This window comes from Acinetobacter sp. UBA3461, from assembly GCF_002381195.1.
GTDB classification, from domain to species: Bacteria; Pseudomonadota; Gammaproteobacteria; order Pseudomonadales; family Moraxellaceae; genus Acinetobacter; species Acinetobacter schindleri.
The window spans coordinates 31,205-86,421 of record NZ_DFRO01000003.1; the positions used below are offsets into that span (position 1 = coordinate 31,205).

Here is a 55,217-nt window from a genome sequence, read left to right on the forward strand (position 1 = left end):
TTAAAAAAGTTGAAATGTCAGGATCCTGAATCGGAGAAATCTTCTGATTTAACATTTCAACTTTATTGTCAATAATATCTAATGCCACGACTTCATGATGTTGTGAGAAGATCATGGCATTGGAAAGGCCGACGTAACCGGTGCCTGCAACTGCTATTTTCATATCAACCTGATTATGTATTTTTAATAGGGGAGCCAGAGCCCAAGCCAATAGTGGTGTTCTCAAGGCGGTTTCATATCATACCATAAAGTATTTTGAGTATTATGAAGGTGTTGAAAAGCGGGGGAGTAACTTTGCTTTAGAGATGGTATGATATGGCGCAGAATGCTGGTGGAAGATGAATACATGCAGGAAAACGTAAACGACTCACTGTCAGGTCAGGCTCATACACAGTCTGAACAGAATATTGTGCTATGCATGAAGTGGGGCACCAAATATGGGGCAGAGTACGTCAATCGTTTATACAACATGGTCAAGCGTCATACTACGGTTGACTTTAAAATGGTGTGTCTGACAGACCGTACCGAGGGCATTGATCCTGCTGTTGAATGTTTTCCTATTCCGCCATTGGCCTTGCCAGCAGGTAGTCCTGAACGTGGCTGGAATAAGTTATCGACCTTTGAACCTGATTTATATGGTTTAAAAGGAAATGCACTTTTTCTCGATTTAGATGTTGTGATTGTCGATAATATTGACAGTTTCTTTACCCATCCGGGTGATTTTTTGATTATTCATGACTGGAAACGTCCATGGCGTATTACCGGAAATAGCTCGGTTTATCGTTTCAAGCTGGGAGCTTTTCCTGGTTTGATGCCATATTTCCGTGAACATTTTGATGAAATCCGTCAGAAGTTTCGTAATGAGCAGGCTTATTTATCCTGGTATGTTGATCAGGAAAAGAAACTGAGTTACTGGCCGGATTCCTGGTGCAAGAGCTATAAATATCACTGTCTGCAAAAAATTCCAATGGCTTATTTCAAGCCGCCTGTGAAGCCGGAAGGTGTCAAAATTATTATTTTCCATGGTGAAATCAATCCACCTGACGCAATTAACGGCGGCGGTGGTAAATGGTACCGTTATGTTCTGCCATCGCAATGGATCAAGGATGCGTGGCAATAATTATTAAGTGTAGTAATTAAGCAATCCGGTACCTATTTTAAAGTGATGAAGTAAATGCAGCAGCAAATTGATATTGTAATTGCCTGGGTGGATGGCAATGATCTGGAATTAAAAAAGAAACGGCATAAATATCTGACTGGTGAAGATGCATCCGATGCAGTCAGTGATACCCGCTTCGCCAGTAATAATGAAATCTACTACAACATTGCTTCAATCCTGAAATATGTACCTTTTTGCCGCAATATTTTTGTAGTGACCGATAACCAGCGCCCAGAATTTATTGATGAATTTACTGCACAAGGCCTGTGTACTGCCGATAAAATTCGTGTAGTGGATCATCGGGAAATTTTCAGAGGTTATGAGCAGCATTTGCCTACTTTCAATACCCGATCCATTGAAAGTATGCTCTGGAACATTGAAGGATTATCAGACTACTTTATTTATTTGAATGATGACTTTTTCTTTAATTCAACTGCGCAGCCAGAAGATTTTCTAAACGGTAATCATTTGGTGATCTATGGCCACTGGCAAAGCAGTTTTGCGTTGAAAACAAAGTTAAAATATCGCCAATTTTTGCAGCGTCAATTTGGCAAGCCGATTCAGCCGAAGCACATGATTGCACAAATGTTAGGGGCAGATATCCTGGGTTTCAAAAAGTTTTTCGAGATCCATCATTATCCACATATTGTTGATCGTCATGTTTTGAAAGATTATTTATTGGAACATCCGCAGCTGCTGGAAACCCAGATTAAATACAAGTTCCGTAGTGTAGAGCAGCTTAATCCCATTTCACTGATGAATCATATCAAGATTCAAAAGCAGCAAGCTGAGCTGAAGCCTGATATTGAACTGGCTTATCTGAAAAATGAAGATAGCCTCGACAGTTTCGTTTCAGCTTTAGATAATTCTGCAATAAAATATGGTTGTATCCAGAGTCTGGATCAATTAAAGCCAGCAGATGCAAAGCAGATCAGTAATGCCATGCAGCAAAAACTGGCTGGTTATTTGCCAAATTCAATTTTAGCTTAGAGGTTCATGATGAAAGTAATTACTTATCTGATTAATCTGGATGGTAGTCATGAACGGCTTGAACGGGCGACTCAGCAACTAGATGCAGTGCACTGGCCTTTTGAGCGTTTCTCTGCAGTCGATGGCCGCGGCAAGGCTTTAACTGAATTTGCCAACTATGATGATCAAGGTGCGCAACAGATTCTTGGACGTAGCCTGATGAACTCGGAATTGGGGTGTTATCTGAGTCATTATGGTTGCGCAGAGAAGTTTCTGAATACTGATGCAGATTATCTGGTTGTGCTTGAAGATGATATGAAAATTAATCCAGACTTTAAAACAAAGCTGGATAGTGTGTTGGAATATCTGGATCAGCATAAAGAATTAGATTGGTACTTAATCAATATTGCAGCCAAAAAGAAAAAGCTGGCGAAAGATATTACCCAGATTGAAGATATGAGCATGTGGCATGCTTTTTATTTTCCAATTCGCGGATTAGGTTTGATCTGGTCACGCCAAGGTGCTCAAGCATTTTTAGAAGCAGGTAACAACATAAATATGCCTGTCGATATTTTCTTCCAGACCTGGCTGAGTAAAAATGGAAAGGGATTAGGTGTGTGGCCAGCCTTGGTTCGACCTGCAGGCTTAGACAGTGATATTTTAGGAACAGTCGCTTCTCAGGGTGTATCACGTAAACAAAAAGAAAATCGTGGGTTGTCCCATGGTTTGAAGAAGCAAAAGCGCATGTGGCGTGATCGCTATTATGCACTCAGACACTTAATGGCTTCAAAGTAAGTAAATCTGTATGAAAAACATTGTAATTAGCCTAAAAACAGCAACTGCACGTCGTGAACACATTCAAAAAGAATTTGGTAAACAGAATATCGGTTTTGAATTTTTTGATGCATTGACACCAGATTTGGCAAAACCACTTGCTGCGAAAATGTCTCTAAATGTGCAAGAAGATTTTATTACGGCAGGCGAACTCGCTTGTTTTATGAGTCATGTATCGATCTGGCAAAAAATGGTAGATGAGCAGATTCCGCATTTGGCAGTTTTTGAAGATGATGTATATTTGGGAGAAAATGCTGACTATTTTCTGAGTCAGGATGACTGGATTCAAAATGACTGGGATATTATTAAAATAGAAGCTTTTGCCGATAAGGTGTTTTTAAGTGGGCCTAAGATAAATATCGCAAATGGATCGCGTCAGATTGTTCAGTTAATGGGAAAAAATTTAGGGACAGCGGGCTATATTCTAAGCTTGAAAGGGGCACAAAAATACTTGGATTATGTGCGGAAGATCCAGTTAATTCCTTTAGATCAAGTCATGTTCGATGAATTTATCCGAGAGAAAATTCATTCTGTTTACCAGATGACACCTGCGCTGTGTATTCAGGAGATGATGCTATTCCCTGAAAAGAAGACAGTTCTCTCAAGTGATTTGCTTGCTGAACGTAAAGCGCGTATGCGTAAGCAGAAGAAAAAGGGGTGGGCAAAAATTCAGTTGGAAATTATGCGTGTGCTTAAGCAAGTGAAATATGCTTTAGTTGGGCAGAGCATTGGTTTTAAATAATTGTAAGAATACTTATTATGAATAATTATGTCATTAGCCTTAAATCAGCAGTAGATAGAAGAGCTCACATCCAGAATGAATTTAACTCACAAAGTATACCTTTCAATTTTTTTGAAGCCATTGAACCAGCTTTGAATAAAGAATTATTAGAAAAATTTAAATTGAATACTAAAGCCAATAAGCTGACAGAAAATGAAACAGCTTGTTTTCTTAGTCATTTTTCTCTTTGGAATAAAGTAATTAAAGAAAAGTTAAATTATATCGTAATATTTGAAGATGATATTTATTTAAGTGAAAATGCTTCTGACTTTCTTTGTGGTGAATGGCCCGTAAATAAAGATATTATTAAAATTGAGAAAGTTTATAAAAAAGTTGTATTAAAACAAAATGAAAAAATTAAAGTAGGTGAATCTGAATATACAATAGGTATCTTGCAAAAAGGACATCTTGGCGCTGGTGGATACGTACTTTCGTATGCAGCAGCTAAAGATTTAATAGCTTATGTACAAAGTTTAAATGTGTTAGACCATATTGATCAAATATTGTTTAACCAATATTTGAAAAAAGGTAAATATCCAATTTATCAATTGAATCCCGTCCTTTGTATACAAGACTGTATTTTAAATCCGAATAATCAATCTTTTATTTCATCACTACAATGGAGAGAAAATAAAATAAAAACTAAATTATCCTTTAGGGATAAAATAAAAAGAGAATTCATTAGAATATTTAAGAAAATTATTGAATATCCATATACTATTAAATTAATATTTCATAAATAAAACTAGGATTTTTTATGAATTTTTTAATTAGCTTATCAACGGCATGGGCAAGACGAAAGCATATTGAGAAAGAGTTTTCTTAGAATAATGATTTTTTTAATTTCTTCAATGTAGTAAATAAGGATACTCTCAATGAAAATGAGAGAAAATATAATATTGATTTTAGTAAATCAAATTTATCTAATAGTGAAAAAGCTTGTTTTTTAAGTCATGTCAAATTATGGGAATATTTAATAAATAGTGACTTAAAATATCTTACAATTTTTGAAGATGATGTTTATTTATCTAAATATTGTAATGAATATTTAAATGATTATAATTGGATTCCTAGTAAAATACATTTTATAAAAATAGAAAAAATTTCAAGATGTTGCTTTAATGGATTTTCAAAGAATTAGTTTTAATAAAAATCTGTCTCTAAGAAGGTCGAAAGGTAAACATTTAGGAACAGCAGGTTATATTATTTCAAAATCAATGGCTAAACAACTACTAAATCAAGTATGTAGTAAAAAAATTTTACGCCCTATTGATCAACTAATTTTTAATTTTTATATAAAAATAAGTTTATAACTATCTATCAATTAAACCCATGTGTAGTTATTCAAGAAGATCGAATTGGAATAAATAATCTTCCAAGTCAATTGTAGAATGAGAGAAGTAAAAAACTCTTAAATTGTTAAAATATAATAAAAATATATTTTAAAAAATTATAGATGAATTAGTAAGAATTATGAATAAAATTCAAAAAAATATTCCAAGATTTACTATATTAAATAATTTTTTAGGCAGTACTACTTGAAATTCTTATTAAGAGATTTTGAAGTAGTATAATAAATTGATTTTGCTATTTTTTATTTGTAATAAAAATTTATTACTGTGTTAATAATCTTTGTTGGTTTTCAACCTTAAAATAATTTATAATTGTTAGGGGATATCAATAAATATTATTAGGGTGTGTATGAATTATGTTATTAGTTTGAAAGATGCGGATGAGAGGCGCTTGCATATTTCAAATGAGTTTGAAAAACATAATTTAAATTTTAAATTCTTTGACGCGATAACAGTTAAAGAAGTAGATGCATATGCTAAAAAATTTGATATTAAATTTGATGATAATATGTTGACGCAAGTTGAGAAAGCTTGTTTTTTAAGTCATATCGTGATTTGTGAAAATTTTTTAAAGAGTAATTTAGAATATATAGCAGTATTCGAAGATGACGTGATCTTAGGGATTCATTCCAATCATTTCTTAGCTGATTTTTCTTGGATTCCTTCAAATATTGATTTTATTAAAATAGAAAAATTTGAAAAAAATGCATTTATGTCATTGAAAACTATAAACATAGGATATTGTCGTTTTTTAAGACTCTTAAAAGGTAAACATTTAGGTGCTGCAGGGTATATTCTGTCAAGAAATGCTGCTCAAGTAATTTTGAATTCTGTTTATGGAAAATTTATAAATAAACCTATTGATGTAATTATATTTGAGGATAAAATTTTATCTAAAGAATATAAAATTTATCAAATGGTACCAAGTTTAGTTATTCAAGCTGGAAGATTGTCTAAGGGAGCTTTGCCAAGCCAGTTACAAGGCGAAAGATGCAGAAGAAAAATAGTTGTATCTAAAGAAAAGATTAATATTCAATTGAAATTGAAGAGGGAATTGTTCAGAGTTATCAAGAATATCTGGAAGCTTTTCTGTAAAGTTAAATTTAATTGATTACGAGATTTTTATGAAATTTTTATCAAATTTTTTTAATAAAAAATATTTTTATGAAAAAGAAAAATATAATATTCGTTTTTTAGAAAAGAAAATAAAAAATCCCGAGGCTATAACTAAAGTTAATAAAGTTATTTACTGTTTTTGGACAGGGAATAACCCTATGTCTGAAAATAGACTAAAAGGTTTGAAAAGTCTGCAAAAAAATTCTGGTGCAGAAGTAATTTTAGTTAACCCATCTAATTTGGATAATTTTATAAAAAAAGATTTTCCTCTACATCCAGCTTATTCTTATCTTTCTTTAGTGCATAAATCAGATTATTTAAGATGTTATTTTATGCACCATTTCGGTGGAGGCTATAGCGATATCAAACCTCAATTATATAATTGGGAAAAAGCATTTGAAAAATTGAATAATGATAATAATGTACTTGCAATTGGCTATCATGAATCCTCATATAAAGATATCGGTTATATAAGAAAATTCGTTAATCCCATTGATGCAAAAAAAATGAATAAAGATTTGAAGAAAAATTTTAATCTAGTTATTGGTAATGGTGGATATATTTTTAAACCGTATACACAATTTACAGAATTGTGGATCACAGAATTACATAAGCGATTAGATGAAAATTTTGAAACCTTGAAAGCACATCCAGGTAATATTATGGGTGATAATGAAGGCTATCCATTGCCTTGGACTTCCATTCTTGGTCAGATATTTCATCCATTATGCCTTATGTTTCATGAACATCTCTTATTTGATGAAAATTTAAAACCAGTATGTAAAGATTATCGCTAATAAAATTTTAATTTTTATCAGGATTCCCTTTCAACACCATATAAATCAAACCAACAAAAATCAGAAATGCACCAATGATACTGCTAAGGCAGAAGTAGACAATACGATCATTGGTGTCTAAAGAGAAAAGATTGTTGGCAAGAATATAGCGCATAAACAACCATTGAACGACTGAAAACACAATCAGCATGATGCCACGATTACGGACAGCAGGACGCATCGCCATGGGAGACAATCCACATCTTAAAAGAATGTAGAGATTATGCCATTTTTAGGACAGAATCTCAATTTAATCTATTTTCTAGAATTAAGATTTAGCTCATCAGTACTTATGAAATTTGATTTAAGCCTTATATGGATTATGATTGTCATAACAGTTTCTAAAGCGTTTATATGACCAAATATATTGTGCAGGTATTGTTGCAATCATTTGTTCCATATGTTGATTCAGACAAAGTACGCTGGTTTGTAGATCCTTAGACATAATATTATTCGATATAGAACTACAGTGAATATCAAAATAGCTGTGTCGATTGGTACGAATACAGCTTATGCCTACCACATTACATTGAGTTTTTTGAGCTAATTTGGGAACAATAGTTCCTGAAAGAACGTTTTGTTTAAAAAAATCTGCATAGATGCCGCCCGAAGGCTTAGGAATATGATCTGGCAAAATAACAGTAAGACCACCTTGGTTTAAATGTTTAAATATAGCTCTTATACCTGTTTCATCTGCAGGGACTAAAATTGCATTTGTTTTCTGGCGAGCCTGCAAAATATAGCGATTGATATCTTTATTTCTATTTGGCTTATACATAATCATGGGTTGTGTTTGTGAGCAAAGCCACGCATTTAGTAATTCCCAGCTTCCCAAATGTGGAACTACAACAATCACACCTTTTTTCTTATTGATAGCCTGGTTGAAATGTTCAATGTCATGAATTTGATTGATACGTGAAAGGTTGTAATCAGTAGACATTCCCCAAAATTTAATACATTCCAAATAACTTAAACATTGACTTTGAATACTTTTTCTAATGATATTTTTTTTTGTTTATCATTTAGTTCAGGATAGGCCAGTTGAATATTAATCTGCGTGATACGATGAATAGATGAATTGGTTCGATATAAAAACCAAGCAATGATGTACCCGAACAATTGTAAAATGCGTAAAGGCAATATAGCTAAAAAAGTTAGTAGAAAATACATATTTTAAAAAAGACTCTTTAATAGGCGGGTTTAATCTTGAAAATTATATAAGTGCCTAAAAATCTAAGAGATCATCAAAAATAGCAAAGCAACTTAATGGTTAATATAAAATATTATGAAAAAATAGTTTAAGAAAATTCATCTATATTTTCATACTGAGAGGATAAGATTTTTTTATACTCAAAGCCCTAGTTAAAAATATAAAAAATGAGTCGCTAACATAGTGATAAAAAAGCCCTGCACAGAGCAGGGCTTATTTACTTAAATCTTCAAGAATTATTCTTGAGATTCAGCTTTTGGTTTTTCGCGTAAACGAATACCAAGGTCACGCAGTTGATTTGATTCAACTGGCGCAGGCGCTTGAGTCAATGGACATTCAGCCGTTTTGGTTTTCGGGAATGCAATCACGTCACGAATAGATGATGCACCTGTCATAAGCATCACTAAACGGTCAAGACCAAATGCCAAACCACCGTGAGGAGGCGCACCGAATTTCAATGCGTTTAACAAGAAGCTGAATTTTTCTTCTGCTTCTTCTTCAGAAATACCCAGCGCTTCAAAGATCGCTTTTTGCATTTCTAGGTTATAAATACGCAGTGAACCACCACCGATTTCAGTACCATTCAATACCATATCGTAAGCAACAGAAAGCGCAGCGCCTGGGTTGTTCTTCACTTCTTCAACGCTTGATTTAGGTAGCGTGAATGGGTGGTGAACAGACGTCCATTTACCATCGTCAGTTTCTTCAAACATTGGGAAGTCAACCACCCAAAGCGGTGCCCACTCGCATGTTGCAAGTTTCATGTCATGACCAATTTTCACACGAAGTGCGCCCATTGCGTCATTCACGATTTTCGCTTTGTCTGCACCGAAGAATACGATGTCGCCATTTTCAGCGCCAACACGTTTTAATAGATCCAGCACGATTGGCTCGATAAATTTAACGATTGGAGATTGAAGACCTTCAATGCCTTTTTCAAGTTCGTTGACTTTGATGTACGCCAAACCACGTGCACCGTAAATGCCTACAAACTTGGTGTATTCATCAATTGCAGAACGTGGCAGTGAGCCTGCACCCGGTACGCGAAGTGCAACAATACGACCTTTAGGATCTTTTGCTGGACCTGCAAATACTTTGAACTCAACGTCTTGCATTAAGTCTGCAACGTCCACCAGTTTCAACGGAATACGTAAGTCTGGCTTGTCAGATGCATAGTCACGCATAGCATCTGCATAGGTCATACGAGGGAATTTTTCGAATTGCACGTCTAGAAGTTCTTTGAACATCTTGATCGTCAATGTTTCCATCAAATCCATAATGTCATCGTCACTCATGAACGATGTTTCAACGTCGATTTGGGTGAATTCAGGCTGGCGGTCAGCACGTAAGTCTTCATCACGGAAACATTTTGCGATTTGATAGTAACGATCAATACCGCCCACCATCAACAATTGTTTGAACAGCTGTGGAGATTGTGGCAGGGCATAGAAGCTACCATTTGATACACGGCTAGGTACTAAATAGTCACGTGCACCTTCAGGAGTCGCGCGAGTTAAAATCGGAGTTTCAACATCTAAGAAACCATTTTCTTCGAAGTAGTTACGAATCAGGTTAGTCAGTTTAGAACGGAAACGTAAACGGTCTAACATTTCAGGGCGACGGATGTCCAGGAAACGGTACTTTAAACGTACTTCTTCAGAAATGTTGGTATTTTCGTCATTCAATGGGAATGGCGGAGTTTCTGACGCAGCAAGAACTTCAATTTCTTTACCAAGAACTTCGATTTGACCGCTGGTGATATTTGCGTTTTCAGTTCCTGCATAACGACGACGTACGCGGCCTGTAATTTTTAATACAAATTCTGAACGTGATTTGTCGGCAGTTGCGAATGCTTCAGGAGTATCTGGGTCAATAACCACTTGAACAAGACCGTCACGGTCACGCATGTCAAGGAAGATTACACCACCGTGGTCACGGCGACGGTGAACCCAACCGCATAATGTTACGGTTTGGTCAATTTGAGCTTCGGTTAATGAACCGCAGTAATGAGTTCGCATCATAGCGTTAAAAATCCAACTATATGGTTTAAGGTCAGCGAATACGTAAACAGCGTACCGCTTTTCGTAAAGGTAGGATTATGCCTCTTTGGGCATGTAGTCACAAGAACTTGGGTCAAAAACAATATCACTTTAAAGTAAATAGAAGAAAAGCCAGCGCTTTGTCTATCCCATCCTACTACCTCTGTCTAAAAATAAAAACAATAAACAGCCCAGACTAAAGGTAATCAGAAAGCCTTGGCTAAATTCATTAATAGATCGTCCAGTAAAATAATAGAGATCCGATTGCCAGACGTCTGTAGGAATATAGCGTGCATAATCCCAGACTGAAAACAGAGCGGTTAATATAGAAAAGAAAAATAAGCCCCAGGCAAATGACTTGATTTTTAGGCTGACTGCGAGATATTGGCGATGCTTTTTATAGTAGTGCACACTCATCCACAATATAAAAGGTAAGGCTAGAAAAGATGTGCCAATCTGTAAAATCCGGTGCAGCGGATAACTTTGTCCAAATAACTGAAACTGTTGCGCTAAGATTTCATGGAAGGCAAAAGTCCGAAAATCGACGTGGGTCAGACCATCCCAGATTAAATGAGTGGCTGTGCCGATGATCAGTGCCAGACACATCGCCAAGATAAATCTTAAAGCTGAAAGGATGCTGTAAATATCTAAATCATGATAAATACCGATGAAACGGTAAATTACTGGCCGGTAAACCAGATACCAGATGCTACAGAAAGCCAGCCCAATCCAGAGGTCTGGATGAATCAGCGAAGACCATAAATGCGTGATATTTGAATTGCTCGAAGTAAAGAGTCGATGTAAATCGGGCACCATACAGCCAATCGCCATCGCAGCAACAGGTAGCCTATTACCGCTTAAACGTGAAATAGGTGGAGCAAGTACAGCATGGGACAAGGTAAAGGGCATAAAGATAATGTTTTAATGTAATAAAAAAATATTCAAAGAGCATTCTAATAAAATATATCACTGGTTATCGTAAACGATTGCAAAAATAATGAAATGTTATATTATAACATTATTCTATTTTAGTCATTTTGAGCTTGGGTCATGTCTTTTCATAAGAATTTAATAACACTCTCTATTTTTGCGGTTATTACACCATCAGCATTCGCACAACAAGAAGAAGCGACAGTAACTGTACAAACGCTGGAAACCATCCAGGTTCAGGCCCATCCATTGATACAAACCGCAGCAGATTTTGCGGTTGCGGATCATGTGGTGGATCAAAAAGCATTATCTGAGCGTGCGACGACTATTGGTGATGCACTGGCAGATGAATTGGGTGTCTATTCAAATCAGTTTGGTACAGGTGCAAGTCGTCCGGTCATTCGAGGTCAGGATGGCCCACGTGTGAAAGTGTTACAGCATGCTTCAGAAACTGCTGATGTTTCGACCTTGTCTCCGGATCATGCTGTCACCGTTGATCCGATTCTGGCGAAACAAGTCGAAGTGATTCGCGGTCCATCTACGCTACTTTATGGCGCTGGTACAGTCGGTGGTCTGGTGAATGTCACCGATCAAAAAATTCCGACCCAGATGCCTGAAGATGGTCTGGAAGGTACAGTCGGCCTGCGCTATAACTCAGGTAGTGACGAAAAGTTAGCAAGTGCTGGTGTGACAGCGGGTATTGGTGAAAATTTTGCTTTGCGTGTAGAAGGCTCAAAGCGTAAAGCCAATGATTATATTGCGCCGGATTATGTGGTCGAAGAGCCGCATGGAGATCACTCCCACTTTCATAAAGAACGCCGTGTCGACAATACTTTTGCAGAAGGACAAACAGTCAATATTGGCGGATCATGGATTCATGATCGTGGTTTTGTTGGTCTATCTTATAGTAACCGTCAGGATCAGTATGGCTTGCCCGGTCATAGTCATGAATATCATGGCTGTGTCTTACATGGTGATCATTTTCATGGTTGTCCAACACCTGATGATTCAGATGTACCAGCCCATGAAGAGCATGGTGGACCATGGGTAGATTTAAAATCTGTACGTTATGAAGTACGAACCGAGCTGGAACAGCCTTTTGCCGGTTTTGAAAAGTTACGTGCGCATGCCAGCTTTACCGATTATGAACATGATGAACTGGAAGAAAATGCAGTCATCAGTAACTTTAAAAGCAAGGGCTATGATGCACGTTTAGAACTGGTGCATGTTCCTGTCGCAGGTTGGGAGGGGGTGATTGGAACCCAGCTTTCACAGCAAAAAATTAATTTATCCGCTCCAGAAGCACATGGTCATGCAGAGCACGATCATGAAGGACATGAGCATGATCATGGTGAGCATGCGAGTCATAATCATGATGTGCTGATGGCAGACACCAAAACCCAGAAATACAGCTTATTTGCTTTGGAACATAAACAGATCGGTGATGTACATGTGGAACTTGGAGCACGTGTCGATCATCAAAAAGTAACAGTAGACTCGGAACAGAAAGATTATTCCGGTACGGGTCTTTCCGCATCTGCGGCTGCGAATTGGGAGTTTGCACCGAGTTACAAACTGTCTGTAGTCGGATCACATCAACAGCGTTTGCCTCTAGCGCAAGAGCTGTATGCTGATGGTTTGCATTTTGCGACCAATACCTATGAACTCGGTAATCCTGATCTCGATAAAGAAACTTCAAATAATCTTGAGTTAGGTCTGCATTATGAAGGGGATAAACTGGATTACCATGTGCATGTCTATCACAACTGGTTTGATGATTATATCTATGGCGAAACGGTAGCGCAGAAAGGTAATTTACGTGGCGTGCAATATACTCAAGACAAAGCCAGATTCTATGGTACAGAAGCACAAGCCGGGTATCAGATCAATGATATGTATAAGCTCAGTGTCTTTGGTGACTATGTGCGCGGTAAAATCGAAGGCGAGAATGCACCACGTGTACCGGCAGGTCGTTTAGGAACAAAAGTCGAAGCAGACTTTGCCGATGGCTGGTCAGGTCTGGTTGAGTATTATCATGTCTTTAACCAAGACATGATCGCCAGCTATGAAGATGAAACTCAGGGCTACAATATGGTGAATGTTGGTTTAAGCTATGCCAATAGCCTTGCAGATAATAATGCGTATCGCGTGTATTTCAAAGCCAATAACCTGCTCGATGATCAGGTCTATTCACATACCTCATTCCTGTCCAATATTCCGCAAGTCGGTCGCAACTTTACTGTCGGCGTGCAGTATGATTTCTAACAGGTCTACGAAAATAATCGACCAAATCATCTAGATCTCACTGAAATCTACTTGAAAAATCATAAGATTAAACCTAGCCTGAGCCTATTGGGTTAGGTTTTTTCTTATGCGTATCTTTCAACGAATTCACAATAAATTGAACTGGTCGAATCGCCGTTATGCGGCTTTGATCATTAGTATGCTGGCTGTGGGTTATCTAGCTTCGGCGATCTACCACACGTATAAGCCGTTGCCGGAAGGTCTGAATTACACAGGCAAGCTTCGCCATGCCGAAGTCAAGTTTCTGGCCGATCAGACTTATCTGGATGCACAAGGCAAGCAGCAGCTAGATCATCGCATTTTTAATGAAATGCTGAACATGATCGAAGAAGCCAAATCGCTGATCGTGCTGGATATGTTTTTATTTAATCAGCAAACTGGGGCATCTACGCAGGAACATCAGGCATTAAGTCAACAACTGACGGATGCTTTAATCAGTAAACGTCTATTGCAACCTGAAGTCGAAATCAAGTTTATTACCGATCCAATTAATTCGGTCTATGGCGGAATTCGATCCGAGCAGTATCGAGCCCTACGTCAGCACGGTGTTGATGTGATTGAAACCAATCTGACGCCATTGCGGGCTTCCAATCCAAGCTGGTCCGGCTTCTGGTATATCTGTTGCCAGGGCATTGGCAATAATCCGGAAACAGGCTGGTTGCCGAATCCATTTGGAACAGAAAAAATTACCCTGCGCAGTTATTTTGATTTATTTAACTTTAAAGCCAATCATCGTAAAACCATGGTGGTCGATACCGATCAAGGCTGGAAAGCACTGGTCACGTCCATGAACCCGCATGATGGCAGTTCGCGGCATTCCAATATTGGTTTATTGGTTTGGGGTAGCATCGCTGTGGACATTCTGAAAACCGAGCAATCTGTCGGCATGATGTCACAAGCCAATATGCCTGCCATTGTCGCCGGGGATTTTCAGGCAGACAGCAGCCAGCCACAAGTTCAGGTGCTGACTGAAAAAGCTATTTATGATGCGATTCTGAATCTCATTCAGACAGCCAAAGCCAATGAGCAGATTGATCTGGCGATGTTTTATCTGTCTGAACGCAAAATTATTAAAAGCCTGATCGCGGCACATGAACGTGGTGTCAAAGTCCGGGTTTTACTCGATCCAAATAAAGATGCTTTTGGCCGTGAGAAAAACGGGATTCCAAACCGGCAAGTGGCTTGGGAACTGCATAAAGCAGGTATTGATGTGCGCTGGTGCCGTACTCAGGGTGAGCAATGTCATAGCAAAATACTGATGAAGCGCAATGCTCAGCAAGCTGAAATGATTTTAGGCTCGGCTAATTTTACCGTACGGAATCTGAAAAACTATAATCTGGAAACCAATATGCGCGTGCTGGGGCAGCCTCAGGCCGAAGTGTTCAAGGATGCCCAGCAATATTTTGACGGTGCATGGTTAAATCTGAATGGTCGTTCCATGAGCGTGGACTATACGCAATATGCAGAAGATTCGTTCTTTAAATACTGGCTATACCGTTTTATGGAATGGAGTGGCTGGTCGACGTTCTAGATGAGAAATCAAAAGGAAGTCGAGATGACTTCCTTTTTTTATCGAATAACAATGGACTAGCTAAACTCACCAGTTGAGCGTTCTTTGGCCCATTCACGCAGGACAAATTTTTGCAGCTTGCCAGTCGAAGTTTTTGGAATCTCAGTAATCACTACATCTTTTGGCACTTTGAAACGCGCCAAATGTTCACGGCAGAATTCAATAATTTCTTCTGGTGTAACTTCGAAGCCCTGTTTGAGTTCAATAAAGGCACACGGCACTTCCTGCCAGCGTGGATCTGGTTTGGCGACTACCGCTGCAGTCAGAATCGCAGGGTGCTGATACAGCACTTCCTCTACTTCTAGCGAAGAAATATTTTCACCACCTGAAATGATGACATCTTTAGAGCGGTCAGTGATTTTGGCATAACCGTCTGGCTGGCAAACAGCGAGGTCACCGGTATGGAACCAGCCACCGGCAAAGGCTTCTGCCGTAGCTTCCGGATTTTTCAAATAACCTTTCATGACGATGTTACCGCGGAACATGATCTCGCCCAGCGTTTTACCATCATGTGGCACTTCCTGCATGGTTTCAGGATCAAGTACTTTCATACCATCCTGCAATGGATATGGTACACCTTGACGTGAGTGTAACTGGGCCTGTTCCTGGATGGTGAGATCGGACCAGCCAGCTTGCGATGCACATAGGGCAGAAGGACCATATGTCTCGGTTAAACCATAGACGTGCGTTACATTGATACCAATATTGCGCATGCCTTCAATAATGGCTGCTGGAGGCGCAGCACCTGCCACCATGACTTCTACACGGTGATCGAATTTGGTTCTTTTCTCTTCCGGTGTGTTGATGAGCATCGACAGGACAATTGGTGCACCACAGAAATAATCGACTTTATGTTTGGCAATCAGCTGGAAGATCAGTTCAGGATCAACTTTGCGTAAGCAGACATTGGTTCCGCCGTTGGCCGCCATGGTCCAGGCAAAACACCAGCCATTACAGTGGAATAATGGCAGGGTCCAGAGATAGGTTGCACGTGGCATCATGCCACAGGCAATGATGTTGCTGGCTGCATTGATATACGCGCCGCGATGATGATAAACCACGCCTTTCGGGTTGCCAGTTGTACCTGAAGTATAGTTCAGGCTGATCGCATCCCATTCATCTTGTGGCAGGTGCCATTCAAAATTGGCATCGCCTTGAGCCAGCCAGCTTTCATATTCAATCTGACCAATACGATCAGCAGCTTCTTCATAGTTCTCATCTGCTACATCGATGATATAAATATCCTGCTTGATCAGTGCCAGCGCTTCCTGCGCCACAGCAGTAAATTCAGGATCGACGAGCAGAACTTTAGTTTCCGCATGTTCTAGCATAAAAGCTAAAGTCTTGGCATCTAAACGGGTATTTAAGGTATTCAGTACAGCACCTGCCATCGGAACAGCGAAGTGCGCCTCGATCATGGCTGGAACGTTAGGTAAAAGGACAGATACGGTATCATTTTTGCCTACACCAAGCTGTTGCAACTGGTGAGCGAACCGGCGACAGCGCTGATAGGTGTCACGCCAGGTAATTTCGCGCTGGCCATGAATAATGGCATTCTGGTTGGGATAGATATAGGCCGCACGTTCTAGATAGCGTAAAGGTGAAAGCGCTACAAAGTTTGCTGGTGTGCGTGGTAATTCATCATATGCACTGACCATTGTTCTACTCCATGAATAAATAATTATTGTGTAATTACTCTAAATCTAGCAATTTTTAGTGATTTTGACATTTATGCTTTAGTCGAGCGTGAATGAAAGATCGAGCTTTTAATATCTAAATTTTTGTTTTTATTAAAATTTAATGGGTAAAATGAACTGTTACTTTCCATGTCTGTCATCATAATAAACAGAATAAAGTTGGCTCAAATAGAATCTGGTGTGCAATTTAGCTTCAAAGACCAGTGCAAATAGATAAAATGCCTGGCTTTTATTTTTGTGGATTAGTGACTGATAAAATCAAATTATTTTGCAAGTATTTATAAAAAAACGAGTTTTACAAATTTACATAGACTTTAAAATTGACTTGTTTCTCTAAATGGCTGCATGATGATTTCTAAATAAAAAGATATTTATAACAACAAAAATAAGAGCAATTATGTCCGGGTTTTATTGACTTAAAACCGGCTAAAAGGAAGCCGCTATGGAGATAGCACGCGCGGAGATGTGGGCCAACTGGTCAGGTTCCCAGCGATCCAGTCCCAGTATTTTTCATCCTTACAGCATTGAGATGCTGCAGGGGCTTGTGCGTATTTATCCAAAATTACGTGTTGTGGGCGCAGGACATTCCTTTAGTGCCCTGGCAAAAACCAGCGACGTGCAGGTTTGCCTGGATCAGCTTAAAGGAATGTGTGACTATGATCGAGAACAGTGTCGCAGTACCTTTTGGGCGGGGACCCGTTTGTATGATGTAGGCGAGAAGCTGGCCACCATTGATCAGGCATTGGCAAACCAGGGGGATATTGACCGGCAAAGTCTGGCAGGTGCCCTTGCTACAGGTACGCATGGAACTGGAGTGGAATTACCTTGTCTTTCTGCTCTGGTTTCTGAATTTGAATTGCTGACTGCGGACGGTCACTTGCTATGCTGTAACTCTGAGCAGAATACAGATATCTTTGCTGCAGGACGGGTGGCATGTGGCAGTCTGGGCATTATGACCCGTATCCAGCTACAAAACCGGCCTATGTACCGGTTGCAGGAGCAGATTCGACTTTGCTCACTCACCGACCTATATGCAAACATCGACAAATGGAAGCATCAGCACCGGCATATAGAGTTTTGGGCCTTTACCCATAGCGATAATGTCATTCTAAAAAGTCTGGATGAAACTCAGGAAGAAGCACAGGCAAGACCGGATGGGTGGCTGGATGAGGACTTCATGTTGAACATGTGCTGTGAGCTGAATCGAATTTGGCCAGGACTGAATCCCTGGTTACAGCGTCTGTTAAATATAGCGATCCGGCCATCGAAAGCAGTAGACTGGTCCAGCCGTATTTTTCCTAGTGTACGTAATACCCGTTTTAATGAAATGGAATACCAACTGCCGGTGAAACAGGGACTGGCCTGTTTTGAGGAAGTCATGGAAGTACTACAGCAACAGAAAGCGCCGGTATTTTTTCCAATTGAATTTCGTTATGTACGTGGGGACGATATCTGGCTAAGTCCATTTTATCAACAAGATTCAGTTTCGATCTCCGTACATCAATTTTACAAACAGGATTATCAGGTGATTTTTGATCTGGTAGAACCGATTTTCAGAAAATACGGAGGACGCCCGCACTGGGGCAAGCTGCATTCGCTGGAAGCCCGACAGCTTTGTGAACTCTATCCGAAATGGGATGAGTTTATGCAGTTACGAAAATCCCTTGATCCACAGGATAAATGGCTCAATCCTTATCTGGAGCGCCTGTTCATTCCATCTTGAATGAGCTGAGGAGGAATACAGTATGCTATATCTTGACTACTTTCAGGAACTCCAGAAAACTCTGCATGAGCAAGGAAATGGACAACCTCAATTGATTCTGGATCTGTCTAAGCTGGAACAGAATATTGACTGGTTACAGCATAAGATGCCGACCCATCTGAAACCGCGTCTGGTGGTGAAATCATTAGCCAATTCAATGTTGCTAAAACGAATTGCTAAAGCCTTTAATACCCAGTCTTTTATGGTGTTCCATCTTCCGCATGCGGTCCATATCCTGCAAGCCTATAAGCAGGCAGATATTCTGATGGGCAAGCCAGTGCCTTTGCAATGTCTGAAAAGCTTTATCGAAGATCAGGCTGAGCATCTGCCGAAAGTGCAGTGGCTGATTGATTCAGCTGAGCGTCTGAAAAATTATCTGGCATATGCCAAGGAGCAGAATCTACAGCTGCGGATCAATCTGGAAATTGATATTGGCCTGCATCGTGGTGGGCTGTCAGATCTAGAGCAGTTTATGCACTGCCTGGCGATTATCAAAAGCTATTCGGAATATCTGAGTTTAAGTGGTTTGATGGGTTATGATGCTCATGTTTCTAAGTTGCCTAGTGCATTATTTTCTCCCATCCAGAGCTATCAAAAATCTCAGCAGTGTTATATGAACTTCATTAATGTCATGTGCCAGATGCTGCCTGAGCTGGATCTGTCTGCTCTTTGTCTGAATGGAGCGGGAAGTGGTACCTTGCATCATCACTTTATCCAGACGGTCTGTAATGATGTGTCCTTCGGTTCGATGCTGCTCAAGCCAACTGATTTTGATCTGGAAGGCCTAGAGCCCATGCAGCCGGCTTTATGGATTGCTGCACCAGTACTGAAGGTGTTGGAGCAAATTCAGTTACCTGGATTAGAGCGATTAAAGCGATTTCAACCACGGCAACGGGCGGTATGTATCTATGGCGGCTACTGGCGCGGGAAATGCATCTATCCGCCAGGCACGAAACCGCATTTACTATATGGACGCAGTAGTAATCAGGAATTGTTGCAGATTCCATCTAGTTGCCGGATTCAGGTCGATGATTATGTATTTTTCCGGCCCGCCCAAAGTGAATCGATTCTGCCACAATTTGCTTCGCTGTATGCTTATGAGCAGGGACAATATCAAAAGTGGGAGAATTTTAGGGAATAACAGGATGGATCATGGTGGCTATCTCCTAAGTCATTCTGAACATACTGCAAAGGATTGGCAGCAAAACATGTTTTCAGCCGAGAAAAAAGGATTAACGGTTTATTAAATGGCCCGAGACGTGTAAAATTCTAGGCGATTTTTTATTTATCCACCGTTTTTATCTTTTGAGGTTCTCCTCGATCATAATCTCGCGGTGACATGCTCCATTGTACGGGGCATCACTCCTTAAGGATTTCATATGCCAATTATCACTTTGCCAAATGGCGATCAAAAACAGTTTGATCAAGCCGTATCTGTGATGGAAGTTGCTCAAAGCATCGGTCCTGGTCTAGCAAAAAATACTGTTGCAGGTCGTGTGAACGATCGTTTAGTAGACGCTTGTGATCTTATTACTGAAGACGCAACCTTACAGATTATTACGCCGAAAGACGAAGATGGTGTTCATATCATTCGTCACTCTTGCGCACACCTAGTGGGTCATGCTGTTAAGCAATTGTTCCCAGAAGCAAAAATGGTAATTGGTCCAGTCATTGAAGAAGGTTTCTACTATGACATCTGGATGCCACGTCCATTTACTCTAGACGATATGGCAGCGATTGAAGAGCGTATGAAAAAGCTCATCGATCAAGACTACGATGTCATCAAAAAAATGACACCACGTGATGAAGTAATCAAAGAATTCACTGCGCGTGGCGAAGAATACAAACTCCGTCTGATCGAAGACATGCCTGAAGAAACACAAATGGGCTTGTATTACCATCAAGACTATCTGGATATGTGCCGTGGTCCGCACGTTCCAAATACTAAATTCTTAAAATCGTTCAAGCTGACTAAAATCTCGGGTGCTTACTGGCGCGGTGATGCGAAGAACGAACAGCTGCAACGTATTTACGGTACAGCTTGGGCAGACAAGAAGCAGTTAGCAGCTTATATCAAACGTATTGAAGAAGCAGAAAAACGTGATCACCGTAAAATCGGTAAAGCGCTAGACTTGTTCCATATGCAGGAAGAAGCACCGGGTATGGTGTTCTGGCATCCGAATGGCTGGACCATTTACCAGGTTCTTGAACAGTACATGCGTAAAGTTCAGCAGGACAATGGCTACGAAGAAATCCGCACACCACAGGTGGTTGATTTCACGTTGTGGGAAAAATCAGGCCATGCTGCCAACTATGCAGACAACATGTTCACGACGCATTCTGAAAACCGTAACTATGCGGTGAAGCCAATGAACTGTCCTTGTCACGTACAAGTGTTCAACCAGGGCTTGAAATCATACCGTGATCTTCCGGTACGTCTGGCAGAATTCGGGTCATGTCACCGTAATGAACCATCAGGTTCTTTACATGGGATTATGCGTGTTCGCGGCTTTACTCAAGATGATGCACATATTTTCTGTACCAAAGAACAAATCGGTACTGAAGTTGCAGACTTTATCAAATTGACACTGGATGTATACAAAGATTTTGGCTTCGAAGAAGTACAAATGAAGTTGTCAACTCGTCCTGAAAAACGTGTTGGTGATGATACACTTTGGGATATGGCAGAAAAATCTTTGGCGGATGCCTTAGATGCTGCTGGTCTGGAGTGGGAATTGCAGCCAGGTGAGGGTGCGTTCTACGGTCCGAAGATTGAATTCTCATTGAAAGACTGCTTGGGCCGTGTATGGCAATGCGGTACCATTCAATGTGACTTCAACCTTCCAGAACGTCTAGATGCATCTTACGTGACCGAAGACAACGATCGTGATCAGCCAGTAATGTTGCACCGTGCAATTCTTGGCAGTTTCGAGCGTTTTATTGGTATACTTATTGAACACTACGCAGGCTTTATGCCACCTTGGTTATCACCAATTCAGGCGTGTGTCATGAATATTACCGATTCTCAAGCCGAGGCTTGTGAGTCAGTCGTCGCAAAACTTAAAGAAAGCGGTATCCGCGCGATTTCCGACTTGAGAAATGAGAAAATCGGCTTTAAGATTCGTGAACGTACTTTAGAGCGTATTCCTTACTTACTGGTACTTGGGGACCGTGAAGTAGAGGAAGGTACGGTAAATGTCCGTACACGCTCAGGAACAAATTTGGGTACCATGTCAATCGATGCTTTCGTTGATCTGGTAAAAACAGCCGTTGCCGAACGCGGCCGGTACATTGTGGAGTAACAGCGATTAAACAGCCTGACCGTAATCAACAGGGCGGTAACAAATCAAACCGTCCTGCGTTGAATGATGAAATTCGTGCGAAAGAAGTCCGTCTTGTAGACGAAAATGGTGAGCAAAAAGGTATCGTAAGCTTAACTGAAGCTTTACGTGCAGCAGAAAGCGTAGAGCTTGATCTTGTAGAGATCGTAGCAAATGCTGAGCCACCTGTTTGTAAAATCATGGACTTTAACAAGCATTTGTTTGATCTTAAACAAAAGCAGAAAGAAGCGAAGAAAAAACAACATCAAGTACAGGTGAAAGAAATCAAGCTACGCCCTGGTACTGATGTAGGTGATTACAACGTAAAACTGCGTGCAATTATCAAGTTCCTTGAAGAAGGCAACAAGGTAAAAATCACGCTTCGTTTCCGTGGTCGTGAGATGGCTCACCAACAGTTGGGTCTGGCTCAATTACAAAAAATTGAAGCTGATGTAGCGGAAATTGGTGTAGTTGAACAGTCTCCAAAAATGGAAGGCCGTCAAATGGGTATGTTGCTTGGTCCTAAAAAGAAAAAGTAAGCACTCATTGAGCGAAAAAAGCCCTGCACTTGCAGGGCTTTTTTATTTTATAGCCATAAAATAGACAATCTAGTTTCTGCTATCAGTTTAAAGCCTAAAAAATAACTCAACTATGCCGCACATTATTTGTGTTGAAATAATTTTGATCAGGATTACAGTTATAAACATTACAAATATGAGTGAATATGAGTAGAGAAAAGATATATTTTTTAAACTTGGCATAAATTGCTGGATGACTGGCTTATGGCTTTTTTAAATAATCGCGTTGTACCGTATCAACTGGTCATTTTTGATATAGATGGTACTCTGGTTGATTCCTTTGAACAGTTTATCGAGTTGCTGAATTGCTTTGCTGGTAAATATCGCTATGCATTGATGTATAAAGATCAGGTCGAGCATTTAAGAGCTTTACCACCACGACAGATCCGTCAGGCACTCAATCTGTCAATATTTCAGACCTTTCGCTTAATGTATGACTGTAAACGGGAAATGCGTCGTAGTGGCAAGACTCCAGAATTATTTGAAGGCATTACGGATCTGCTTCACCATCTCAAACAGCAGGGAGTTCGCCTGGCAATTGTCACCTCAAATACTCCGAATAATTGCCGAAAGTATTTAGGTGCTGAACTGTTTCAGCTATTTGAGTGGGTCGAAAGCAATGCTTCAATTTATAGCAAAGCCAAACAGATTAGAAAAATCGTGCAGCAATCCAAATTGCATCCAGAACAGGTTATCTATATTGGTGACCAGATCATTGATATAGAATCAGCTCATCAGAATGGGATTATTGTCGCTGCCGTGACTTGGGGTTTTAATAGTGAATCTGCATTGGTGGCTCATCAGCCACATTACCTGATTCATAGCGTTCAGCAGTTAAAAAGTCTGTTATTAACTCCACAATCCAGACCGGCCTAAAAATAAAAAAAGGCCCCGAAGGGCCTTTTTAGAACATTTTATATATGCTTATTCCGCATTGACGGTTTTTTCAGTGACTTCTTCCGGATTTTCTAGCAATAACTTTTTGCCAATCGGAATTTGTCTTGGTAGTTTTTCTTCCGGAATTACACGCTGCAGGTCAATTACGAGTAGACCGTTAGCATAATCTGCCTGCTGTACTTCAATGTGTTCGTCTAAACGCAGTGATAGTTTGAAGGCACGACGGGCTATACCTTTATGTAGATACTCAGTACCTTCAATCTGAACAGCTTCAGGTTTTCCAGAAATTGTCAGCAAGCGATTTTCAAGAGAAATACTCAACTCTTCCTGGTTAAAACCGGCGGTGGCTACGACAATGCGGTAACGGTTTTCACCATGTTTTTCGATATTGTATGGTGGATAATTTGGCGCATCGCTTTGCATGGCATAATCAATGAAATCATTGAGGCGATCAAAGCCAATGCTGCGGCGGAATAATGGATGAAGATTGATATTACTCATTATTAGAACCTCCTGAGGTCAGCAAAGTTTTAAAAATAAGAAAACATTTCTGTCATGATGATCATCGACAGGGCAAAAGATGCATGGACCATCCTTATGCAGAAATAAATATGTGTTCAGACCGGAAATTTTCAAGAAAATTCAGTGAAATTTTTAAGAAAATTATATTAATTTACTGAAATTAAATTAAAAATTATTTTATTAAGCATTGCTTGTTGTTTTTGACCAGATCCATTATTTTGTTGGAACACCATAATAAAGGTGTATGGAGTATAGGCACGAATGATTGATGTATATTATTGGGGTACACCCAACGGTCATAAGATTACAATCGCATTAGAAGAAATGGGGCTGCCTTATCGGATCCTTCCAGTCAATATTCTGGAAAATGACCAGTTTCAGCCAGACTTTCTGGCAATCTCACCGAACAATAAAATTCCAGCTATTGTCGATCAGGATGGACCAGATCATCGATCGATTTCAATCTTTGAATCCGGTGCCATCTTGCAGTATTTGGGACGTAAAACCGGACTGTTTTATCCGAACGATGAAATTAAGCGGATTCAGGTGGAGCAATGGTTGATGTGGCAAATGGGTGGACTGGGCCCGATGCTGGGACAGAACCATCATTTTAGTCGTTTTGCTCCAGAGCGGATTCCTTATGCAACAGAGCGCTATGTGAATGAGACCAAGCGCTTGTATGGTGTGCTGGATAAACAATTGATTGGTCAGGACTATGTCACTGGCGAATATTCAATTGCTGATATGGCGATTTTCCCTTGGTTACTTCGTTATGAATGGCAAGGTATTGATCTGACGGATTATCCTGAAATCAGTCGTTATATTGAGCGTATGCAGGCACGTCCTGCGGTGCAAAAAGCATTAGCGATTCAGGTCAGTTAATCTGCGATTGTTATGTTAAGATGTACAAAAGTTATTAAAACCACCGATTCAGGTGGTTTTTTATTGGATATGAGCATGAAAGCATTTTTCCTGAACTTCACTCGAATTGTGGAAACCAATCCTCGAATTTACTGGAGCATTATCTTCGGTCTGGCTGCCTGTTTAGCCTTGTTTGTGGCTGAGATTGTGCATATTCAGCTGGTTATTAATGAGCTGAATACCAAGGATCAGAATGTATTGGCTGAGGCAATTTTGCCCTTGGCAACCAAATATAAATGGTCTCGTATCTTTGCAATCATACTCGCTCTTTTCTGGTCAAATATGGAATATCTGAAAGCTAAAAGACAGTTAAGACTGACACGCTAAACAGTCGGATCACTTAGATGGCATTACTGATTCTGTTTTTTTCTGCCTTTGGCGCGGCAACTTTATTGCCTTTGCAGTCAGAAGCGGTATTGTTAGGATTACTGGTCAATAGTAGCTATTCAGCATTTACTTTGATCGCTGTTGCCAGTGTAGGGAACATTCTCGGCTCTTGCGTGAATTGGTATTTAGGTCTAAGAATTGAGCAGTATAAAGGCCGGAAGTGGTTTCCAGCCTCTGAACAGCAGATGCAAAAAGCGCAAAGGAGCTACCAGAAATACGGTTATTGGACCTTGTTGCTGAGTTGGGTGCCCATGCTTGGTGATCCAATTACCTTAATTGCAGGATTGCTTAAGGAAAACTTTGCTCGATTCTTACTGATCGTGAGTATTGCGAAAATCGGACGTTATCTGTTTATTTACATGGTTTATAGCATGATTTAAAAAAAGAGGCTTGAAGCCTCTTTGGGTTTATTTACATTCATTCAGTTTAAACTGAATTTCATCCTTAAAGCTGGATGGTTTATACAACCATAGGGTACTTGCACGGCGTTTAGTACTGATTTGTGTACCTTTTAAGGCATTTGTTACTTGCTGATCTAATTGATAAATGCCTGAACCTTTTTTGATATTGACCTTTTTAATCTCGCCTTTGCGATTGGCTTTGATCTGAAACTCTACTGTTCGGTCATGTTCATTCAGTAAATCTGTATCAACGTTTAACTCAGTTTGGTTTACATACTGGAATTTAGTTTTTTGATGCTGCTGTTGTGCTTGCCAATTTTTAGAGTTGAAACTGTATTCGCAAAATTCCTGATCCTGGTCAGTCAGTTTCAGGTTAAACACCTGATAGCCAATGATCGGTAGTGCTGTTTTATTTTCAATATGTGGTCTAACTTCAGCAGATTTCACGGCATTAAGTAGTAGCTGATCCAGCTGCTGGTAACCGGTACTGTCCTGAATGGCAGCCTGTTTGATATGCCCCTGCTCGTTGGCATAGATACGTACCACCGCAGAACGGTCCTGACCTTTTAAATCTTCATTGCTATATTTTGGTTTGGGAAACTTGGTCCACTCAATGCGTGTCGTCAAATGTGTTGGCTGCACATCAATGGTCTGTGTGGGCAATTGCGGTGCTTTTTTTGTTGATGCGCTATAGCTTGCTGCAAAAGGGAAGCTCAACAACAGGGTCATACACAGAATACGTTTCATAAGTTTCGGTCTTGAATCAAGCAAAGAGGATGTTCAATTTTGAAGCGCAGTATTTCCTGAATTGGCAATACTGGCAAGTATCTCATTCAAAATAATTTATTTTTCTGCCTTATGAATATTGAAGGTGATAATTAAAAAATCATAATGAAGCCAAGCTATACATGTATTGCTGCAGGAGTCAGAAGTTTTTTTGTGAGAAAGATTCGTGAATTATAAAAACTTGGATTAGTCAGCTTGATATTTCATCGCGCAATATTTATGGGAAATAGGATTAAGTACCTGTCATCTATATTTTACTTTTAATACTGCTTTTGTTTTAAACAAAGATGCTTTAGAATATCGGCTCCCTTACCTGCAGGGCGTCTTTGCAATGGTGCAGACGTGCCGAACAGGTGTTCAAAAGAGGTTGTTATGCCTAAGATGAAAACTCGCCGTGGTGCAGCTAAACGCTTCAAAGCGACTGCTAACGGTTTTAAGCGTAAACAAGCGTTCAAACGCCACATTTTGACCAAAAAATCTGCTAAGCGTATTCGTCAATTGCGCGGCTGTGTAATGGTTCACGTAAGTGACGTTGCTTCAGTTCGTCGTATGTGCCCGTACATCTAAGGAGATTATAAATGGCTCGTGTAAAACGTGGTGTACAGGCTCATCGCCGTCACAAAAAAATTCTTGCTCGCGCTAAAGGTTACTATGGTGCTCGTTCACGCGTTTACCGCGTAGCGTTCCAGGCGGTAATCAAAGCTGGTCAATATGCTTACCGTGACCGTCGTCAGAAGAAACGTCAATTCCGTGCTCTATGGATTGCGCGTATCAACGCTGGTGCTCGTCAAAATGGTTTGTCGTACAGCCGTATGATCGCTGGCTTGAAAAAAGCTCAAGTGATTATCGACCGTCGCGTACTTGCTGACATCGCTATGCATGACGCAGTTGCGTTTGCAGCTCTAGCTTCTAAAGCTAAAGATGCATTGGCTGCATAAGTCTTTATGACTTAGAAAAAAGATCGCTTTTAGCGGTCTTTTTTTTTGTCTGATGAAAAAGTATAAGCTATTTAAAATATGACAAATGACTTAGTGCTGATGAATGAGAAAGATCAAGTACGAGATTTTCGTAGAATAAATGTGGTCGGCACCTCTGCCTCGGGAAAATCTACTTTTGCTCGCGCTTTAGCGACAAAATTAGGCCTCAGTTATATCGAGCTGGATAATTTATTCTGGCTGGATAACTGGCAGGAAACTGCGGATCAAGAGTTCTTTGATAAAATTCAAGCAGCCATCGATCAGGCCAAAGATGGCTATGTGATTGATGGTAATTATACCCGCAGTATTCCCGTCAAATGGGCTGAGATCGACAGTGTGATCTGGATTGATTTACCGTTCCATCTCAATCTATATCGTTCCATTAAAAGAGCCATACAGCGGACAATTAGCAAACAACCGCTTTGGTCAAACTCGAATAATACAGAAAGTTTCAGCCAGATGTTGAGTCGTGATTCCATCATCTGGTGGATGATTAAAACCCACCAAAAAAATCGTCAGCATTATTTAAAGTTGATGCATATGCCTGAATATCAGCATATCCACTGGATCAGATTAAGATCGCCCCGAGAAATTGACGCTTTTCTGGCACAGCATTAAAGTCCAAAATAATAACCAATCAAACAGATAATTACCGTAATAATAATCAGGGTAATAACGTTACCTGAATTGGATTTGGCAGCATCGTGAGGCTTATGTGCTTTAGATGGTTTGGTCACATGCTCGTCGGTAGTCATTCCTGCAAATGGATCAGCGCTGATTTTCGGACTCAGTTTTGCAGTCTTGTAGTGATTCGCGATTTTGACAATAAACTTCGCTTTCAGATCGTCGATTTTCTGCGCAAAATGGCGTAGGTCAAGCTGTTGGTCCGGTGTCAGCACTTCACCGTTTTCATGATAAGGATGCTGGATTTTAGCTTCGATTAGTTCTTCCAGCGCATCCAGACGGTACAGCATGTCATGGGCAAAGTCAGCTGTATAATCGGTTGGCAATAATGCCAGTCTATTACCGATAGCTATATCCACAGTAGAAGACACACCATAATAAGGTTGTCCAAGCTGAGCAGGTTGAACAAAACCTTGCGCAAATCTGGTATCAAATAATTCATGATCCATAAAGACCTGGATATCATCCCAGTTTGGCTGTTCCAGATCTGCCAGTACACGTCTGGCCAGTTTGCTGTTGAGTTCGTATTGCCAGAAGGTTTCATGACGTAGAGAAGATCGCTGTGTAACAGGCGCTTCATAATCATTATCTGCGGTATACCATTCTGGTAATTCCTTGCCAATAATCCAGGCATTTTTTTTCTGGGCTTCATGACTGACAATGAAATATTCAAATGGCAGCAGTTCAACATTTACATTGGGATTTTGCTCATCTTCAAGCAGGGTGGAGCGGTGCAGGCTTAGACGTTGTACGCCCTGTTTTTTCAAACCTTCCAGCCAGACTTGAAAATGCTGCGCTAAAAGATGCTGTGAAATCAGATCACGAAAGGCAAATTGATGCTGATTAAAGATGGAATGCTGAAGCCAGCGATTGAAACTTAAGTCCTGAGACAGGTACTCATTTCCATAAGTTACTAAAGTAAGTTGCTGTTTCCAAATTTGATCGATTGCCATAATGATTTGATCTAATTGATATCATGTTTATTTTATACTTTTTATTTTTACATCTGCCAATCTAATTTTCATTACATGCCATCTTCATCAACGTGCCTAAAAACTGTTAGAATACGGGGTTTTTTAAAAATATTTCTAACCTGTTGCTTTGAGAGTTACTATGTCACTGGAAGCCCTGACCACTGAAGCGCTCGCTGCGATTGCAGCAGCTCAAGACCTTGCTGCACTTGATCAAGTACGAGTGCAATTTACGGGGAAAAAAAGCCAGCTCGCGGAACAATCTAAGTCGCTGGGTAAAATGGATCCGGAACAACGTAAAGAATTCGGTGCAAAAATCCATGCTGTGCGTGAAGCGATTACAGCTGCACTGACAGCACGTCAGGCAGAACTGCATAAAGCTGCGCTGGAGCAGAAGCTTGCCAGCGAAACTATTGATATTACATTACCCGGTCGTGGCCAGCAGGTGGGCAGTATCCACCCAGTGACCCAAGTACAGGAACGTATCTGCCAGTTCTTTACCAAAGCAGGTTTTACAGTGGCAACTGGCCCGGAAGTTGAAGATGACTATCACAACTTTGAAGCCTTAAATATTCCAGGCCATCACCCTGCACGTGCCATGCACGACACGTTCTATTTTGATGTAAACCATTTGCTGCGTACGCATACCTCTGGTGTGCAGATTCGTACTATGGAAACGCAACAACCACCAATCCGTATCGTGTGTCCAGGTCGTGTATACCGTTGTGACTCGGATCAAACCCACTCACCAATGTTCCATCAGATCGAAGGTTTATACGTTGCTGAAAATACCAGCTTCGCTGAATTGAAAGGTTTGCTGGTCAATCTGCTCAACGAATTCTTTGAAAAAGACTTAAAAGTACGTTTCCGTCCATCTTATTTCCCATTCACAGAGCCAAGTGCAGAAGTGGATATTATGGATGAGCGTGGCAAATGGTTGGAAGTTCTGGGTTGCGGTATGGTGCATCCGAATGTATTACGTTCTGCTGGTATTGATCCTGACAAATACAAAGGCTTTGCATTTGGTCTAGGCGTTGAGCGTTTTGCAATGTTGCGTTATGGCATTAACGACTTGCGTATGTTCTACCAAAACGATGTGCGTTTCTTACGCCAGTTTGCTTAAAACTTTTTATTAAATCCTCTCCTAACCTCTCCTTTTTAAAAGGAGAGGGACTCCACGAAATCAGTGGGGGTTCTCCGCCTTTCTTAAAGGGGGAGTTAGGGGGGATTCTAGAGATTTGAATTACAGGTTTTATATCAATGAAAATTAGCGAAAATTGGCTACGCACATGGGTTAACCCAGCCATCGACAGCGAGAAACTTTCTAATCAATTGACCATGTTAGGTCTAGAAGTCGATGATTTATCTCCTGCCGCAAAACCATTTACAGGTGTAGTGGTTGGTGAAGTTCTGACTGTTGAACAGCACCCGGATGCAGACCGTTTACGTGTAACTACCGTGAATATCGGTTCAGGTGAACCACTCCAAATCGTGTGCGGTGCGCCAAACGTACGTGCAGGTATGAAAGCGCCAGTTGCTACCATTGGCGCGGTTTTGCCGGGCGATTTCAAAATCAAGAAGGGCAAACTTCGTGGGATCGAATCCCAAGGTATGCTGTGTGGTGCGTCTGAAATTGATTTAGAAGACAAAATTGATGGTCTTTTAGAATTACCAAACGATGCACCTGTGGGTGTCAACATTCGTGAATATTTAGACTTAGATGACAACGTGATTGACATCAGCATTACGCCAAACCGTGGTGACTGTTTCAGCATTCGTGGTATTGCACGTGAAATTGGTGTGATTAACCAATTGCCAGTGACTGCGCCAGAAATTCAAGAAGTGGCTGCAACCATTGCTGATGAAAAGAAAGTGGTGGTGTCGACTGAAGGCTGTCCACGTTACTTAGGTCGTGTGATCAAAAACGTCAACACCAAAGCGCCAACCCCTGAATGGATGGAACGTGCGCTTGCTCGTTCGGGTATCCGTCAGCACAGCATTTTGGTCGACATTACCAACTATGTATTGATCGAGCTGGGTCAACCGTTACACGCATTTGATGGTGGCAAGGTTCAAGGTGCAGTTCACGTTCGTCAAGCAACAGCCGGTGAAAAGCTGGTGCTGTTAAATGAACAGGAAGTTGAACTGAATGAAAAAGTGATGGTGATTGCAGATGATGAAAAAGCATTGGCGATTGCAGGCATCATGGGTGGTCTGTCTTCATCTGTAACGGATGCAACCACTGAGATCTTCCTGGAGTCTGCATTCTTTGCACCTTTACACATTGCAGGTCGTGCGCGTAGCTTCGGCTTACATACCGATGCTTCTCAGCGTTATGAGCGTGGTGTGGACTTTGAATTGCCAGTGATGGCAATGCACCGTGCGTCTCAGCTGATTGCTGAACTTGCAGGCGGTGAGTTTGGTCCAATTACAGTTGCAGAAAATCCAGCAGTATTGCCTAGACGTGAAGCAATTGAACTTGAACAGGCACAAGTAGATCAACTTCTGGGTTATAAAGTTGAATCAGACTTCATTACCGATGCGTTAACGCGTTTGGGCTGTGAAGTGACTGTGAAAGCAGAAGGTCAATGGTCTGTGGTACCACCGTCACACCGTTATGATATGGCAATCTACCAGGACTTGATCGAAGAAGTTGCACGTATTCATGGTTATGACAATATTCAAATCAGTTTGCCTGTGATTGATGTCAAACTTGCAAAATACCAGGATCAGTTCGAAGTGGCTCAGCTTCGTCAGACTGCGGTGACTTTGGGTTATCAAGAAGCGATCAGTTTTAGCTTTGCTGACTTGAAACTGGAAAAACAGCTCAACCCTGCAGTAAATCCATTAGCATTGGCAAACCCGATTTCAAGTGATTTAGCGGTAATGCGTTCAACCCTGTTATCAAGTTTGATTCCATGTGTGCAATATAACGTCAATCGTCAGCAAAACCGCGTACGTTTCTTTGAGCTGGGTCTGCGTTTTGATTATCAGGATGCTGCATCGATTCATGACCTGAAACAGATTCCAACTTTCGCCCTGATTGCGACTGGTTCACGTATCAATGAATCATGGCATGGTAAGCCACAGCCAATGGATTTCTTTGACTTTAAAGGTGATGTGGAAGAAATTCTGGCAGCAGCTCGTCTGAATGTTGAATATGTTCGTTCAGAGCGTGCATGGTTGCATCCTGGTCAATCTGCTGAAATTATGGTTAATGGCCAGTCGATTGGTTATTTAGGTCGTTTACATCCATCACTTGAAGATGAGCTGGATTTAGCAACCACTTGGGTCGCTGAACTCGATCAAAAAGCCGTTTTGCAAACTTATGTATCTAATTTTACAGAATTATCACGTTTTCCGTCGGTTCGACGTGATATTGCGCTTTTAATTAGTGATAAGATTAATGTTAGCGAAATTCAGAGACTTATCGAAAAGACTGGTGGTGAGCTCCTGGAGTCAAACTGGTTGTTCGATGTGTACACTGGACAAGGGGTAGAAGAAGGCAAGCGTTCTCTAGCATTTGCTCTTCTCTGGCAGCATCCAACCCGCACCCTGGAAGATGCTGAAATTAAATCAGGCATGGATAATATCCTGCAAGTGTTAGAAAACACTTATCAAGCGACATTGAGGGCTTCATGACAGCACTAACTAAAGCAGAGATGGCTGATCATTTAAGTGAGCTCACGAGTTTAAACCGTCGTGAAGCAAAACAAATGGTCGAATTGTTCTTTGATGAGATTAGCCAGGCGCTAATCTCGGGTGAGCAAGTCAAACTATCAGGTTTCGGTAATTTTGAGTTGCGTGACAAGCGTCAACGTCCAGGCCGTAATCCGAAGACTGGTGAAGAAATTCCGATTTCTGCACGCCGGGTCGTAACCTTCCGTGCGGGGCAGAAGTTCCGTCAGCGTGTGGGAACTGAGCAGGTCAATTGATCTGCTTTTTTTCTTGATAGAGATTGCCGGTAGAAATTTCGATTTTTATAGGCATAAAAAAAGAGAGCCAATGGCTCTCTTTTTCGTACTGAATAATCGTTAGATTATTGAGCAGCAGCTTCAGAAGCAGCAGTAGCGTCAGCAGCAGCGTCAGTAGCAACTGCAGCAGCAGCGTCAGCTTCAGCAACAGCAGCAGCGTCAGAAGCAGCAACTTCAGAAGTAGCTTCTACAGCAGCAGCGTCAGCAGCAGCTTCAGCTTCAGATGCAGCTTCTACAGCTTCAGATGCAGCTTGGTTAGCGTCAGCAGCAGCATCTTCAGTTTTTTTAGCACAACCAACGAAAGCTAAAGTAGTAGCAACTGCAGCAGCAATAGCGATTTTTTTGAATAACATGGCATCACTCTCTAAAAATTGAGATTAAAAAAAACCGACGTTAGCCTGTTATGTGCTTTTATTATTCCTAATTTTGTTAGGTACTAACAACGCAGGAGCAGTCTAACTGGTCTGCAAATATGCTATCACTGCGCATTTTTAATTGCTACAGGGCAAGTTCAAAAAAGTGCAAAAAACGCATGAAATTCATGGTTTTTTTAACAGAAAATAACAATTAAAGGAAAGACTTATATGGGGTAAAGGCGATTTAAACCTCTAAAACTTATACAATTTTTCTTACCATTATTTTATTAATCATAAACTTGCAAATAAGTTTACAAATCATCATGGACTTTGTTTCTTTGTGTAATCAATGTCAACCCAAATAAAAAAGGTCATCGTTTTAGATGACCTTTCTATAATTTTTGAGGACTTAGTTAGATGCCTTGCGCTTCATCTGATCGAAGAAGTCATCATTGGTCTTGGTTTCTTTCATGCGATCAAGCAGGAATTCCATTGCCGCCAGTTCGTCCTGGGTATGCAAAAGCTTACGCAGAATCCAGACTTTACGCAGATTATCTTCTGACATCAGACGTTCTTCACGACGGGTACCCGATTTCTTGATGTTCATTGCAGGGAATACACGTTTCTCAGCAATGCGACGATCAAGCGTGATTTCCTGGTTACCTGTACCTTTGAATTCTTCGTAGATCACTTCATCCATTTTACTGCCGGTTTCAATCAATGCAGTAGAAATAATGGTCAGTGAACCGCCTTCTTCGATATTACGAGCCGCACCGAAGAAACGTTTTGGACGTTCAAGTGCATGTGCATCCACACCCCCTGTCAATACCTTACCAGATGAAGGAATTACAGTGTTGTACGCACGTGCCAGACGGGTAATTGAGTCAAGCAGAATCACTACGTCTTTTTTATGTTCAACCAGACGTTTGGCTTTTTCAATTACCATTTCAGCCACTTGTACGTGACGCGCCGGAGATTCATCAAAGGTTGAAGCGATAACTTCACCACGAACCGTACGTTCCATTTCCGTTACTTCTTCAGGACGTTCGTCAATCAGCAGTACAATCAGGAAACATTCAGGGTTGTTACGAACAATTGACTGTGCAATGTTTTGCAGCAACATGGTTTTACCGGCTTTCGGGGGTGCAACGATAATAGAACGCTGACCTTTACCGATTGGGGCAACCAGATCGACTACACGAGCTGTCAAATCTTCAGTGGTACCATTACCCAATTCCATGACCAATTGCTCAGTTGGGAATAACGGGGTTAAGTTTTCAAACAGAATCTTGTTGCGAGAGTTCTCAGGTGTGTCGTAGTTAATCTGGTTCACTTTTAGAAGTGCAAAATAACGTTCACCTTCTTTCGGTGGGCGAATGGTACCAGTAATAGTATCGCCTGTACGAAGGTTAAAACGACGGATCTGGGAAGGGCTGACATAGATGTCATCGGGACCTGCCAGATAAGAGCCTGCCGCAGAGCGTAAGAAGCCAAAACCATCTGACAGAATTTCCAAAACGCCATCACCAAAAATCTCTTCACCATTCATCGCATGGCGCTTTAAGATGGCAAAAATAATGTCTTGCTTGCGGTTACGGGCCATGCCTTCTAGGCCCATAAACTCGGCAATCTTGATGAGTTCGCCAATCGGTTTTTTCTTGAGTTCGGTTAAATTCATAGGTGGTCGGATAGAATCAAAGTTCTGAGGTACAGGTTAGAAAGGGAGTAACATTCGGCCGCATACAAGCATTCAAACGACAGCAATTGAATTTGCACAAGAACAATTCAGAGGTTTGTTTGATTGTTTCAAAGAGAAATGTGAAAAAACAATTTCTATTGCCGAGCGGCATCTTATGTATTGTGTCTTGTAAGAAATTGACAGGATTTAGTATTCCTGATCTCTTGAATGAGCAATATAAGAGAGAAACAGGCGTTTGTCAATTTATTCTGGGCGAAAAAAATACGCGATATCTGATCACGTATTTTTATCTTTAAAACAGCGTTGATTAAATGTTTTCTTCAATGAACGCTGTTAATTTAGATTTAGGTGCTGCACCAACTTGAGTCGCAACCACTTCACCATTTTTGAACATCAATAAAGCTGGGATATTACGAATGCTATAGTTCACTGCAGTGGCTTCGCAAGAAGTCACATCAACTTTTACGATTTTTACTTTACCTTGGTATTCGTCAGCAAGTACTTCCAGTACAGGAGCAATTGCTTTACATGGCGCACACCAGCCAGCCCAGAAGTCAACCAATACAGGAACGTCTGATTGAAGAACGTCTGCTTCGAAGTTTGCGTCAGTAGTATTTACGATGTTGCCAGACATGGAGTGCTCCAGAAAATAATTTTTTAAAGATGGCTATAATTCTTAGTATTACATAGCCTTCTTTAACAATGTAGGGGAATATGCAAATTTTCAACCTATATTGTCAATTTGTCTAATGGATGATCACGATAGAGATAATCGTGTAACACAATTGTCACATAGAAAGAAAAAACTAAAAGGGATTAAATTGTCGATACAAATGGCTTTTAAATTGCATGGTTGTGAATTACTCTAAGCACAATTCGTTAAAGGTTTATTTCTGGAATGTCTGACTTTTTGATTGATGAAGAATTACTTGCCGCCATCGATATGGGATCAAACAGCTTTCATTTGGCCATTGCTCGAGTGGACCACGGCGAAGTCAAGAAAGTGGCATCAATGTCAGAAAAAGTTCAGCTTGCAGCAGGCCTGGACGAAAATAAGAATTTGACTGAAGCTGCGCAGCAACGTGGTCTAGCCTGTCTGGCACGCTTTGTGGGGCGTTTGGGTTCGGTTCAGCCCAACCGTTTACGTATCGTGGCGACCAATGCCTTACGTCAGGCAAAAAATGGCCATGAATTTATTCAAAAGGCAGCAGAAATTTTACCGAAACCCATCGAAATTATTGCAGGTCGAGAAGAAGCCCGCCTGATCTATTTAGGTGTATCACATACCATGGCCAATAGTGGCCGTCGTCTGGTAGTAGATATTGGTGGCGGTTCAACTGAACTGATTATTGGTGAAGAATTTGAACCGATTCATACCGAATCCGTGCAGATGGGTTGTGTTGCCTTTACCAAAGCTTATTTTGAAGATGGCGATATTAATCAAAAGGCCTTTGATAAAGCTGTCACGGCGGCACGTAAAGAAATTTCCGGTATTGCCAATACCTATAAAGCAGCAGGTTGGGATGCTGTGGTTGGTTCGAGTGGCACCATCAAAGCCTGCCGCCAGATCTGTGTCAATATGGGCTGGAGTAACGAGCGCGAGGAGTTGACGCGTGAAGGCCTGGAAAAAATCAAAGATAAATTACTCAAATATAAACATGTCACGGACATGGAGTTTGAAGGCCTTAAAGAAGACCGCCGTGCGGTGTTGCCAGCAGGAATTGCCATTCTGTATGCCGTCTTTGATGTTCTGAATATTGGTTATCTGACCTATTCTGACGGGGCATTACGTGAAGGCGTGATGTATGACCTACTCGGGCGTTTCCAGCACGAGGATATCCGTGACCGTTCTGTGCATGCCTTGATGGGGCGTTATAATGCTGATGCCAAACAGGCAGAACGTGTGGTAAAAACCGCGCAAAAACTGTTTGATGATGTGAAACAACCTTTAGCTTTAAATAGCGAAGACAGTGATCTGTTACGTCGTGCAGCTTATCTGCATGAAATTGGTCTGGCGATCAGTCATAGTGGTTATCATCGTCATGGGGCTTATTTGTTACAGCACTCGGACATTGCCGGTTTCTCGCAAGTCGACCAGAATCATCTGTCACATTTGGTCGCACATCATCGTCGTAAATTGCGCGCTGATGCCAGGATAGATGTCAACAAAGTCGGTGGTTCTCGACTTTTGTACCTGTGTTTACTGCTTCGTCTGGCGGTTTTGGTCAATCATAGTCGTAGCGATGAGATGCTTCCTGCCATTGAACTGAAGGTGAAGAATGCGCAACAATGGCAACTCAGCGTAGCCGGTGATGCCCGACAATGGCCTTTACTGGTGGCTGAACTGCATGATGAACAGGTGCAGTTTAGGAATTGGGAAATTGATCTCGCAATTCAGTCTGAACAATTTGTTGATTAACACCTTTATAGGGATGAAAACGGTTAACCTATGAAAAATAAAGCGACTCCATCAAAAGCATGGAAGACCGTGCAAATTGCACGTCATCCAGAACGTCCACAATTCCTGGACTACGTGGGTGAAATATTCACTGAATTTGATGCTTTACATGGTGACCGTCTCTATGGTGATGATGGTGCAATGATTGGTGGTCTGGCGCGTTTTGACGGTCAGCCTGTGATGATTGTTGGTCAGCACCGTGGCCGTAGTACCCGTGAAAAATTACAGCATAACTTCGGGATGGCGAATCCTGAAGGTTACCGTAAGGCACAACGCCTGCTCGATATGGCAGAGCGTTTTAATCTGCCTGTATTTACCTTTATTGACACGATGGGCGCTTATCCAGGCGTAGGCGCAGAAGAGCGTGGTCAGGCTGAAGCGATTGCTACAAGTCTGGCACAGTTGTCTAACCTGAAAGTACCTGTGATTGCGACTGTACTGGGTGAAGGTGGTTCTGGTGGTGCACTGGGGATTGGGGTGGCAGACCGTGTGGTGATGTTATCTCATAGTATCTATTCTGTGATTTCACCAGAAGGCTGTGCATCGATCCTGTGGAAAACTGCGGACAAAGCTGAACAAGCCAGTGAAGCACTGGCACTGACTGCGGAAAAACTGCAGCATATGGGTATTGTGGAATATGTAGTAGATGAAGGTGAAGGCGCTCATTTAAATCCTGATCAGGTAATGCAAGACCTGAAAGCAGTACTGAAAGAAGCGCTGAATGAACTGCAACCGATGGAAGCCGAGGCACGATGCGAAGCACGTTACCAGCGTTTAATGAAGTTTGGCAGCGACAATTTAGGTCTGGTTTCTTAAAACAGCTGCAGGACTTTCCTGCAGAAACAAAATTTCTCATCGGATGCAGTGGCGGCGTGGATTCCATGCTGTTACTGCATCTGATGTTTTTTTTGTGCCCGGAAAAAATCCGTGCGATTTATGTCGATCATCAGCTGCAAAGTGGTAGCGCTGAATGGGGCAGATTTGTTCAGCATGAATGCCAAAAGCTGAGTATCCCCTGTATTGTCCAGCCAGTTATTGTGGCACAAGGTAATCTGGAAAATCAGGCCCGGGAAGCACGTTATCAGGCCTATCTGAAGCATCTACAGCCCAATGAAATTCTAGTTCTTGCGCATCATCAGCAGGACCAGGCAGAAACACTGATGCTGCGTTTACTATCTGGGGCCGGAGTCGATGGTCTGTCTGCCATGAAGCGGGTAGATATACGAGAAGATTTAACCATCTGGCGTCCACTTTTGGATATTTCTCGTGAGCAGATTTGCCAATGGGCCGCTGACCTGAATATTCAGAATATTGAAGATCCGAGCAATCAGAATAATGATTATGATCGTGCCTGGGCACGTCAGATTTTGTGGCCGCTATTAAGTGAGCGCTTCCCAAAAATGCAGGCAGCTTTAGCCCGAACCACGGATCTGATGCAGGATGCTCAGGAAATCTTGCAGGATGTGTTGCGACAAGATACAGACGTTTGTATCCAAGATAATATTTTAGACTTATCTAAATTTTCTGAACTGTCTTTAGCACGCCAGCGCCAGCTGCTATCTAACTGGATGAAAGGGGGGGGACAGTATCGGCCTACACTGGATATGGTACAGCGCTTGCAACGTGAAGTCATTCATGTCCGTGCAGATGCCCAGGCGGCTTTGCATTGGCAAGGTTTTTATTATGTGCGTTATCAGCAGCTGGTCTATAAGCTCAGTAAAGAAATTTATCTGGCAGGTCAACAGCCATTTTCTGGCGAACAGCAGATGATTTTCAGACTTCAGGATCGTATTGATTTGCCTTCAGGACAGTTTCAGATTCGGTCTGCGGCAATCGGTTTATCATTGGATTTATTGAATCAGCACTTGAAACTGACACAGCGCCAAGGTGGCGAAAAGATTCATTTATGTGGACGTGTCGGTTCTTGGCCACTGAAAAAAGCCATTCAGGATGCGCAAATATTTCCATGGATGCGGCATACAATTCAAATATTAAGCATAGATGATGTTATGCTAGGCGTGTTTACGCCCAAAGGATTTTGGTTGGCTGAATCTGCCTATTGTGAGGTGGAGGGGTGGCAGCCAATTTCAGTCTCTTCAATTTCAGAACACAAAGACGAGCATTAAAAATGAGTGCAGCTTTAAATTGTAATATCAGTTTCATTGGTGGTGGTAACATGGCTCAAGCCTTAATTGGTGGCTTGATTGCACGTGGTTTGCCGGCAACCCGTATTACAGTTTCTGATCCAGTCGAAAAAGTGCGTCTACTGCTTGCTGAAAAAGAAGTGAATGTTACTGATGATAATATTGCTGCAATCAAACATGCCGATATTGTGCTATTTGCGGTGAAGCCACAGGTGCTAGCGGATGTGCTTAAACCGCTGCAAGGTTTGTTGGACGGTAAATTGGTTATTTCCATTGTAGCAGGTGCTGAAATTGCGACTTTGTCTAGCTTACTTGGTACCGATCGTATTGTTCGTGTGATGCCAAATACACCAGCATTAGTACAGACTGGCGCGCATGGTTTATTCGCCAATGCAGACATGAGTACAGCAGACCGTGAGCTGGCGAGTCAGGTTTTAGCTTCAACTGGCCTGACAATTTGGGTAAACTCTGAAGCGCAAATTGATGCTGTAACGGCGGTTTCTGGCTCAGGTCCGGCTTATTTCTTCTATATGATGGAAAGCATGATCCGCGCAGGTGTGAATCTGGGGCTAGATGAGAAAGTGGCGACTGCATTGACCTTGCAAACTGCATTAGGTGCAGCGCAAATGGCAATTACCAGTGCAAATACACCAGCTGAATTACGTAAAAATGTGACTTCACCGAATGGTACGACTCAGGCTGCACTTGAAGTCTTTGATCAGGCCCAGATTTCTCAAAACATTCAGGCAGCTCTGGCTGCTGCTGCAAAACGCAGTCAGGAGCTCGCTCAAGAGCTTAGCGACAGCAGTAAGTAAATTTTCAAATTTAATATTTAGGAACCTTCAGGTATGGGTGCAAATTCTGCGCTAATTTTTGGCATTATCATTAACGTCGCAATTTTGCTCGTATTCTTCCGCTTTTTAATGCAGTTGGCTTCGGTGAGTCCTTACAATCCGGTGGTACTTTCAACTGTAAAGGCCACCAAGATTGTAGATGTGTTTAGTCGTATTCTGCCAACTCTGGCGAAGGGTCGGGTAAATACTGCCGCGCTGGCATTATTAGTGGTGCTGTATTTGCTGAAAATTTTTGGCATGATGTATCTTTCTGGTGGTATGCCAAATGGTCCAATTCATCTGTTAATACTGACTTTTGTGACCATGATTCAGGACCTGATCCGTTTCTGTCGTTATCTGATTTTCGCGACCATCATTTTGAGCTGGGTAGTGATGTTTACTCAATCCCGTTCGCCTTATATTGAAGTGGTTCAGGAACTGGCAGAGCCATTATTGGCACCCTTCCGTCGTATCATGCCGAATATCGGTATGATCGACCTGTCTCCAATTCTGGCGATTCTGGCACTGATGGTGGTTGATCTGATCATGCGTGAAGTGGCCATGGTGTTGTTGACTGGTTTCTAAGATTTAAGAATATAAAAAAGGACGCTTAGGCGTCCTTTTTTATTTATTATAAATTTCAAAAGAGGTTTTACCTCTTCCTACCTTCTCCTGAGAGGAGAGGTAACTTCTTGGAAATTCATCTCTGAGAAGTAATAGTCTTCTTTATCTTAAAAAGAGAAGAAGGAATTAATAAGACTATTCATGGTAATCAAAATTAGGTGTAACTCCCTCTCCCTGGGGGAGAGGGCTAATATAAATCTCCTGAAACCCCTCTGAAAGAGGGGTTCAAAGCACTTTAGTGCGCCTCATCCCAATTCTTGCCTTGGCCCACTTCTACCAGTAAAGGCACAGAGATCTGCACTACAGATTGCATTACTTCAGCCAGCTTAGGTGCCAGCTCATCAGCAATCGCTTCATCAACTTCAAATACCAATTCATCGTGGACTTGCAGCAGCATTTTGGCCTGGTCTTTTGGCAACATCTTGTCGACTTCAATCATCGCTATCTTGATAATATCGGCAGCTGAACCTTGTAGTGGGGCATTGATTGCAGCACGTTCAGCAGCTTTACGTATCATCATATTGCGCGCATCAATATCTGGGGTATACAAACGGCGGCCAAGAATGGTTTCCACGAAGCCCTGTTCCAGCGCAACCTGACGGGTACGCTGCATATATTCATAAATACCCGGATAGCGGTGGAAATATTGCTTGATGTATTCCTGTGATTCCTGGCGGGTGAAACCAAGCTGACGAGTCAAGCCAAACTCGGACATGCCGTAAAGCAGACCGAAGTTTACTGCTTTGGCTTGGCGACGTTGATCATTGGTCACATCTTCCAGGGCAATACCGAGGACTTCTGCCGCGGTACGACGATGGACGTCCTGACCGTGAATAAAAGCATCCACCAGTGCATCATCCTGAGACAAATGTGCCATCAGACGTAATTCAATTTGGGAATAATCGGCTGCAAGTAAAATACGACCTTCTGGTGCAACAAAAGCTTTACGGATCTGACGGCCAATTTCTTCACGAATTGGAATATTCTGCAGGTTTGGGTCGGTTGAGGATAAACGACCGGTTGCAGTCAGTGCCTGATGATAGCTGGTATGTACACGATGAGTATCATTATTGGCCTGTTTACAGAGCCCATCAGTATAAGTACTTTTCAGCTTGGACAGACCACGGTAGTTCAGGATCAACTCGGCAATTGGATGCTCAAGCTTTTCCAGAATGCTTTCGCTGGTGCTGTACTGACCTGTTGTGGTTTGCTTGCCACCTTTTAGACCCAGCTTATCAAACAGGATTTCACCAACCTGTTTCGGTGAGCTGACATTAAAGGATTCGCCCGCCATTTCTTCAATCTGCTGTTCCAGATTTTTCATGGTTTCAGCAAAGTCACAGCCCAACTGATCCAGGAAAGCCAGATCCAGCTGAATGCCATTTTCTTCCATGCTGGTCAATACACGTGCGACCGGCATTTCAATATTTAGCAGGATGTTGAGCAGTTCCGGATGTACTTTGAGTTTTTCATGCAGCACTTCATACAGACGATAAGTGACATGGGCGTCTTCTGCGGCATAGTGTGCTGCAGTTTCAATATCAATCTGGTTAAAGGTTTTCTGTTTCGCACCTTTACCGGCAATCTGTTCAAAGGTCGTGGTCAGGTGGCTTAAATAAAGACGTGCTACGTCATCCATACCGTGACGGGTTGCCACTGAGTTCAGCACATAAGACGCCAGCATGGTATCGAAGTACCAGCCTGCCAGCTGGATTCCATGATTTTCTAGGACATGCGCATCATATTTCAGATGATGGCCAATTTTCTGAATAGTGTCGTCTTCTAAAATGGGTTTGATTTGCGCAAGGATGGTTTCACGATTTAACTGCTCAGGCGCATTCTCATAGTCATGTGCCAGCGGTACGTAATAGGCATCCTTTGCATCAAAAGCCACCGAGAAGCCCACGATTTGAGCAATACGATAATCCAGACTGGTGGTTTCAGTATCAAAAGCAAAACGTTGGGCAGTATTTAAACGATTAAATAAAGCATCCCAATCTGCCTGATTCAGCACGGTGTGATAAGTCGCCTGTCCCAGTTGATCATCACTGCTGGTCAATGATGCATGATCTTCTTCTATTGGCGCTACAGGTTTGGTTGTAATCGACTGAACTACTTGCTTGTAATTGCTATTGTTCGGATTGTTTGGATGATCCAGAGATTGCAGTTGGTTACGGAATTCAAGCTCGGTATAGAGTTCGCGTAGTTTGGCAACATTTGGCTCAGCAAGTTTTAAATCATCATAACCAAAGCTCAAATCCAAATCGATCACAATACTGGCCAGCTGATGATCCAGCGTAATGCCTTCAACATTGTCTTTGATATTTTGTCCAACTTTGCCTTTGATCTTGTCGACATTTTCCAGAATGCCACCAATTGAGCCATATTCATTCAATAATTTGGCTGCGGTTTTGGCACCGACGCCAGGTACGCCCATAATACCGTCTGAGGCATCGCCCATGAGGGTCAGGTAATCGATAATCTGATTTGGCCAGACCCCAAACTTTTCAAATACACCATTTACATCGAGTGGCTTTTCTTTAAAGCTGTCTTCCAGGGTTACTTTTTCGGTCACCAGCTGGGCCATATCTTTATCGCCCGTAGAGATCAGTACTTGATGACCCATGGCTTCAGCACGTTTTGCCAGTGTGCCGATAATATCATCGGCTTCTGCGCCTGGCAGGGCGTGTAGTGGAATTCCTAAGGCTTTGATTAATGCGTGCAGGTAGGGAATTTGCTCGGCAAGCTCGCTCGGCATGCTTGGGCGGTCACCTTTATAGATGGGTGACAGTTCATGACGAAAAGTGGGTTCAGGGGTATCGAAAATCACTGCCATATGTGTAGGCTGGACACGGCGCATCAGTTTTTGAATGGCAGAAATTGCACCACGAATTGCATTGGTGTGTAAACCGGTTGACGTGGTTAACGGTGGCAGCGCGTGAAAGGCACGAAATAAAAAGTAAGAGCCATCGACCAAGACAAATGGTGGCATGTATTCAATTCCTTATTCAAATAATAGCATTATTGTACGTGATTTTTAGCGTGCCCGCTGAGCAAGTCTGTGGCAACAGCTTAGCGAATAATGACCGAAGATGAAATAACCGGCAGCGGCATGTTGTATGATGGAGTGGTATGGGACTGGAAAATATAAGAATGACAACAGGGCAAAATGAATTACGCATGATGTGGCTGATCAGCCTGGTGATTGTAGGCTTGAGTGCCTGGTATCTGGATTACGAGATTGTCAGCTATTTATGTGGGCTCGGTTTTCTGATGAGTGTAATGCAGTATGTCAATGCAGTGCAGCAGCCACTTGAAGAGATCACTGCTGAACATCAGTTGTCTATTTCTGGTTATTCCAAAGTTCCATTATATATTTCTTCCCTGATTACCATTGTGGGAGGTGTCATCGACCTGAAATGGTTGATGGGGCTGGGCGTTACGGCCTGGATTTTCTTTCTGTTCCGATGGTTACAACGAATAGAGATGTCATTGCGTCAGTTGCAGCATCGTATTCACTCGATGCCAAGTCAGGACACTCTAAATTCTCAGCCAGTTCCACTGCAAGCCTTTCAACAGCCCACTCAAGGTGATCATGCTTCACCGGGTTTAATCGATCAGATCCAGCGCTGGATTTTTCAGGGCAATCCGGTACTTAAAGCTGCAATCGGGATTCTGGTTGTCGGGATTATCCTGTTACTACGTTTTGCAACGGAGCATTGGCAAATCAGCCTGACGATGAAATTGGGCCTGATTGCTTTGGCAAGTATGGCTGTTACTGGGCTGGGCTATTGGTTGATCGAGAAAAACCGCAGTTTTGCGCTGGCACTGGAGGGTCTGGGATTAAGTGCGCTGTTTCTGACCTTATTCTTTGCCTATTACAATCTGGTCATTCCTGGTCTGTTGATGGCATCAGTGCTATTTGTGCTGATTATGGCCATGACGCTATATCTCAGTTTTAAGCAGAATAGTTTTGAATTGACAGTGATGGCGCTGCTAATTGCCTATATTGCACCATTTACTTTGCCTGTACGGGATGCCACCGCTGTAGAGCTGATTGCTTATTATCTGGTCATTAATATCGGAGTAGCAACGCTGACCAGCTTAAAACCCTGGAAGACGCTGAATCAGATTGCCTTTCTGGTCACTGCGATTGTTGGGGGAATCTATGCGCTGATTCATGGCTACACTTCTGAGCGCTATAGCATGACTGGCTTGATTCTGGCACATAGTGCCGTGTTTATCTGGCTGGGATTTCGTTTTAGTCAGTTACTCGCTAAAGATGACCTGAGCAGGTTCCAGCTCAAGCCGATTCTGGACATTGCCCTGATTTTTGCCGCGCCAATTACAGCCTATATTTTCCTGTATCTGATTCATTTTAATGAACGTACATGGCAGGCAGGACTGAGCCTGATTTATGCCATAGTATTCGCAGTTTGCTGGTTAGGATCGCGGCGCAGTCATACCCTGAATATCATTGCCAATAGCTATCTCAGTCTGATGCTGATTTTTATTGCCCTGATTCCACCAATTTTGCTGGAAAGTGAATGGAGCGTAGTGGGCTGGGCCGTAGAAGGCGTATTAATTTATTTCTGGGCTTTGGAAAAGAATCTCAAAGTTGGGCAATATTTGAGTATGGGCTTACTGATCATGGCTGGGCTGAGCAGTCTGTATTATCTTGTTGAGCTGAATCCAACACCACGACACATCTTCTGGATACTGAGTGGCTGTTATCTGGCGGTGCTCCTGATTAGCCAGTTCAAAAAGCATTATATCCAGCAACTAGATGGGCTGAGTACTGGCTTCTTGAGCTTACTCAGTTTCTCCGCCAGCCTGATGCTGTTTGCCTTATTGGAAGACGAGTTCACTTCGCCAGATGCCTATATTTATAGTCTGGCTACAGTTGCACTGATTTTTGCTGTTCTTAATGAAATTATCTTCAGAAAAAATCAGGACTGGAGCTGGCTGGTGCCAAAATGGTGTGGCTTAACGCCATTGGTTTTTGCTGGTGTGGTTCTGGCAATTGATCAGAGTGAAAATGGTGTACTGATTTGGGAGAGTCAATTTGCCCGGAGTATCTTTGGATTATCAACTTTATTGTTAGCCTGGCAATGGCTGCGACCAGCCTCAGGCTTGTTGCTTTCAAAAGAATGGGTGAGTTTGGGAGCTCTATTGAGTCTGACTCTGGCAAGCCTATGTCTGATTCCAAGTATGCCCTATATCAGTATGGTGATTTTGCCATTAGGTCTGTGTTTCTGGTCTTATAAACAATCTGCGGATTCTGCTTGGCCGATGCTATGGCAAAGCAACAGTACCTTGATTCTGATGGCAGCCTGGTTGTTGTGTTCACAGCTGCTCAGTCAGCAGGCCTTTGAGTTCTATTTGCTTCCTGTTTTAAATCCTTTTGATCTGGTGAGTATTGCCATGTTGATCAGCTTCATCTGGATGTTGCTGCAACAGATTAGGGCAGGGCGAGATAAAGGAATAATGGCAGTACTTATGGTACTGAGTTTACTTTGGCTATCCAGCTATATTGTATTGCGTGCCTTGCATATGTATTTAGGAACGCCGTTGAACAGTTTGGAAGTTTGGAGTAATGCTACAGTCCAGTTGAGCTTGACCATTCTATGGGTGCTATTGGCTTTTGCAACGATGTGGATTGCGGCAGTGAAAGCCCTGAAACCGATGTGGATTCTGGGTGGTAGTATTCTGGTGATTGTAACCTTAAAATTGGTGATGTTTGATCTGTCTCATGTCGGGACCTTAACTCGAGTACTGTCCTTCTTGCTGGCAGGAGGAGTGATGTTATTGATTGCTTATGTTGCACCAATGCCGGATGGGGAGAAGAGGGTTTGAATCTAAATTAACTACATTTGAGCGTTAACTTAATCTCCCCCAAATCCTGAACAAGCTTTAAGCAATGTGCAAGGAAAAGAGCGGCTTTTTATGACAATTCCTCTCTTTGTAAAGCGAGGTTAGGAGAGATTTAAAAAAGTTATTTTAAATCCGGCTCCCTCTTCAATTCCTTCTCATTGGCATATTGATCAACATCTTCATTTTCCAGCGGACGTGCAAGCGGATGATCTACAAAGCCCATTTTTGGTACAGGAATCTCAATATGATTTTCCAGGAAACCATTACGAATGCGTTCCTGCATTTCATCACGAACTTTTAAAAAGTTTTCACCTTGACACCAGACTGCAAACAGCAATTCAATGGATGATTCCCGGAAAGCAGTTACTGTCACAGCCGGTTTCGGATCGGCAAGCACCATTGGATATTTGTTTGCCACATCCAACAGTACTTCACGAACCTTGATAATGTCTTCATGGAAATTAATCGCCAACGTGATCGGAATTCGCCGGATCGGAAATTTGGACAGGTTATGTACCGGGGCACGGATCAGTTGCTCATTTGGCAACCGGACATAGATATTATCCTGGGTTAATAATTTGACTGAGAGCAGGTCAATCGAAATGACTTCACCTTCAATGGTATGCCCACGAATCAGGGTAATCTGAATGGTATCACCAACTTCAAAAGAACCTTCACCAATCAGGAACATACCGCTGATCAGGTTGGATGCTGAGGTCTGAGATGCGAAACCCAGTGCAACTGTCAAAATACCTGCTGCACCTAAGAAGACACTGAGCTTAAAACCGGCTTCCTTTAAGCTGGCCATGACAAACAGCAGGAAAATGAAGTAGAAAATACCGCGACGCCAGACCATTTGCTGATGGGCATTAAAGCGTAGGCCAATCGTCCGGATAAAGGCATTTGAGAAAAAACGTGCAATTAAAAACCCAATAAAGCACAGTACGATTGCGACAGCAATTTCTGTCAGCCGATCAGTATTGATACTGGTAAATACGCCTTTCAGGCTATTGGTGACTTCAGCAGAAATACTTGAGTTTGCCATTAGCCGTCCTTAAAAGAATGAATCAAACATATTGAACAGGTTGCCTGCGGGGTCACGTGGCGGATGCAGATAGTCCACTTCACCGGCATGTGGTGGGGTACGGTTTTCAATCCGAATTCGAGGTGGACGATCCAGACCTTCATGCAGGACTTTAATTTGCGAGGTCCAAAGACGTCCCGTACTGGCACTGAAAAACAGCGGTAGGGCAGGTACGGGCACATTCATACGGTCAAAGCGCAGTTGCTGATTACTGGTATTGTGGAATTCAATTGGAGTTACAGCACGAAATGCACGCGGCGTCAGCTGTTTTAGCTCAGTACGACCATCGACTGCTGTGGCATAACAGATTTCCCCAGAACGATGATTCGGGCCAAACCAGGTATCTTTAGGTAGAATTACCGGAACATCAAAAATTGGATCTCGCTGTCCATCGACAAAACCGGCAATCCACAGCGGCGTACTGATATATAGGGTTCCGCGTTGTCCGGCCGGAATATAAATGGGATCGACAGGTTTGATCACTACAGAACGATCTGCCAGACGAGGCATGAGTTGCAGTTTACTTTTGGTGGACTTGAACATATAGCGTTCAATTTTCACTGGCTGAGGAAAGGCAAAATGGGGATCTTCGATTTGGTGCCATTTCTGCTCATAGTCAAACTGTATCACAGGGCGGTAATACTCCAGACGCCATTCCTGCAAGCCACGTGTCAGACGGAACAGCAGCGAACCAAATTGCCAGGCTTTGGACTCATTTATTTCAAAATTCTGTTCCCCCCACCAATGAATAGAGGGCTGAGCAGAGGAAAAATCAACTTGATCTTGTAGCAATGCGGCTGTCCTTTCGTACTAAATCTTTCTAAACATACTTCACGCTGTCATGTGCTTAGAGTACACTCAATTTAAATTTTTTCACTATTATTATAATTCTACGATGCAAGTACTGAAACAATTACAAATCCCTTATAGTTTTGCCAAACGCCATGGGGTGTTGTTGCGTTATGAAGGGGATCAGGTCTTTATCGTCCGTCGTGATAATACCTCGATGCTTGCATTGCAGGAAGCACGCCGTTTTTTAGGCCATCCTGCCCAGTATCAGCTCTGCAATGATCACGAATTTAGCCAATTACTCAGTAGCAGTTTCGCTGGAGACAGTGGCGAATCACAACAAGTCGCAGCTGGTCTGGAAGATCATCCAGATTTGCTTAGTCTGGCCGATTCTGTCCCTGAAGCTGAAGATTTAATGGATCAGGAAGATGATGCGCCGATTGTCCGCCTGATCAATGCCTTACTTTCAGAAGCAATCCGTGTGGGTGCTTCCGATATTCATATTGAATCCTTTGAGAAGAAACTTTCAGTCCGCTTGCGGGTTGATGGTCAGTTACGCGAAATTGTACAGCCACGCCGTGAACTGGCACCGCTGTTAGTCTCGCGGATTAAAGTCATGGCCAAGCTGGATATTGCGGAAAAGCGTATTCCCCAAGACGGTCGTATTTCGTTGCGCCTAGCAGGGCGTGAAGTCGATGTCCGTGTTTCTACCTTGCCATCTTCGTATGGTGAGCGCGTGGTAATGCGTCTATTGGACAAACAGGCCGGTCGCCTGAACATGACCCATTTGGGTCTAATGAATAATGATTACGATCGCCTCAAGACTTTGGTACATCGTCCACATGGGATTATTCTAGTCACTGGCCCAACTGGTTCGGGTAAAACGACGACACTGTATGCAGCACTTTCCGATCTGAATGATGGTTCCAAGAATATCCTGACCGCGGAAGATCCGGTCGAGTATCAATTGGAAGGTATTGGGCAGACGCAGGTAAATACCAAAGTGGATATGACCTTTGCCCGTGCTTTAAAAGCGATGCTGCGTCAGGATCCCGATGTCGTCATGGTGGGTGAGATTCGTGACCTGGAGACAGCAGAAATAGCAGTACAGGCTTCTTTAACAGGTCACCTGGTTTTATCAACCCTGCATACCAATACTGCAATTGGTGCAGTAACCCGTCTTAAAGACATGGGGATTGAACCTTTCTTATTATCCAGTTCACTGATCGGGGTGGTTGCCCAGCGTCTGGTACGTACTCTCTGTGCACATTGTGCGACCTGGCATGTAGCGGATGAATTTGAACAAGGTCTGTTTGCCCATGTCCATAATGGGACACAATTAGAATTACCACAGCCAAAAGGTTGTGAACGCTGCTCACATACAGGCTTTACTGGTCGAACTGCGATCTATGAAATTGTCTCGGTGGATGATCATATGCGCCGTCTGATTCATGGTAATGCACCAGAATACGAGTTAGAAAGCTACGCACGTCAACAATCTGGTTCTATTCGTGACGATGGCTTACGTAAAGTGCTGGCAGGTAAGACGACGGTGGAGGAAGTACTGCGGGTCACCAATGAAGCAGCAGAATTAGCTTAATGATAGAACTGTTAAAAAGTAGCCAGTTGGACTGCTTTTTAATAAATTACCACAAGTCGATAATTTTCTTCATGAGTTGGGCACGCAATGGAGCGGTTGGATTGCCGGCATTGCGTTGAGTCTCATTTTTATAAAAATTTTGCCAGGTTTTCGCTATTTCTACAGTTAAACCCACCTGTTTCATCTTTTCAACATCAGCTTTACTAACATGTTTTAAACGTGTTTCTGCATCTTGAGGGCCTGTGCCCAGCCAATTACACCTTGCCCAAACTCAGGCAGGCTCATGTTATGCGGTGTAGGAGGAATAGCAAGTCGATCAATATCTAGATTCACCAAGGATTTGACTTGAGGGCGAATTTTTTCAGAAACTTGCACATCTGCAAGAGAGGAGATAGGGATACTTAAAAACAGTGTGATGAGGAGAAGAGGCTTTTACATCAAAATAAACCCAATAATAAATGCGAATAAGAATCATTATATATAACTATCTGTCTAATTGTTATCTTTTTGAAATAGGAAGATGAAAACAGTATTTAAAAAGCTGAAGACCCGCCAACTAAGAATTGAATTTTTATACTGGATCAAGGCTATCCTGAAAACAGATTTTTCAGGATAGCTGTCTACTGGATCTTAAGTAATCACATTTAGCGTGACATCAATATTATTACGGGTGGCATTAGAATATGGGCAGACAATGTGCGCAGCATCCACCAGCTTTTGAGCTTCGTCCTGATCCATACCTTCCAGATGAACATTTAGGGTAACTTCAATACCAAAGCCAGTTGGGATCGGACCAATCCCTACCTCACCTTCAATATAAGCCTCTTTACTCATATTCAGTTTGTCTCGATTAGCCACAAATTTCATCGCCCCTAAAAAGCAGGCTGAATAGCCAGCAGCAAAGAGCTGTTCAGGATTGGTACCACCGCCTGAACCACCCATTTCCTTTGGTACTGCGAGTTGTATATCCAGCAGTTGATCATCCGTAGTAACCCGACCATCGCGGCCACCTGTTGCTTTGGCATGGGCGGTATAGACAGTTTTTTCTAATGACATGATATGAATCCCTGTTATTTTTTCATGGAGTTTCTATGCTCGATGATTTTTAAACAGGAATAAGCAGGGATTTTGTTATTTTATGCAGGAAAATCGCAAACTTTAAAACTGGATCAATTTTCGATGTTGCATCAATGGCATGGACTCACGGACTTTATGCTGTTCTTTTAAATCAAAATCTACCGTGATCAGCTGAGCACCTTCCGCATGTACCATATCCAGTACCTGACCGCGGCTATTGGTGGCTGCAGTATGTCCCCAAGTCTGACGTTTTTCTCCATGCCAGCCCTGTTGTGCAGCACCAAGCACAGCACACTGAGTATCCATGGCACGTGCTTGTAGAAGTAACTGCCAATGCATTTGACCTGTGGTATAGGTAAAAGCAGAAGGGGCAGTCAGAATATTGGCGCCTTGTTGACGTAAAGTCAGTGCCAATTCAGAGAAACGCAGGTCATAACACACCATCAAGCCAATATTGCCAAATGGGGTTTTCGCAACCAAGACCTCTGTACCTGGTTCAAAGAATTTGGACTCCTGATAGCCACCGACAGCATCACCCACTTGCACATCGAATAAATGAATCTTGTCATAACGTGCTTCAGTACGTTCCGGGCTAATGCACAGGCTTACAGTACGGACACGACCATCTTCAATGACTGAACCATCCGGGCGATACGGACAAGGCAGGGTGCCAGCAATAATCCAGATCTGATATTGATGTGCCAGTTTTTCGAGACGTTGCTGAATGTTTTCAAACTGAGCTGCAGTTTCGCGTTGTTTTCCGGCAGCAAAGCAGACAAAATTTTCAGGAAAGACGATCAGTTCAGCACCAGCGGCTTTACTCTGCTGAATCAAGGATTCTATCGTTCTGAAATTGTCTTCAATTTCATTCTGAGAATTCATTTGTACAACAGAGAGTAAAGTCATCGTTTCCTTCCTGGAAAATTAAGATTAAATATTGGGTTCGGACACCTTATCGAGATTATCCTGTTCTTTTTGCAGCTGTTTAACCAAAGGTTCGAACATATTTTTGTTGCTTTCATTGAGTTTCATCAATGTCTTATGCGCATCCAGGACCGTAGTGAGCATATTACGATGCGTTACATGCTCTTCGATCAGGGCACGGGTGCAGACATGCGAATCTCCACAATAGTTCAGAATTACAAATACCTGTCCCAGACCCATACTATTGGCCAGGGTTGTAATATCTGAATTGGTAGAAAGCATGACAGCCTGGATATGATGCACTTGTTTCAGTTTCAAACCCAGTTTCGCAAGAACGCCCAGCACAGTACTATCAATAAAACTGGTTTCAGTTAAATCAACGATCGCACCAACGACATTATCTTGCTGTTCAATTTTGTTCAGTAACTTGTCTAGACTTATGCAAGATTGTGCACGCACTTCGCCAATAAGCTTAAAAATATGCGTTCCGTTCAAACTTGCATATTCAACATGACCTGTTGACATATAAATGCCATTTGCAGAGAAGGATATTAAATTATCCCATAGGGTAGTTTGATACTCAAGTAGCTGAAGGTCTGAGTTAATTTAAGTATCTATTAAAGCAATAATTATATTACTAATTCATACGTATGAAGCTAAGGAAGGCAATATCGTCCGCCACATGCTCCGGCGCCTGAAAAGATTGATTTTGCAAGTGATAGACCAACTGTGCAAACTGTTCATTCAAACCGCCATCAAAGGGTTCCAGGGCACCATCCGAACATAAAATGAATCGGGCATGACGTTTCAGGATGAATTCTTGTTCATCTACTTCCAGTTCTTCGGTCAGCCCGAGTGGAAAACTACTGGTCGATAAAATTTTGGGTGCCTGATTGGGTTCAAAGATAATAGGCGGTGGATAATGTCCGGCACTGGACCAGCGCACTATATGCGTTTCAAGGTTTAAAACCCCAGCAATCATGGTGATATGCTTTTCAATATTTTCCTGAACCAGCATGCCATTCAGCTTTTTGATCAGTTCACGTGGCGATTTGGAGCGGCCATGAAAAGCTGCCATCCATGATGTAAGTAAACTACTGGTGACACCATGTCCAGACACATCAGCCAGATAGAACATCACTTCTTTGTCGCTAATTTTCCAGTAATCGTACCAATCACCAGAAAGATAAGCGGAAGGCTGAAAATATGTTTCTACCTGATAGTTGAAAAGCTCAATCGGGTTGGGAAGCAATCTTTGTTGTAACTCTGCTGCGGAAGGTAAGTCGCGACTATCCTGGTTTCTTTTATATTGCGCATCAATTTTTTGTAAAGCGAGGAGAGGCTGAGCTGGAAGTTTGTTCCAGATCCACCCGGCAAGAGCACCTTGCTCCCAGGCTTGAGATAGTTCAGCTCCTTCATTTTCCAAAGCCAAGACAATGGTAGGAAAATTCCATTGGTATTTTAAATAGTCATGCACATCAGAAATTGCAAGAATAGTCTGATCATACAACTCATGATCTTCAAGACCAATCATCTGCACATCTGGAAGCGTGTCAAGGACTTGATCAAGATAAGGAACATCACGAGTCGGCTGAATAAAATACATAAGGAAATGAACTAATCCCAAATTTGTTTATTAGATGTACTATAACAAGCTATTGATTACCGGCGAATCTTTTTCACCGATAATCTTGCTGAAATTATTTACTTAAAAGGTTGGTTCTGTCGAATCGCTCTGATCTTCATCAAACTCATCTTCAAATTCATCATCTATATCAGTAAATAGACTTTCCGACTCTAAGCCTTTTTTTTCAGCAATTGCATAACTGGTACGTTGCAGATAAATGTCACGAATCTGTGCATAACGATCACCAGTCAATACCCCTTCAACGTCCAGTATTTCAGAACGAGTGTCGATAACACGCAAAGACTGGTCACTCCAGTAAAGTCCGTCATTATCATCAAGAATATATTTTTGTGGACGAGCCTGGCTATCTACAGCGCTACCAATTACCCCGCGGACAGAGCTTGGACCTAAAAGTGGCAGCATGATATAAGGACCAGAAGGCACTCCATAATAACCTAAAGTAATTCCCAGCCTTTCATCTTCATGACTCAAGCCCAAGCGACGGGCAGGATCTGCCAAACCTAGAGTCGTTAGCGTATTAATGGTAAAGCGGCCTAGGGACTTGGCAGCCCGTGCAGGACGACCTTGAATTAACTGGTTGACTACATTCCAGGGTTCACCCAGGTTATTGCGGAACTGAGTATAGCTGCCGCGAACATCTTTCGGAACCTTTTCCACATATTGTACGGCTACAGGTCGTAACACGTTGCGGTCAATCACATCGTTAAATTGATAGATCTTTCTATTTAGTGGCTGAAAGGGATCTTTAACTTCTTCAGCCTGTGCTGCTCTGGCATCGACCTTCAATTGTGTCTGTAATTGTTGCGCCTTATTGGAAATTTTTGTTCTAAGGGGCGTTTTTTCAGGCTCATTTTCTAGATTTTCCACATCGGTAGTCACCTCAGCAAAAACCTGTGCGGTTGAGGCTAAAGAAAATAAACATAGAGTTAAGTAAATAGAACGATGCATAAGGTAACCTGAGGCCTTTTCCGGGTAAGTAGCACTACTTATTAATATGAAAATAATAAACGTTATATTCAGGAATAAACATCATTTAAGCAAATTTGTATAAAAAATGAAGGAAAAAACACGAAAAGATTAAAAAATACACATGTGGAGAGATTTTTTTTAAAAAGGTGTTGCAAGCCCTC

At 42.0% G+C, this 55,217-nt stretch carries 49 protein-coding genes and 4 pseudogenes; 32 read left to right on the plus strand and 21 right to left on the minus strand.

Annotated elements, in window-relative coordinates; genetic code table 11:
- A pseudogene (locus B3D47_RS00660) lies at window positions 1-163 on the minus strand (UDP-glucose 6-dehydrogenase); the annotation flags it as partial.
- Window positions 164-346: 183 nt separating this feature from the next.
- Between B3D47_RS00660 and B3D47_RS00665 the strand changes: the two are divergent.
- From B3D47_RS00665 to B3D47_RS00695, 9 genes and pseudogenes are all read left to right on the plus strand, one after another.
- Window positions 347-1,120: a glycosyltransferase gene (locus B3D47_RS00665; protein ID WP_071320474.1), complete on the plus strand. Its 774-nt coding sequence runs from the start codon at window positions 347-349 to the stop codon at window positions 1,118-1,120.
- Between the two features lie 54 nt (window positions 1,121-1,174).
- Window positions 1,175-2,149: a stealth family protein gene (locus tag B3D47_RS00670; protein ID WP_286859405.1), complete on the plus strand. Its 975-nt coding sequence runs from the start codon at window positions 1,175-1,177 to the stop codon at window positions 2,147-2,149.
- Window positions 2,150-2,158: 9 nt separating this feature from the next.
- Window positions 2,159-2,923, plus strand: a complete 765-nt coding sequence (locus B3D47_RS00675; RefSeq protein ID WP_286859461.1) for a glycosyltransferase family 25 protein — start codon at window positions 2,159-2,161, stop codon at window positions 2,921-2,923.
- A gap of 10 nt (window positions 2,924-2,933) precedes the next feature.
- Complete coding sequence (locus tag B3D47_RS00680) at window positions 2,934-3,704, plus strand: glycosyltransferase family 25 protein (RefSeq protein WP_286859408.1); 771 nt, start codon at window positions 2,934-2,936, stop codon at window positions 3,702-3,704.
- Window positions 3,705-3,721: 17 nt separating this feature from the next.
- The gene (locus tag B3D47_RS00685; RefSeq protein WP_286859411.1) at window positions 3,722-4,486 is read left to right on the plus strand and encodes a glycosyltransferase family 25 protein; all 765 of its coding nucleotides are present in this window, start codon (window positions 3,722-3,724) and stop codon (window positions 4,484-4,486) included.
- Between the two features lie 107 nt (window positions 4,487-4,593).
- Window positions 4,594-4,884, plus strand: a pseudogene (locus tag B3D47_RS14785) (glycosyltransferase family 25 protein); the annotation flags it as partial.
- The gene (locus B3D47_RS14790; protein ID WP_376747595.1) at window positions 4,865-5,056 is read left to right on the plus strand and encodes a glycosyltransferase family 25 protein; all 192 of its coding nucleotides are present in this window, start codon (window positions 4,865-4,867) and stop codon (window positions 5,054-5,056) included. The pseudogene B3D47_RS14785 and the gene B3D47_RS14790, both read left to right, overlap by 20 nt.
- 388 nt (window positions 5,057-5,444) lie before the next feature.
- Window positions 5,445-6,206: a glycosyltransferase family 25 protein gene (locus B3D47_RS00690; RefSeq protein WP_286859414.1), complete on the plus strand. Its 762-nt coding sequence runs from the start codon at window positions 5,445-5,447 to the stop codon at window positions 6,204-6,206.
- Between the two features lie 13 nt (window positions 6,207-6,219).
- Window positions 6,220-7,008, plus strand: a complete 789-nt coding sequence (locus tag B3D47_RS00695) for a capsular polysaccharide synthesis protein (protein WP_286859416.1) — start codon at window positions 6,220-6,222, stop codon at window positions 7,006-7,008.
- Between the two features lie 7 nt (window positions 7,009-7,015).
- Here the strand turns inward: B3D47_RS00695 and B3D47_RS00700 are convergent, their stop codons facing one another.
- From B3D47_RS00700 to B3D47_RS00715, 4 genes and pseudogenes are all read right to left on the minus strand, one after another.
- Window positions 7,016-7,234, minus strand: a complete 219-nt coding sequence (locus B3D47_RS00700) for a hypothetical protein (protein WP_253170116.1) — start codon at window positions 7,232-7,234, stop codon at window positions 7,016-7,018.
- 117 nt (window positions 7,235-7,351) lie between these two features.
- Window positions 7,352-8,217 (minus strand): annotated as a pseudogene (locus tag B3D47_RS00705) (lysophospholipid acyltransferase family protein).
- Window positions 8,218-8,493: 276 nt separating this feature from the next.
- The gene (gene aspS / locus B3D47_RS00710; protein WP_163172087.1) at window positions 8,494-10,278 is read right to left on the minus strand and encodes an aspartate--tRNA ligase; all 1,785 of its coding nucleotides are present in this window, start codon (window positions 10,276-10,278) and stop codon (window positions 8,494-8,496) included.
- Window positions 10,279-10,440: 162 nt separating this feature from the next.
- Window positions 10,441-11,205 (minus strand): DUF4184 family protein, encoded by a 765-nt coding sequence (locus B3D47_RS00715; protein WP_286859420.1) that lies wholly within the window; start codon window positions 11,203-11,205, stop codon window positions 10,441-10,443.
- Window positions 11,206-11,346: 141 nt separating this feature from the next.
- On the opposite strand from B3D47_RS00715, the gene znuD reads away from it, so the two are divergent.
- Both znuD and B3D47_RS00725 read left to right on the plus strand, forming a co-directional pair.
- Window positions 11,347-13,491, plus strand: coding sequence for a zinc piracy TonB-dependent receptor ZnuD (znuD, locus tag B3D47_RS00720; protein ID WP_286859423.1), 2,145 nt, complete (start codon window positions 11,347-11,349; stop codon window positions 13,489-13,491).
- Between the two features lie 106 nt (window positions 13,492-13,597).
- Complete coding sequence (locus B3D47_RS00725; RefSeq protein ID WP_286859425.1) at window positions 13,598-15,061, plus strand: phospholipase D-like domain-containing protein; 1,464 nt, start codon at window positions 13,598-13,600, stop codon at window positions 15,059-15,061.
- Between the two features lie 56 nt (window positions 15,062-15,117).
- Here B3D47_RS00725 and B3D47_RS00730 read toward each other — a convergent pair whose 3' ends face one another.
- A complete protein-coding gene (locus B3D47_RS00730) occupies window positions 15,118-16,758 on the minus strand; it encodes an acyl-CoA synthetase (RefSeq protein WP_163172079.1) in 1,641 nt (546 codons plus the stop codon).
- A 481-nt stretch (window positions 16,759-17,239) separates the two neighbouring features.
- Between B3D47_RS00730 and B3D47_RS00735 the strand changes: the two genes are divergently transcribed.
- The 5 genes from B3D47_RS00735 to B3D47_RS00755 all read left to right on the plus strand — a co-directional run bounded on the left by B3D47_RS00735 (window position 17,240) and on the right by B3D47_RS00755 (window position 23,333).
- Window positions 17,240-18,520: a D-arabinono-1,4-lactone oxidase gene (locus B3D47_RS00735; RefSeq protein ID WP_286859427.1), complete on the plus strand. Its 1,281-nt coding sequence runs from the start codon at window positions 17,240-17,242 to the stop codon at window positions 18,518-18,520.
- 22 nt (window positions 18,521-18,542) lie between these two features.
- Window positions 18,543-19,700, plus strand: coding sequence for an alanine racemase (locus B3D47_RS00740; protein WP_286859430.1), 1,158 nt, complete (start codon window positions 18,543-18,545; stop codon window positions 19,698-19,700).
- A 238-nt stretch (window positions 19,701-19,938) separates the two neighbouring features.
- Window positions 19,939-21,861 (plus strand): threonine--tRNA ligase, encoded by a 1,923-nt coding sequence (thrS, locus tag B3D47_RS00745; protein ID WP_008303473.1) that lies wholly within the window; start codon window positions 19,939-19,941, stop codon window positions 21,859-21,861.
- A gap of 59 nt (window positions 21,862-21,920) precedes the next feature.
- A complete protein-coding gene (gene infC / locus B3D47_RS00750) occupies window positions 21,921-22,418 on the plus strand; it encodes a translation initiation factor IF-3 (protein WP_004889910.1) in 498 nt (165 codons plus the stop codon).
- A gap of 243 nt (window positions 22,419-22,661) precedes the next feature.
- Window positions 22,662-23,333, plus strand: a complete 672-nt coding sequence (locus B3D47_RS00755; RefSeq protein ID WP_286859433.1) for an HAD hydrolase-like protein — start codon at window positions 22,662-22,664, stop codon at window positions 23,331-23,333.
- 48 nt (window positions 23,334-23,381) lie between these two features.
- Here B3D47_RS00755 and B3D47_RS00760 read toward each other — a convergent pair whose 3' ends face one another.
- Window positions 23,382-23,855 (minus strand): Hsp20 family protein, encoded by a 474-nt coding sequence (locus B3D47_RS00760; RefSeq protein WP_004889904.1) that lies wholly within the window; start codon window positions 23,853-23,855, stop codon window positions 23,382-23,384.
- Window positions 23,856-24,137: 282 nt separating this feature from the next.
- On the opposite strand from B3D47_RS00760, the gene B3D47_RS00765 reads away from it, so the two are divergent.
- From B3D47_RS00765 to B3D47_RS00775, 3 genes are all read left to right on the plus strand, one after another.
- Entirely contained in the window at window positions 24,138-24,758 is a 621-nt protein-coding gene (locus B3D47_RS00765; RefSeq protein WP_286859435.1) for a glutathione S-transferase N-terminal domain-containing protein, read from the plus strand.
- A 75-nt stretch (window positions 24,759-24,833) separates the two neighbouring features.
- The gene (locus tag B3D47_RS00770; protein WP_048881470.1) at window positions 24,834-25,124 is read left to right on the plus strand and encodes a hypothetical protein; all 291 of its coding nucleotides are present in this window, start codon (window positions 24,834-24,836) and stop codon (window positions 25,122-25,124) included.
- Between the two features lie 17 nt (window positions 25,125-25,141).
- Window positions 25,142-25,564 (plus strand): YqaA family protein, encoded by a 423-nt coding sequence (locus B3D47_RS00775; protein WP_286859437.1) that lies wholly within the window; start codon window positions 25,142-25,144, stop codon window positions 25,562-25,564.
- A 27-nt stretch (window positions 25,565-25,591) separates the two neighbouring features.
- Here B3D47_RS00775 and B3D47_RS00780 read toward each other — a convergent pair whose 3' ends face one another.
- Window positions 25,592-26,332, minus strand: a complete 741-nt coding sequence (locus tag B3D47_RS00780; protein ID WP_286859439.1) for a TonB family protein — start codon at window positions 26,330-26,332, stop codon at window positions 25,592-25,594.
- A gap of 411 nt (window positions 26,333-26,743) precedes the next feature.
- Between B3D47_RS00780 and rpmI the strand changes: the two genes are divergently transcribed.
- The 3 genes from rpmI to B3D47_RS00795 all read left to right on the plus strand — a co-directional run bounded on the left by rpmI (window position 26,744) and on the right by B3D47_RS00795 (window position 27,966).
- The gene (rpmI, locus tag B3D47_RS00785) at window positions 26,744-26,938 is read left to right on the plus strand and encodes a 50S ribosomal protein L35 (RefSeq protein ID WP_004278281.1); all 195 of its coding nucleotides are present in this window, start codon (window positions 26,744-26,746) and stop codon (window positions 26,936-26,938) included.
- Between the two features lie 11 nt (window positions 26,939-26,949).
- Complete coding sequence (gene rplT / locus B3D47_RS00790) at window positions 26,950-27,309, plus strand: 50S ribosomal protein L20 (protein ID WP_004647525.1); 360 nt, start codon at window positions 26,950-26,952, stop codon at window positions 27,307-27,309.
- A 78-nt stretch (window positions 27,310-27,387) separates the two neighbouring features.
- Window positions 27,388-27,966, plus strand: coding sequence for an adenylate kinase (locus tag B3D47_RS00795; protein ID WP_286859441.1), 579 nt, complete (start codon window positions 27,388-27,390; stop codon window positions 27,964-27,966).
- Here B3D47_RS00795 and B3D47_RS00800 read toward each other — a convergent pair.
- Window positions 27,963-28,985, minus strand: a complete 1,023-nt coding sequence (locus tag B3D47_RS00800; protein ID WP_163172061.1) for a hypothetical protein — start codon at window positions 28,983-28,985, stop codon at window positions 27,963-27,965. The two genes, B3D47_RS00795 and B3D47_RS00800, sit on opposite strands and share 4 nt — an antisense overlap.
- Window positions 28,986-29,145: 160 nt before the next feature.
- On the opposite strand from B3D47_RS00800, the gene pheS reads away from it, so the two are divergent.
- The 3 genes from pheS to B3D47_RS00815 all read left to right on the plus strand — a co-directional run bounded on the left by pheS (window position 29,146) and on the right by B3D47_RS00815 (window position 32,938).
- Window positions 29,146-30,126: a phenylalanine--tRNA ligase subunit alpha gene (gene pheS / locus B3D47_RS00805; RefSeq protein ID WP_004813006.1), complete on the plus strand. Its 981-nt coding sequence runs from the start codon at window positions 29,146-29,148 to the stop codon at window positions 30,124-30,126.
- Between the two features lie 137 nt (window positions 30,127-30,263).
- A complete protein-coding gene (gene pheT, locus B3D47_RS00810) occupies window positions 30,264-32,645 on the plus strand; it encodes a phenylalanine--tRNA ligase subunit beta (RefSeq protein WP_163172059.1) in 2,382 nt (793 codons plus the stop codon).
- Entirely contained in the window at window positions 32,642-32,938 is a 297-nt protein-coding gene (locus tag B3D47_RS00815; protein WP_004813003.1) for an integration host factor subunit alpha, read from the plus strand. The genes pheT and B3D47_RS00815 overlap by 4 nt, the downstream gene beginning before the upstream one ends.
- 104 nt (window positions 32,939-33,042) lie before the next feature.
- Here the strand turns inward: B3D47_RS00815 and B3D47_RS00820 are convergent, their stop codons facing one another.
- The 3 genes from B3D47_RS00820 to trxA form a co-directional block, all read right to left on the minus strand.
- A complete protein-coding gene (locus B3D47_RS00820; RefSeq protein WP_004813000.1) occupies window positions 33,043-33,330 on the minus strand; it encodes a hypothetical protein in 288 nt (95 codons plus the stop codon).
- A gap of 412 nt (window positions 33,331-33,742) precedes the next feature.
- On the minus strand, window positions 33,743-35,011 hold the full coding sequence (rho, locus tag B3D47_RS00825; protein WP_004812998.1) for a transcription termination factor Rho: 1,269 nt from the start codon (window positions 35,009-35,011) through the stop codon (window positions 33,743-33,745).
- A gap of 328 nt (window positions 35,012-35,339) precedes the next feature.
- On the minus strand, window positions 35,340-35,666 hold the full coding sequence (trxA, locus tag B3D47_RS00830) for a thioredoxin (protein WP_004812997.1): 327 nt from the start codon (window positions 35,664-35,666) through the stop codon (window positions 35,340-35,342).
- A gap of 264 nt (window positions 35,667-35,930) precedes the next feature.
- Here trxA and ppx point away from each other — a divergent pair, with 264 nt between their 5' ends.
- From ppx to B3D47_RS00855, 5 genes are read left to right on the plus strand one after another with little or no spacing between them, the layout of a single operon-like run.
- A complete protein-coding gene (gene ppx / locus B3D47_RS00835) occupies window positions 35,931-37,451 on the plus strand; it encodes an exopolyphosphatase (RefSeq protein ID WP_286859444.1) in 1,521 nt (506 codons plus the stop codon).
- 30 nt (window positions 37,452-37,481) lie between these two features.
- Window positions 37,482-38,306: an acetyl-CoA carboxylase carboxyltransferase subunit alpha gene (locus tag B3D47_RS00840; RefSeq protein WP_004812992.1), complete on the plus strand. Its 825-nt coding sequence runs from the start codon at window positions 37,482-37,484 to the stop codon at window positions 38,304-38,306.
- Window positions 38,243-39,616, plus strand: coding sequence for a tRNA lysidine(34) synthetase TilS (gene tilS, locus B3D47_RS00845; RefSeq protein WP_082180215.1), 1,374 nt, complete (start codon window positions 38,243-38,245; stop codon window positions 39,614-39,616). The genes B3D47_RS00840 and tilS overlap by 64 nt, the downstream gene beginning before the upstream one ends.
- Before the next feature lie 2 nt (window positions 39,617-39,618).
- Window positions 39,619-40,449, plus strand: coding sequence for a pyrroline-5-carboxylate reductase (gene proC / locus B3D47_RS00850; RefSeq protein ID WP_005221028.1), 831 nt, complete (start codon window positions 39,619-39,621; stop codon window positions 40,447-40,449).
- A gap of 33 nt (window positions 40,450-40,482) precedes the next feature.
- Window positions 40,483-41,052: a YggT family protein gene (locus B3D47_RS00855; RefSeq protein WP_004889875.1), complete on the plus strand. Its 570-nt coding sequence runs from the start codon at window positions 40,483-40,485 to the stop codon at window positions 41,050-41,052.
- Between the two features lie 274 nt (window positions 41,053-41,326).
- Here B3D47_RS00855 and polA read toward each other — a convergent pair whose 3' ends face one another.
- Window positions 41,327-44,083 (minus strand): DNA polymerase I, encoded by a 2,757-nt coding sequence (polA, locus tag B3D47_RS00860; protein WP_286859448.1) that lies wholly within the window; start codon window positions 44,081-44,083, stop codon window positions 41,327-41,329.
- A gap of 161 nt (window positions 44,084-44,244) precedes the next feature.
- On the opposite strand from polA, the gene B3D47_RS00865 reads away from it, so the two are divergent.
- Complete coding sequence (locus B3D47_RS00865; RefSeq protein WP_286859450.1) at window positions 44,245-46,947, plus strand: DUF2339 domain-containing protein; 2,703 nt, start codon at window positions 44,245-44,247, stop codon at window positions 46,945-46,947.
- A gap of 139 nt (window positions 46,948-47,086) precedes the next feature.
- Here the strand turns inward: B3D47_RS00865 and B3D47_RS00870 are convergent, their stop codons facing one another.
- Together B3D47_RS00870 and B3D47_RS00875 are read right to left on the minus strand one after the other, a co-directional pair.
- Complete coding sequence (locus tag B3D47_RS00870; protein ID WP_004812984.1) at window positions 47,087-48,010, minus strand: mechanosensitive ion channel family protein; 924 nt, start codon at window positions 48,008-48,010, stop codon at window positions 47,087-47,089.
- 9 nt (window positions 48,011-48,019) lie between these two features.
- Window positions 48,020-48,841: a hypothetical protein gene (locus tag B3D47_RS00875; protein ID WP_273797990.1), complete on the minus strand. Its 822-nt coding sequence runs from the start codon at window positions 48,839-48,841 to the stop codon at window positions 48,020-48,022.
- A gap of 103 nt (window positions 48,842-48,944) precedes the next feature.
- Here B3D47_RS00875 and gspE point away from each other — a divergent pair, with 103 nt between their 5' ends.
- The gene (gene gspE / locus B3D47_RS00880) at window positions 48,945-50,438 is read left to right on the plus strand and encodes a type II secretion system ATPase GspE (protein ID WP_286859454.1); all 1,494 of its coding nucleotides are present in this window, start codon (window positions 48,945-48,947) and stop codon (window positions 50,436-50,438) included.
- Window positions 50,439-50,484: 46 nt separating this feature from the next.
- On the opposite strand, the pseudogene B3D47_RS00885 reads toward gspE, so the two are convergent.
- The 6 genes and pseudogenes from B3D47_RS00885 to B3D47_RS00910 all read right to left on the minus strand — a co-directional run bounded on the left by B3D47_RS00885 (window position 50,485) and on the right by B3D47_RS00910 (window position 55,035).
- Window positions 50,485-50,849, minus strand: a pseudogene (locus tag B3D47_RS00885) (DUF4951 domain-containing protein).
- 219 nt (window positions 50,850-51,068) lie between these two features.
- Window positions 51,069-51,494: an organic hydroperoxide resistance protein gene (locus B3D47_RS00890; RefSeq protein WP_076753114.1), complete on the minus strand. Its 426-nt coding sequence runs from the start codon at window positions 51,492-51,494 to the stop codon at window positions 51,069-51,071.
- Window positions 51,495-51,596: 102 nt separating this feature from the next.
- A complete protein-coding gene (locus tag B3D47_RS00895) occupies window positions 51,597-52,421 on the minus strand; it encodes a carbon-nitrogen hydrolase family protein (protein WP_286859456.1) in 825 nt (274 codons plus the stop codon).
- 24 nt (window positions 52,422-52,445) lie between these two features.
- On the minus strand, window positions 52,446-52,964 hold the full coding sequence (gene gigB / locus B3D47_RS00900; protein WP_004812973.1) for an anti-anti-sigma factor GigB: 519 nt from the start codon (window positions 52,962-52,964) through the stop codon (window positions 52,446-52,448).
- 112 nt (window positions 52,965-53,076) lie between these two features.
- Window positions 53,077-54,045, minus strand: a complete 969-nt coding sequence (gene gigA / locus B3D47_RS00905; RefSeq protein WP_286859458.1) for an RsbU family protein phosphatase GigA — start codon at window positions 54,043-54,045, stop codon at window positions 53,077-53,079.
- 102 nt (window positions 54,046-54,147) lie between these two features.
- A complete protein-coding gene (locus B3D47_RS00910) occupies window positions 54,148-55,035 on the minus strand; it encodes an MlaA family lipoprotein (RefSeq protein WP_004889856.1) in 888 nt (295 codons plus the stop codon).
- Window positions 55,036-55,217: the final 182 nt, after the last annotated feature.

Excerpts from the sequence above, each read along its gene's own strand:
- B3D47_RS00715 (WP_286859420.1), bottom strand. The coding sequence starts at position 11,205 with ATGCCCTTTACCTTGTCCCATGCTGTACTTGCTCCACCTATTTCACGT.
- aspS (WP_163172087.1), bottom strand. The coding sequence starts at position 10,278 with ATGATGCGAACTCATTACTGCGGTTCATTAACCGAAGCTCAAATTGAC.
- B3D47_RS00795 (WP_286859441.1), top strand. The coding sequence starts at position 27,388 with ATGACAAATGACTTAGTGCTGATGAATGAGAAAGATCAAGTACGAGAT.
- B3D47_RS00815 (WP_004813003.1), top strand. The coding sequence starts at position 32,642 with ATGACAGCACTAACTAAAGCAGAGATGGCTGATCATTTAAGTGAGCTC.
- B3D47_RS00910 (WP_004889856.1), bottom strand. The coding sequence starts at position 55,035 with ATGCATCGTTCTATTTACTTAACTCTATGTTTATTTTCTTTAGCCTCA.
- B3D47_RS00765 (WP_286859435.1), top strand. The coding sequence starts at position 24,138 with ATGATTGATGTATATTATTGGGGTACACCCAACGGTCATAAGATTACA.
- B3D47_RS00865 (WP_286859450.1), top strand. The coding sequence starts at position 44,245 with ATGACAACAGGGCAAAATGAATTACGCATGATGTGGCTGATCAGCCTG.
- rpmI (WP_004278281.1), top strand. The coding sequence starts at position 26,744 with ATGCCTAAGATGAAAACTCGCCGTGGTGCAGCTAAACGCTTCAAAGCG.
- B3D47_RS00685 (WP_286859411.1), top strand. The coding sequence starts at position 3,722 with ATGAATAATTATGTCATTAGCCTTAAATCAGCAGTAGATAGAAGAGCT.
- B3D47_RS00760 (WP_004889904.1), bottom strand. The coding sequence starts at position 23,855 with ATGAGTAATATCAATCTTCATCCATTATTCCGCCGCAGCATTGGCTTT.
- B3D47_RS00890 (WP_076753114.1), bottom strand. The coding sequence starts at position 51,494 with ATGTCATTAGAAAAAACTGTCTATACCGCCCATGCCAAAGCAACAGGT.
- B3D47_RS00670 (WP_286859405.1), top strand. The coding sequence starts at position 1,175 with ATGCAGCAGCAAATTGATATTGTAATTGCCTGGGTGGATGGCAATGAT.
- B3D47_RS00895 (WP_286859456.1), bottom strand. The coding sequence starts at position 52,421 with ATGACTTTACTCTCTGTTGTACAAATGAATTCTCAGAATGAAATTGAA.
- polA (WP_286859448.1), bottom strand. The coding sequence starts at position 44,083 with ATGCCACCATTTGTCTTGGTCGATGGCTCTTACTTTTTATTTCGTGCC.
- B3D47_RS00675 (WP_286859461.1), top strand. The coding sequence starts at position 2,159 with ATGAAAGTAATTACTTATCTGATTAATCTGGATGGTAGTCATGAACGG.
- B3D47_RS00730 (WP_163172079.1), bottom strand. The coding sequence starts at position 16,758 with ATGGTCAGTGCATATGATGAATTACCACGCACACCAGCAAACTTTGTA.
- rplT (WP_004647525.1), top strand. The coding sequence starts at position 26,950 with ATGGCTCGTGTAAAACGTGGTGTACAGGCTCATCGCCGTCACAAAAAA.
- B3D47_RS00700 (WP_253170116.1), bottom strand. The coding sequence starts at position 7,234 with ATGGCGATGCGTCCTGCTGTCCGTAATCGTGGCATCATGCTGATTGTG.
- B3D47_RS00735 (WP_286859427.1), top strand. The coding sequence starts at position 17,240 with ATGGAGATAGCACGCGCGGAGATGTGGGCCAACTGGTCAGGTTCCCAG.
- thrS (WP_008303473.1), top strand. The coding sequence starts at position 19,939 with ATGCCAATTATCACTTTGCCAAATGGCGATCAAAAACAGTTTGATCAA.
- B3D47_RS00855 (WP_004889875.1), top strand. The coding sequence starts at position 40,483 with ATGGGTGCAAATTCTGCGCTAATTTTTGGCATTATCATTAACGTCGCA.
- B3D47_RS00665 (WP_071320474.1), top strand. The coding sequence starts at position 347 with ATGCAGGAAAACGTAAACGACTCACTGTCAGGTCAGGCTCATACACAG.
- rho (WP_004812998.1), bottom strand. The coding sequence starts at position 35,011 with ATGAATTTAACCGAACTCAAGAAAAAACCGATTGGCGAACTCATCAAG.
- B3D47_RS00695 (WP_286859416.1), top strand. The coding sequence starts at position 6,220 with ATGAAATTTTTATCAAATTTTTTTAATAAAAAATATTTTTATGAAAAA.
- ppx (WP_286859444.1), top strand. The coding sequence starts at position 35,931 with ATGTCTGACTTTTTGATTGATGAAGAATTACTTGCCGCCATCGATATG.
- B3D47_RS00770 (WP_048881470.1), top strand. The coding sequence starts at position 24,834 with ATGAAAGCATTTTTCCTGAACTTCACTCGAATTGTGGAAACCAATCCT.
- B3D47_RS00870 (WP_004812984.1), bottom strand. The coding sequence starts at position 48,010 with ATGGCAAACTCAAGTATTTCTGCTGAAGTCACCAATAGCCTGAAAGGC.
- gigB (WP_004812973.1), bottom strand. The coding sequence starts at position 52,964 with ATGTCAACAGGTCATGTTGAATATGCAAGTTTGAACGGAACGCATATT.
- B3D47_RS00820 (WP_004813000.1), bottom strand. The coding sequence starts at position 33,330 with ATGTTATTCAAAAAAATCGCTATTGCTGCTGCAGTTGCTACTACTTTA.
- B3D47_RS00780 (WP_286859439.1), bottom strand. The coding sequence starts at position 26,332 with ATGAAACGTATTCTGTGTATGACCCTGTTGTTGAGCTTCCCTTTTGCA.
- B3D47_RS00725 (WP_286859425.1), top strand. The coding sequence starts at position 13,598 with ATGCGTATCTTTCAACGAATTCACAATAAATTGAACTGGTCGAATCGC.
- B3D47_RS00680 (WP_286859408.1), top strand. The coding sequence starts at position 2,934 with ATGAAAAACATTGTAATTAGCCTAAAAACAGCAACTGCACGTCGTGAA.
- B3D47_RS00755 (WP_286859433.1), top strand. The coding sequence starts at position 22,662 with ATGGCTTTTTTAAATAATCGCGTTGTACCGTATCAACTGGTCATTTTT.
- trxA (WP_004812997.1), bottom strand. The coding sequence starts at position 35,666 with ATGTCTGGCAACATCGTAAATACTACTGACGCAAACTTCGAAGCAGAC.
- B3D47_RS14790 (WP_376747595.1), top strand. The coding sequence starts at position 4,865 with ATGGATTTTCAAAGAATTAGTTTTAATAAAAATCTGTCTCTAAGAAGG.
- pheS (WP_004813006.1), top strand. The coding sequence starts at position 29,146 with ATGTCACTGGAAGCCCTGACCACTGAAGCGCTCGCTGCGATTGCAGCA.
- gigA (WP_286859458.1), bottom strand. The coding sequence starts at position 54,045 with ATGTATTTTATTCAGCCGACTCGTGATGTTCCTTATCTTGATCAAGTC.
- proC (WP_005221028.1), top strand. The coding sequence starts at position 39,619 with ATGAGTGCAGCTTTAAATTGTAATATCAGTTTCATTGGTGGTGGTAAC.
- gspE (WP_286859454.1), top strand. The coding sequence starts at position 48,945 with ATGCAAGTACTGAAACAATTACAAATCCCTTATAGTTTTGCCAAACGC.
- B3D47_RS00800 (WP_163172061.1), bottom strand. The coding sequence starts at position 28,985 with ATGGCAATCGATCAAATTTGGAAACAGCAACTTACTTTAGTAACTTAT.
- B3D47_RS00840 (WP_004812992.1), top strand. The coding sequence starts at position 37,482 with ATGAAAAATAAAGCGACTCCATCAAAAGCATGGAAGACCGTGCAAATT.
- znuD (WP_286859423.1), top strand. The coding sequence starts at position 11,347 with ATGTCTTTTCATAAGAATTTAATAACACTCTCTATTTTTGCGGTTATT.
- B3D47_RS00775 (WP_286859437.1), top strand. The coding sequence starts at position 25,142 with ATGGCATTACTGATTCTGTTTTTTTCTGCCTTTGGCGCGGCAACTTTA.
- B3D47_RS00740 (WP_286859430.1), top strand. The coding sequence starts at position 18,543 with ATGCTATATCTTGACTACTTTCAGGAACTCCAGAAAACTCTGCATGAG.
- tilS (WP_082180215.1), top strand. The coding sequence starts at position 38,243 with ATGCGAAGCACGTTACCAGCGTTTAATGAAGTTTGGCAGCGACAATTT.
- pheT (WP_163172059.1), top strand. The coding sequence starts at position 30,264 with ATGAAAATTAGCGAAAATTGGCTACGCACATGGGTTAACCCAGCCATC.
- B3D47_RS00690 (WP_286859414.1), top strand. The coding sequence starts at position 5,445 with ATGAATTATGTTATTAGTTTGAAAGATGCGGATGAGAGGCGCTTGCAT.